Here is a 54,839-nt window from a genome sequence, read left to right on the forward strand (position 1 = left end):
CTGCCTGGAGAGCCCGAGCGCGTAGACTGTGGCGGTGACTTCTGCAGGCACGCCGAACCCGGCCACCATCCGCCGCGAAGCTGCGCGTCGCCGCACCTTCGCCGTCATCTCGCACCCAGACGCGGGCAAATCCACGCTCACCGAGGCGCTCGCGCTCCACGCCCGGGTGATCGGGCAGGCCGGCGCCACCCACGGCAAGGGCGGCCGCCGGGCCACCGTGTCGGACTGGATGAAGATGGAGCAGGATCGCGGCATCTCGATCTCCTCGGCCGCCCTCCAGTTCGAGTACCGCGACACCGTCATCAACCTCCTCGACACCCCCGGCCACGCCGACTTCTCCGAGGACACCTACCGGGTGCTGTCGGCCGTCGACTGCGCGGTCATGCTCGTCGACGCCGCGAAGGGCCTCGAGGTGCAGACGATGAAGCTGTTCGAGGTCTGCCGCCACCGGAACATCCCGATCATCACCGTCATCAACAAGTGGGACCGGCCCGGCCTCGACGCGCTCGCCCTCATGGACGAGGTGTTCGAGCGCACCGGGCTCACTCCCACCCCGCTGACCTGGCCGGTCGGGCAGTCCGGCGACTTCCGCGGCGTGCTCGACCGGGCCGGCGGCACCTTCACCCGCTTCACCCGCACCGACGGCGGCGCGACGATCGCCGGCGAGGAGACCCTCGATGCGGCCGCCGCCGAGGCCGCCGAGGGAGAGGCCTTCACGAACGCCGTCGAGGAGTCCGAGCTGCTCGACCTCGAGGACCAGAACCACGACCAGGAGGCCTTCCTCGCCGGCCGCACCACCCCGGTGATGTTCGCCTCCGCGGTCCTCAACTTCGGGGTCCACAAGCTCCTCGACACCCTCGTCGACATCGCGCCCGCCGCTGAGGCCCGACCGGACCGCGACGGCGAGCCGCGCCCCGTCGACGCCCCCTTCTCCGGATTCGTGTTCAAAGTGCAGGCGGGGATGGACACGAACCACCGCGACCGGCTCGCCTACATCCGCGTGTGCTCCGGCGTGTTCGAGCGCGGCATGGTCGTCACCCACGCCTCCACCGGCAAGCCCTTCGCCACGAAGTACGCCCAGCAGGTGTTCGGCCGCGACCGCGAGGTCGTCGACGAGGCGTTCCCCGGTGACGTCGTCGGCCTCGTCAACGCCTCCGCGCTGCGCGTCGGCGACTCCCTCTACCTCGACAAGAAGGTCGTGTTCCCCGAGATCCCGACCTTCTCGCCCGAGCACTTCATGGTCATCCGCGCCAAGGACTCCTCGAAGTACAAGCAGTTCCGCCGCGGCATCCAGCAGCTCGACCACGAAGGCGTCGTGCAGGTCCTGCGCTCGGACCTGCGCGGCGACCAGGCGCCCGTCGTCGGGGCCGTCGGCCCGATGCAGTTCGAGGTCGCCGAGGACCGGATGGTCAACGAATTCAACGCCCCGTGCACGCTCGAGCGCCTCAACTACTCGCTCGCCCGCCGCACCACGCCCGAATGCGTGAGCACGCTCGCCCGCGAGCGCTCCGTCGAGGTCCTGTCCCGCTCCGACGGCGAGCTCCTCGCGCTGTTCTCCGACCGCTGGCGCCTGGCCGGGGTCGAGCGCGAGCATCCCGACCTCGTGCTCGAACCGCTCGTCGTGTCCTGAATCGCCGACGGGAGGTCGATGGGCGCCGCGGGCCGGCGCTCAGCACCGTCCGGGGGCACCACCCGGGGACCTGGGGCGCACCGGCGAGCGCGCCTCGGCGCGGCTTTTGGTCGGGTGCCGGGGGAGGACTAGGATGGAGTGTTGTGCCTGAGACTTCCGCGCGCGCGTGCGGCGCTCGGCGGAAGAGCCCCGCTTCGGGTTCCTCACACATTCGCTGCAGAATCCCAGTGCAGGTCCGAGAAGGAGAGTTCGACCAAGTGGCAAACCAACCGATCCGAGTCGCGATCGCCGGTCTCGGCAATTGCGCGACCTCGCTCATCCAGGGTGTCGAGTACTACAAGGACGCCGCACCCGATGAGCAGATCCCCGGCCTCATGCACGTGAACTTCGGGGACTACCACGTGGGCGATCTCGACTTCGTCGCCGCCTTCGACGTGGACGCCGCGAAGGTCGGCCTCGACATCGCCGACGCCCTCCAGGCCTCGCAGAACAACACGATCACCATCACCGAGGTGCCCGCCACCGGCGTCCAGGTGCAGCGCGGGCCCACCCTCGACGGGCTCGGCCGCTACTACCGCGAGACCATCGAGGAATCGACCGCGGAGCCCGTCGACGTCGCCGCGGTGCTCCGCGAGCGCGAGGTCGACGTCCTCGTCTGCTACCTGCCCGTCGGCTCGCAGCAGGCCACCGAGTTCTACGCTCAGGCCGCGATCGACGCCGGCGTCGCCTTCGTCAACGCCCTGCCGGTCTTCATCGCCGGGACGAAGGAGTGGGACGAGAAGTTCCGCGCCGCCGGCGTGCCGATCGTCGGCGACGACATCAAGAGCCAGATCGGGGCGACGATCACCCACCGCGTCATGGCGAAGCTGTTCGAGGACCGCGGCGTCATCCTCGACCGGACCTACCAGCTCAACGTCGGCGGCAACATGGACTTCAAGAACATGCTCGAGCGCGAGCGCCTCGAGTCGAAGAAGATCTCGAAGACGCAGGCCGTCACCTCGAACACCTCCGCCCGGCTGTCCGAGCGCGACGTGCACATCGGCCCGAGCGACTACGTCGCCTGGCTCGACGACCGCAAGTGGGCCTTCGTCCGGCTCGAGGGCCGCAACTTCGGCGACGCTCCGGTGTCGCTCGAGTACAAGCTCGAGGTGTGGGACTCGCCGAACTCCGCCGGCGTCATCATCGACGCCGTGCGCGCGGCGAAGATCGGGCTCGACCGCGGCGTCGGCGGGCCCCTGATCTCCGCGTCCTCGTACTTCATGAAGTCCCCGCCGGAGCAGCAGCACGACGACGCCGCGAAGGCCGCCGTCGAAGCCTTCATCCGGGGTGACATCGAGCGCTGACGCGCCTCTGCGCACTCCGCCGTTCCGGGCCCGCCGCATCGCGGCGGGCCTGCGGCGTTCCCGGGCGCTCGGAGACGGGTGAGCGGCGACCGGTCCGCGAGGTCCTGGGCGGGCTTCTGGAGGCCGCCCACCTGCTGTTACTCTGAACCAGTCCCAACCCCTGGCGGCGACATCCGCGTCCCCGCCCCCGAGGCCGAAAGGCGACCGATGTCGACAGCAGCGGCAGGCACGCAGGGCTCCCCGCCCGGCAAGACCGACGACAACCTCAACTTCCTCATGCGCTCCCTGGTCTTCATCGAGAAGGCCGGCAACAAGCTGCCGCACCCGTTCTGGCTGTTCCTCAGCCTCGCGGTGATCGTCATGATCCTGTCGTGGATCCTCGCGAATGCGGGCACCTCGGCGGTCAACCCGGCGACGGGGGAGACCGTCACCGCGGTCAACCTCCTGTCGCAGGACAACCTCCGTGAGATCGTCGCGAACGTCGTGACGAACTACGTGACCTTCCCCGCCCTCGGTCTCGTGCTCGTCGTGCTGTTCGGCGTCGCCGTCGCCGAGCGCTCCGGCCTCATCCCGACGATCATGCGCTCGGCGATGGCGAAGACCTCGCCGCGCTGGATCACCCTCATCGTCGCGCTCACCGGAGCCGCGGCCTCGATCGCCTCCGACGCCTCGTACATGATCGTCATCCCGCTCGGCGGGCTCGCGTTCAAGGCCGTCGGCCGCAACCCGGTCATCGGCTGCGCCGTGGCCTACGCCGCGACCTCCGGCGGCTACTCCGCCGCCCCGTTCGTCAACAGCCTCGACGCGATCCTCGGCGGCATCTCCACCTCGGCCGCCCACATCATCGACGAGAGCTACACCGTCACCCCGGTGGCGAACCTCTACTTCAACTTCGTGTCGATGTTCGCCGTCGCGATCGCGATCACCATCGTCACCGAGCTCCTCCTCAACAAGCGCGGCGAGCAGCTCGAGCTCACCGAGGAGGAGGTCCCCGAGGGGGAGGACCGCGACCTCACCACGAAGGTCACCCCGGCGGAGAAGCGCGGCATGATCGCCGCCCTCATCACCCTCATCGTGTGCGTCGGCATCGTCGTGGCGCTCGCCTGGCCGGCGGACTCCTTCCTCCGCGACACCGAGGGCGCCTTCGGACCCGAGTCCGGCCTCATGGCCGGGATCGCCGCGATCATCGGCTTCGGCTTCTTCGTCATCGGCATCGTCTACGGTGTGGTCACCGGCTCGATCCGCCACCCCAACGACGTCCCGGAGATGATCGTCAAGGGCGTCGCGCCCTTCGTCCAGGTGCTCGTCCTGTTCTTCGCCGCCTCCCAGTTCCTCGCCCTGTTCAAGATGTCCGCGCTCGGCGAGATCCTCGCGATCCGCGGCGCCGAGTTCTTCCAGGAGATCGGTGCGAGCACCTTCCTCATCCTGTTCGGCGCCTACCTGCTCGTCGCCGTCGGAGCGCTCTTCATCACCTCGGGCTCGGGCCTGTGGACGCTCATGGCCCCGGTCCTCGTGCCGATGCTCATGCTGCTCAACATCTCCCCGGAGACCACGCAGGCGGTGTACCGCATCGGCGACTCGACGACGAACATCGTGTCGCCCATGAGCCCGTACTTCGTCATGATCCTCGGCTTCATCCAGCGCTACAAGAAGGACGCCGGGATCGGCACCCTGCTGTCCCTGACGATCCCGCTGTCGATCGGCATGTTCATCGTCTGGGGCCTGCTGTTCTTCGTCTGGTGGGCGCTCGGCATCCCGTGGGGACCCGGTGCGGCGATCAGCTACGAGCTGCCGGGCTGAACGCCCGCGGGCCTGCGCATAACAGGTCTGTAACGCCCGCTCGGGGACCCCTGGACTCAAGGGTTCTGTCAGATTCGGACTGTACTGTTGTGGACGGACGACATCCGCCCTCGAAAGGAATTCTATGAGCAATCCGCTTGTACGCCGCGGCCTCGAACAGGGGATCCAGGCCGGGCGCTCCCAGACGCCGGCCCCGTCGGCCGAGCAGCTCGACCAGATGTACCGCATGCCCTCGGCAGAGCGCCCGACGGCACCGGCCGAGCGGCCGATGACCTACGACGACGTGCTGATGAAGACCGCGTTCTGCTTCGCGGTGCTCCTCGCCGGTGCGGTCGTCGGCTGGTTCATGCCGATTCTCGCGCTGCCCGCGGCGATCGTCGGGCTCGTGCTCGGCCTCGTCAACGCCTTCAAGCGCGAGCCGAACAAGGCCCTGATCCTGCTCTACGCGGGCATCCAGGGCGTGTTCCTCGGCGGCATCTCCGGGATCTTCGAGGCGAGCTACTCCGGCATCGTCATGCAGGCCGTGCTCGCCACGCTCTGCGTGTTCGGTCTGATGTTCGCGCTGTTCCGGTTCCGCGTCATCCGGATGAGCAAGGGATTCACCAAGTTCCTCATGCTCGCCGTCGGCGGCTACGCGCTGTTCTCGATCGTCAACTTCGTGTTCGTGCTCGCCACCGGCTCCGGCGGCGCGCGCAGCGTGGAGATCTCGATCATGGGCGTCACCATGCCGCTCGGCGTGCTCATCGGCATCGTCGCGGTCGTGCTCGCCTCGCTCACCCTCGTCGCCGACTTCCAGATGATCGAGGACGGCGTCAAGCACCGGATCCCGGAGCGCTACTCCTGGACCTGCGCGTTCTCGCTCATGGTCACCCTGGTGTGGCTCTACATCGAGATCCTGCGCCTGCTCTCGTACTTCCGGAGCAACTGAGGCGCAGGACGGCTGAGGCACAGGCCCACATGAAACCGGACACGGCGGCGGATCTCCACACGGAGATCCGCCGCCTCCGCATTCGCATCGCCGGGCTCAGCGGCGATGAGCTCGACGCCGGGCGGCGCACGGAGATCCGCAGCGCGCTCAGCGCGCTCTCCGCCCTGTCCGCGGACGGCCGCCCGGTCCCCGCACTCGCCGACCGGGTGCTCGGCGATCAGCTCGTCGTGCTCCTCCAGGACTGCCTGCCGGAGTACGGCGCCGCGCCCGCCGTCACCGCCCGGGCGCTGCAGATCGCCGTGGAGTTGCGGCGGCACCTGGCATGAGTCCGGTCCCGGCCGCGCCCGGGCGGATCGCACCTCGGACGCGGGTGAGCCCGGCGGGCCGTCCGGGTGCCGGGCGGCATTCCGGCCCGGTCGGGTGACCCCGGTCACCTTCCGGATCGGGCGCAGGATAGGGTGAGCCGGACGAGTCCACCCGGAACCGGAGCGCCGCTGCCGGCCGGGGGCTCGTCGCGGAACTGCTCGCACCCCACTGGAAGGCCAGCGCTCATGTTCGGATTGCCGGCGGTCACCACCGCGGTCCTCATCGGGATCCCCCTCTTCTGGGTCCTCTACACCATCGGGTTCCTCGTCGTGTCGCGGAACTGGGCGCGGGAGGACGCAGACACGGATGCCCCGGGCGGCCCGAGCGCACCTGCCGGCCCCGGGACACCGGCCGGACCCGCCGGTGCGACGGGGGGTGACGTGCGATGAACCTCGAGACGATCTTCCTCATCATCTACTTCATCGCGATGATCGCGATCGGCGTGTGGGCGATGCGCCGCGGCACCCAGGACTCCGAGGGATTCCTGCTCGGCGGCCGCAGCCTCGGCCCGGCGGTCACCGCGCTGCGCCTGCAGAGCTCGTCGATGTCGGGCTACATGTTCCTCGGTGCCGGCTCGCTCGGCTACACCCAGGGCTACTTCGGCATGTGGTACGCGATGGGCGACATCGGCGGCGGCGTGCTCAACCTGTCGATCCTCGGCCGCCGGATGCGCAAGCTCTCCCAGATCCTCGGCTCGCTCACCTCGATCGAGTATCTCGAGCACCGGTATCCCTCGAGGTGGACGCGGCTGATCGCTGCGCCGATCGCCCTGTTCTGCATCTTCTTCTACGTCATGAGCCAGTTCATCGCCGGCGGCCGCGGGCTCGAGATGGTCACCGGGGTCCCCTACGTGTGGGCGCTTGCGATCGCGATCGGCGTCATCGTCGCCTACACCTTCCTCGGCGGGTACCTCGCCGTGGCCTACACCGACTTCGTGCAGGCGATCATCATGGTCATCGGCATGCTGTGGATCCTCATCGCCACCCTCATGGCCGTCGGCGGACTCACGGCCGGCAACACCGCGGTCGCGGAGATCAACCCGAACCTGCTGTCGATGTGGGGTCCGGACGGGATCGCCGGGGTGCAGTGGGGCGTGATCATCGGCGCGCTGCTCGTGTTCTCCATCGGCTACATGGGCTGGCCCCACGTCAACGTCAGCCACATGGCGATGAAGAACCCCTCGGTGGCCCGCCGGGCGGGTCTCTACGCGACCGTCTACAACCTCCTCTTCATCCCGGCGCCCTACCTCATCGGCGTGCTCGCCCTCATCATCGTGCCCAACCTCGCCGACCCGGAGCTCGCGATCTTCGAGGTCGCGGACATCGTGCTGCCGGCCTTCGCCGTCGGAATCGTCATGGCCGCGATCATGGCCGCGATCATGTCCACCGCCGACGCCCTGCTGCTCCAATCGGGCACGATCGCGAGCTACGACCTCTTCCGCCGGTTCATCAACCCGCGCATGACCGACCGGCAGTCGGTGTGGGTCTCCCGCATCACGGTGCTCCTGCTCGCGATCATCGGCTACGTCGTCGCGATCGTCGGCGCCCCGGCCGTCGCCCAGGTCGTCATCTTCTCCACCACCGTGCTCGGCGCGGCCTTCGTGCCGGCCTACGTGTGCGCGGCCTGGTGGAAGAAGGCGAACACCGTCGGCGCGATCTCCTCGATGATCGTCGGCACCGTCGTCGTCGTCGTGTGGCAGTTCTCCGGACTCGTCGACGTCACCGGGATCGACCCGATGGGCGTGGGCATCCTCGCCTCGACGCTCGCGATGATCATCGGCTCGCTCGTCACCCAGCGCACCAGCCCGGTGCCCGCCCATGTCCACGAGGCACTCGTGGAGACCGACCGGGTCGGTCCGATCCCGGCGCGCCTGCTCACCGGGCAGAACCCCGCGCTCGGCGGCCAGGTGCCCGGCACCCACGGATCCGCCGACCGGGCGTGAGCGCACTCCCGGGCGCGCTGCGCCTGCCGGTCGTGTGCGGCGCCGCCGAGGCGCGGGCCGTGCTCGTCCGGCGCCTGCCCGGTGCCGCGGCGAGCGCGACCGCCGTCGTCCACCCGTACTGGTGGGTGCGCGCCGGGGTGCGGCGCACCGGCCTCCGCAGAGCCGGCAGAGGAGCAGGTGCCGGTGCGGGAGCAGGCGGGGGAGACCCGCTCGGCGAGATCGTCGACGTGCTCGTCGACGTCTACTCCGGCAAGGGATTCATCGCGGCCTTCGAGCCGCACGGGGAGCCGGTCGAGGAGGCGGAGTTCGTCGCCGCGCTCGAACGCACACCGATCCCGGAGGACGACGCGGTCGAGGTCGCACGGAACCTCCTGCGCACCCGGGTGCAGCGCCGCTGGAAGCTCGGCATGGGCTACCGGGTGGAGATCGCGGAACCGGTCCGCGGGGTGCTCAAACCGAACTGGCTCGTCAGCGGCCGCGACCGCACGCACGCCGTGCAGATGCTCGTCGACGGGCTCGACGGCACCCACTTCGTCATCAGCGCCCAGGCGCTCTAGACACGGGAGGACCCACCATGCACGTCATCGTCGTCGGGGCTGGGATCGTCGGGCTCGCGAGCGCCTTCCACCTCGCCCGGGCGGGTGCGGAGGTCACCGTGCTCGAGCGCGAGCGGGTGGCCGCCGGGGCGAGCTGGGGCAACGCCGGCTGGGTGTGCCCGGGGCTCGTCGCCCCGCTCGCCGAGCCCGGTGGGTGGCGCCATGGGATCCAGGCGCTCACCGACCCGGACGCCCCGCTGTCCGTGCCGCGGCCCACCCCGCAGATCCTCAGGTTCCTCACCCGGTTCGCCGCCCAGATGACGACCAAGCGGTTCTCCGCGGCCATCGAGGCCAACGCCCCGCTCACCCGCGAGGCGCTCGCCGCGTTCGACCGGCTCGCCGAGTCCGGGGTGACCGCTCCGGTCCACCGCGCGGACTACCACGTGGGGGCGGAGTCCGCCTCGACGATCGCCGCATTCGAGCACGAGGTCGAGCTGCTCGCAGCCTCCGGCGTCGAGGTCGCCGTTCGCCGCACCGATCCGGCCGGACTCCCGTACTTCACCGACCGCGTCGCGCACGCGCTCACCGTCACCGGGCAGGCCTACATCGATCCCGGAGCCTACTGCCGGGACCTCGCGAGGGCCGCGCGCGCCGCCGGCGTCGAGATCCGCGAAGGGGTCGAGGTCGTCGCCGGGCACGCGGGGAGCTCCGCGGTCAGCCTCATCGACTCCGCGGGAGCCGCGCACACCGCCGACACCGTGCTCGTCGCGGCCGGCGCCTGGTCCGACGAGGTCCTCGGCCCGGTGTTCGGCACCCGCGCACGGACCCGGCAGACGAGCGGCCGCGGCTACTCCTTCACCGCCGCCGTGGCCCCCGGCCGGATGCCCGAGGGTCCCGTCTACCTCCCCACCCAGCGCATCGTGCTCACCCCGTACCGCGCAGGCGTCCGCATCGCCGGGACGATGGAGTTCCTGCCCCCGGATGCCCCGCCGCGCCCGGGCCGGATCGACTCGATCGCCGCGACGCTCGAGCCGTTCGTCACCGGGATCGACCTCGCCGACACGAGCGACCACTGGGTGGGCCCGCGCCCGGTGAGCGACGACGGCCGGCCGGTGCTGCGCCGGGTGGCTCGACGCGGGTACGTCGCCACCGGACACGGGATGTGGGGGATCGTCCTCGGACCCGTCACCGGGGAGCGGATGGCCGAGCACATCCTCGCCGGCGGCTGAACCGACGGTTGAACCGGCGGCTGAACCGGCGGCTGAGCCGGCGCCGCGAGCGGCCGGTGCGACCCGCCCTCCGTAGTCGTGTCCGTGGGGTGCGGGGCCGACCCGGGGTGAGGCACATCACGGCACCGTGATGTAATGGCGTCTGAAGCGCGCAGAGTGAACGATCGAACGGGGAGCGGTGCGGTGAAGACGGAGCCGGAGCGGAGGCTGTGGTCGAAGGACTTCATCCTCGCCCTCGTCATCTGCATCTTCCTGTCCTTCGTCTTCTACCTCCTCGTCACCTCGATGGCGGAGTACGCGGTGACCCGCTTCGCCGCCTCGGACACCGTCGCCGGCTTCACCGCGAGCGCATTCGTCGTCGGCGCGCTCATCGCCCGGATCTTCACCGGCGCGTTCCTCGACGTCGTCGGCCGCTACCGGGTGCTCATCGTGTCGCTCGGCGCCTCGGTCGCGGCCTCCCTGCTCTACCTGCTCGCCGACTCCCTGTGGCTGCTCATCGTCGTCCGCCTGCTCCACGGGATGACGTTCGGCGTCGGGCACACCGCGATCATGGCCGCCGTGCAGAGCATCATCCCGCCGGCCCGGCGGGCGGAGGGCACCGGCTACTTCTCGACCTCGACGACGCTCGCGGCCGCGCTCGGGCCGTTCATCGCGCTCACCGTCATCGCCGACCTCGGCTACGACTGGCTGTTCGTCGTGTCGACCGCCTTCACCCTCGTCGGATTCCTCGGGCTCTTCTTCCTCCGCGTCCCGGAGCTCGACAGCCGGTACGTGCCGCGGGTCGGCCTCACGACCTTCCACCCGCGGAACCTCCTCGACCGCGACGGGCTGCGGATCGGGGGAGTGATGTTCCTCTGCGGCATCGCCTACTCCTCCGTCATGGCGTTCCTCTTCGGGTACACCTCGCAGATGGGGATGGCGCACGCCGCGCCCTACTACTTCCTGTCCTTCGCGTGCTTCTCGCTCATCGCCCGGCTCACGCTCGGCCGGGTGCAGGACCGGTACGGCGACAACATCGTCGTCTACCCGCTGTTCGTGTGCTTCCTCGCCGCGATGGTGCTCGTCGCCGCGACCCAGGCGACCTGGATGATCGTGCTCGCCGGGATGCTCGCGGGCGTGGGCTTCGGCTCCCTCATGGCGAGCGCGCAGGCGATCACCATCACCGCCGCAGGCCCCGCCCGCGTCGGGGTGGCGACCTCGACGTACTTCCTCATGATGGACCTCGGATTCGGGATGGGCCCGATCCTGCTCGGCACGCTCGTCGGCGCATTCTCCTACGAGGCGATGTACCTCGTGGCCGCCGGTGTCGTGTTCGCCGCCGGGGTCCTCTACTTCCTCGTCCACGGCCGCTTCGCCCGCCGCCGCGCCCGAGGTGGCGGCCACCGGGCCGGCTGACCCCGGGTCGAGCATCGAGTGGTCACCTCTCTTCGGTTACGCGCGGGTATTCGAAGAGAAGTGACCATTCGACGGCAGTCGGGCCCGAGCCCGGGGCTCAGGCCAGGGCGCGGCGCAGGGTGTCGAGGCCGACCGAGCCGAGGTCGAGCGCGCGGGAGTGGAACGCCTTGAGGTCGAAGGCACGGCCGTCCGCCTCGGCCGCGGCGCGCGCCTCCTCCCGGGCCTGCTCCCACAGCCGGCGGCCGATCGCGTAGCTCGGCGCCTGGCCGGGCCAGCCGAGGTACCGGTCGAGCTCGAAGGCGAGGAAGCTGCGGTCCATCGCGACGTTGGCGGTGAGGAACTCCCACGCCTTGTCCGCGTCCCAGATCCCGCCGCCCACGGACTCCGGTGCCTCGAGGCCGCAGTGCACACCGATGTCGACGCACACCCGGGCGGCCCGCACACGCTGCGAGTCGAGCATGCCGAGGCGGTCGGCCGGATCGTCGAGGAAGCCGAGCTCGGCCATGAGCTTCTCCGCGTAGAACGCCCAGCCCTCGCCGTGGCCGGACACCCAGCAGATCTGCCGGCGCCAGGTGTTGAGCGTGTCCTTGACGACGACCGCCTGCCCGATCTGCAGGTGATGGCCCGGCACGCCCTCGTGGTACACGGTGGTGAGCTCCTGCCAGGTCGAGAAGGTCTCCACCCCGGCCGGCACGGACCACCACATGCGGCCCGGCCGGGAGAAGTCGTCGGTCGGCGGGGTGTAGTAGATGCCGCCGGTGCCGTCGGCGAGCACCATGCACTCGATCGTGCGGACGGGTTCGGGGATGTCGAAGGCGGAGCCGCCGAGCGCGGTGATCGCGGCATCGGCCTTCTCCTGCATCCACGAGCGCAGCGCGTCGAGGCCGTGGAGCTGCTGGGCGGGATCGGCGTCGAGATCGTGCATGACGGCGAGCACGTCCGTGCCGGGAGCGATCCGCTCCGCGATCCGGCGCTGCTCGGCATCGATCCGTTCGAGCTCCGCGAGGCCCCAGGCGTAGGTCTCGTCGAGGTCGACCTCGGTACCGAGGAACGCGCGGCTCAGCAGCCGGTAGTCCTCGCGCCCGCAGGCGTCCTCCTCACGGGCGTGGGGAGCGATCTCCTCGGCGAGGAACTCCGCGAGCTCGACATAGGCGGTGCGGGCGGTCTTCGCGGACTCGGCGAGCTCGGCGGCGAGCGCCTCGGGCACCGCGGTCGCCTTCGCGACGAAGCGGTCGAAGTGCCCGCCGGCCTTCGCCGCCTCGCGCGCCTGCTCGATGCCGCGCTCCACCTGGCGGCGGGCCGGGGCGCGCCCGGCATCGCGTGCGGCGAGCAGGCTCTCGCGGTACCCGGCGAGCGCGGTGTCGACCGCTCGGAGCTTCGCTGCGCTGTGCTCCCAGTCGGCCGTCGTCTCCGTCGGCACGAGGTCGAACAGCTCGCGCACCTCCTGCAGGGGCGAGGCGATGACGTTGAGCTGCCCGATGTCGAGGCCCGCGGCGTGGAGGTCGCGCTCGACGCCGAGGCGCTCGCGCATCGCATCGAGCGTCACCGCATCGACGGCGTCGGGCGCGGTGCCGTCGGCGGCCATCGCCGCCTCGGCCTCGTCGAGCGCGGCGAGGGTGCGTGCGTTGAGGGCGTCGCGGGCGGCGGCGCCGGCCGGTGAGTAGTCGTCGAGCACGGTCTCGTCGCCGGGCCGGCCGAGCTCGACCCGCAGGGCCGGGGACATCTCGATGAGCCGCTCCGTGTGCTGCTCGGCGACGGCGTCGATGGCGGACGGGGTGCGGTGCTGGGTCTCGGTGGTCATGGCCACCACCCTACCGATCCGGGCGCCCGGTAGAGTTGATCCGTTCGGGACGGAGCCGGGCGGGAGGACGGACGGCCAGTGGAGCAGCAGCGGTTGTGGACCCGGGACTTCGTCCTGGCGTTCCTCGTCAACCTCACGATGTCGCTGACCTTCTACCTCCTCATGACCTCGATGGCCGGCTACGCGATCGAGCGCTTCGGGGCCGCGGACTCCGTCGCCGGGCTCGCCTCGAGCGGATTCATCATCGGCGCGCTCATCGCCCGGGTGTTCGCCGGCAAGTACCTCGACTTCATCGGCCGCAGACGGATGATCCTCGGCGCTCTCGTCGTGTTCGTCGCGTGCGCGGCGCTCTACGTCCCGCTCACCGGGGTGTGGGCGGTGATCGCCGTGCGGGTGGTCCACGGCATCGCGCTCGGGGCGGGGAACACCGCGGTCATGGCGGCGGTGCAGACGATCATCCCGCCGGCCCGCCGCGCGGAGGGCACGGGGTACTTCGGCACCTCGACGACGCTCGCCACCGCGGTCGGCCCGTTCCTCGCGACCCACACCGCCCAGCTCGGCGCGCCGGACGCCGCGAGCGCCTTCTTCATCCTGTTCGCGATCGTCATGCTCGCCGCCCGGCTGCTCGTCGGCCGGATCCAGGACCGGCACGGCGACGACGTGGTGATGTACCCGATCTTCGCCCTCTTCACGCTCGGGCTCGTGCTCATCGCGCTGGCCGACTCCGGGTGGATGATCGTCGTGGCCGCGGTGCCCATGGGTCTGGGCTTCGGATCCCTGTTCCCGTCCGCGCAGGCGATCGCCGTCACCGTCACCGCGCCCCACCGGGTGGGTCTGGCGATCTCGACGTTCTTCATCATGCTCGACCTCGGCACCGGGCTCGGGCCGGTGGTGCTCGGCACTCTCGTCCCGCGCCTCGGGCTGTCCGGGGTGTACCTCATCTGCGCCGGGCTCGTCGTGCTCGCCGCCGGGGTGTACTACCTGTTCCACGGGCGCAGCCGCGGCGGCAGGCCGGGCACGCGCGGCTGAGGGCATCGGCGAGCGCGCACCCGCAGCACGGCTGGCGGCCGGGTCGGCCGACGCAGCCGGGGCGCGCGGCTGAGAGCGGGCGGCCCGGCGTGCGCGGGATCCGCGCGGTCGGGCTCGGAAGCGGTCGGGCTCGGAAGCGGTCGGCCTCAGAAGCGGTGGCGCCAGGACCCGGCCGGGGTGCGCCGGTGGGCGCGCGCCGGAGCGGCGAAGCGCGAGGCGCGCGGCTCCGGGGTGTCGGCATGCATCGCCTCGACGTGACGGAGTGCGACGAGCGCGGCCACGACGGCCGCCCGGGCGAGCTCGCGCTCCCGCTCCGGGCTCAGCGGTTCGGACCCCGGCAGCGGCTCGACGGCGACCGGCAGGTCCGGTGCGTGCGCCCCGGCCGGCGCGGACTGCGCCCCAGCGGGTGCCGCGTGTACCTCGGCGCGCTCCTGTCCGTCGGTGTGCTCCCCGGTCACAGCGGGATGTTCCCGTGCTTGCGGCTGCTCGCCTCCACGTGCTTGTTCGCCAGCGCCCGCAGTCCGCGCACGATCCGCTCGCGGGTCTCCCGCGGGGCGATGACGGCGTCGATGTAGCCCTCCTCGGCGGCGAGGTACGGGTTGAGGAGCGCATCCTCGTACTCCTGGATGAGCTCCTCGCGCTTCGCGTCGACGTCCTCACCGGCGTCGGCGACGGCCTTGAGCGTCTTGCGGTGGACGATGTTCGCCGCGCCCTGGGCGCCCATGACGGCGATCTGCGCACTCGGCCAGGCGAGGTTGAGGTCCGCGCCGAGCTGCTTGGAGCCCATCACGCAGTAGGCGCCGCCGTAGGCCTTGCGGGTGATGAGCGTGATGAGCGGGACGGTCGCCTCGCCGTAGGCGTAGATGAGCTTGGCGCCGCGGCGGATGATCCCGCCGAGCTCCTGGTCGGTGCCCGGCAGGAACCCGGGGACGTCGACGAAGGTGAGGATCGGGAGGTTGAAGGCGTCGCAGAACCGGACGAACCGGGCGGCCTTCTCCGAAGCGTCGATGTCGAGCGTGCCGGCGAGCTGCATGGGCTGGTTGGCGATGATGCCCACGCTGCGGCCCTCGACGCGGCCGAACCCGGTGACGACGTTCGGCGCGAACAGCTCGGACACCTCGAGGAACTCCCCGGCGTCGAGCACCGTGGTGACGACGTCGAGGATGTCGTAGGGCTGCGCGGGGGAGTCGGGCATGAGCGCGTCGAGCGCCTCGTCGTCGGAGTCGACGGTGAGGTCGGCCGGGGCGTGGACGAGCGGGGCCTCGTCGAGGTTGTTCGACGGCAGGAAGGAGATGAGGTCGCACACGAAGTTGAGCGCGTCGGACTCGTCGGCGGCGAGGTAGTGGGCGTTGCCGCTCACCGAGTTGTGGGTGCGCCCGCCGCCGAGCTCCTCGTGGCCGACGTCCTCGCCGGTGACGGTGCGGATGACGTCGGGGCCGGTGATGTACATGTGCGAGGTGCCGTCGACCATGATCGTGAAGTCGGTGAGCGCCGGGGAGTACACGGCACCGCCGGCCGAGGGTCCCATGATGAGGCTGATCTGCGGGATCACGCCGGAGGAGGCGACGTTGAGCCGGAAGATCTCCGCGAACAGCGCGATCGAGCCGACGCCCTCCTGGATCCGCGCGCCGCCGGAGTCGTTGATGCCGATGATCGGGCAGCCGAGCTTGAGCGCGAGCTCCTGCACCTTGACGATCTTGCGGCCGTTGGCCTCCGCGAGCGAACCGCCGAGCACGGTGAAGTCGTGGGCGAACACCGCGACGGTGCGCCCGTCGATGGTGCCGAGGCCGCACACCACGCCGTCGCCGTCGGGCCGGTTGGCCTGCATCCCGAACTGCGTGCTGTGATGGCGGACGAACTCGTCGATCTCCTGGAAGGAGTCGTCGTCGAGCAGCTGGTCGATCCGCTCCCGGGCGGTCTGCTTGCCCCGTTTGTGCTGGTTCTCCACGGCCCGTTCGCTGCCGGCGTGGGCCGCCCGGCGGCGGTCCTCGAAAGCGGCGATGCGGTCGGCGGTCGTGCGCGGCACAGAAGTCTCACTCATGGTGTCAGCCTAACGGCGGGGGTGCGCCGTTGTATCCGGGTGCCAAACCCCATAGGGTGATCTGGTGCACACCGAACCTTCCCGCCGTCCCTTCGACCTGCCCCGATTCCAGGAGCTGAGCGAGCGATCCCGGACCCCGGTGGCGCACCTCGAATGGCCCGCCGAGCTCGGCTCGACGAACGACGCGCTCGCCGAACGCCTCACTGCCGACCCGGACTCCTGGCCCGACTTCTCCGTCCTCGGCACCGACTTCCAGTCCGCAGGTCGCGGGCGCCTGGGACGCGTGTGGACCGTGCCGCCCGGCGCCTGCCTGACCTTCTCCCTGCCCGTCCGCGTTCCGGCGGCCTTCCCGATCGAGATGATCGGCTGGCTGCCCGTCGTCACCGGCTGGTGCGTCGCCGAGGCGCTCGGCGCGGCCGGTGCCGGTGCCGGCGTCAAGTGGCCCAACGACGTGCTCGTCGACGGACGCAAGATCTGCGGCATCCTCACCCGCGCCCATCCCGCCGTCGGCGGCACGATCGTCATCATCGGCATCGGGATCAACGTCTCGCTGACCGCCGCGGAGCTGCCCGTGCCGACCGCGACCTCGCTCCTGCTCGCCGGGGGCTCCACCGACCGCGAGGCGCTGCTCGCCGGTGTGCTGGAGCGCCTGCGCCCGGCCGTCGCCGAGGTGCTCGCGGCGGGGGAGGGGGCCGGCGCCTCGGCGTCCGCCGCCGGGGTCCGTGAGGCGATGGTCACCCTGGGTGCGGACGTGCGCGTCGAGCTGCCCGGGGACGAGCACTTCACCGGCCGGGCCGTCGCGCTCGACGACACCGGCGCGCTCGTCGTCGACGTCGGCGGCGCGCGCCGCCGGGTGAGCGCCGGTGACGTCGTCCACGCGAGGGCGCTGTGAGCGCTCCGTTCGACGACGGCACCCAGCCGGATCCCGATGGCGCCGGCCCGGTCCCGGATCCGCCCACGGCCGGGCTCGACGGCAGGCCCGGGCTCGACGGGGGAGCCGAGGAGCCGCACGGCCCCGATGACTGGTCGGCCCCGGACGTCGATCCCGACGAGGAGATCGATCCCGGGGTGATCGGGGAGCGGGAGCGCAGGGAGATCGAGGACACGATCTTCGAGATGCGCTCGGCCGCGGCCCGGCTCGAGGAGACTCTGCTCGGCGGCAAGCGGGTGCTGACCCGCCGCGAGGTCGCCCAGCTCGCCGGGGTGTCGACGATCTCCGCCCGCAAGTTCTGGCGCACCCTGGGTCTCGCCCGGGTGCCCGAGGGGCAGGTCGCCTTCACCGTCAACGACGCCACCGCGCTGAGCGAAGTCGCCCGGATCGTCGGCACCGACCAGCTCGACGAGGAGACGGTGCTCTCTCTCATGCGCGCCACCGGTCAGACCACCGACCGGCTCGTCGTGTGGCAGATGGAGACGATCGTCGAGTACCTCTCCGATGAGCGCGGCTACTCCGACTCCGAGGCGCGCGCCGTCGTCCTCGACCTGTTCGAGGAGATCCTCGACCCGCTCGAGGCGGTGCTCGTCTACTCGTGGAAGCGCAACCTGGCAGGCGCGCTCGGCCGGCTCAACATCAATCCGGCCAGTGGTCATCCGGTGGACGCCGGCCACGGCTGGTACGACTCCTCGATGCCGCTGGCCCGCGCGGTCGGCTTCGTCGACCTCGTGTCCTACACGCGGCTCTCGCAGCAGATGGAGCCGCGTCAGCTCGCGTTCATGGTCAAGCGCTTCCAGGACCTCGCCTACAACGTCGTCGCGACCGGCGGCGGGCGCGTCATCAAGACCGTCGGCGACGAGGTGTTCTTCGCCGCGCAGACCCCGCACGACGGGGCGGAGATCGCGCTGCGCCTGCAGGAGGAGATCCAAGCCGACGTGCAGCTGCCGAAGGCCCGCGTCGGGTTCGCCTGGGGGCGGGTGCTCTCCCGCCTCGGGGACATCTTCGGGTCGACGGTCAACCTCGCTGCCCGGCTCACCGCGGTCGCGGACCCCGGGAAGGTCGTCACCGACTGGGACACCGCCCACATCATCCAGCGCACCGATGACTACGAGTTCGCAGGCCACAGCACCCTCAACCTCCAGGGGCTCGGCGAGGTGTCCGTGCTCGAGATGGAGCGCGGCACCGCGGAGCCGCTGGCGATGGACATCACCGGCGACAGCTGAGCGGCAGCGGTTCGGGATCCGCCTCGGACGGCTGCACCAGGCGGAGCGGCTCAGAACAGGGAGCCGGGCTCCTCATCGTCCGCGCCGTCCTCGTCGCGGCTGATGATCACCGCGGCGTCGTCCTCGTCCGTGCGCGCCCGCGCGATCTCCTCGCGGCGCGCCTCGAGGTCGGGATCCCGGCGGCGCGGGGCGTGCGCCGGCAGATCGAGGGAGTCGTCCCCGCCCGGTGCGCTCGCGGCAGCCCCACCGGCCCCGGCATTCGCCTCCGCGGCCTCGGCGGCGGCCGCCTCGTCCGCCTCGGGCTCGGCCCCGCGGGCATGGGGGAGGGCGCCGAGCGCATCGATCTTCGTCTCCAGCGGGGTGCCGGTGCCGTCGCGGCGGCCGTACTCCTCGGGCAGGGCGCGCGCTCCGCCGCCGGCTGCCGCGGCCTGCGGTGACGGACCGGTGTGGGCGAGCGCGAGGCCGGTCTCCCCCTTGAGGAACCGGTGGGCGCGCACGCCGCCGGTCGCCCGGCCCTTCGTGGGGAACTCCGCGAGCGCGGTGAGCTTGATCGACAGCGCGGGCTCCCCGTTGAAATTCACGCCGTCGGCGACGGTGACGACAGTGTTCTCCTCATCCGGGTCGACGAGGTCGACGGCGATGACGCGGGCGTCCGCGGCGACCTTCATCCCCGCCACGCCCCCGGCGTTCCATCCCTGTGCGCGCACGAGGTCCGCGCCGTAGGTGAGGAGCTGGCCGTTCGAGGCGATGAGGACGAGCCGGGCGGCATCCGGGTCCGGGAGCTGCCCGACGCCGACGACGGCGTCCTTCGGCTTGAGGTTGATGACGGGCCACGAGTCCTTGTTCGCCGGCGCCTCGGCCCCGGCGACGCGCTTGATGACGCCGCCGGCGGTGCCGAGGAAGAAGTCGGTGCCGATGTCGACGAGGGCGAGCACCCGCTCCCCGGCGTCGAGGGTGACGAACTCCCCGATCCGCACCCCGCCGGCGAGACCCGGCCGGGTGGCCTGCGGCGGCAGGGCCGGAAGGGCGACGATGTCGACGGTGAGGAGCCGCCCGGCGGAGGTGATCGCCCCGACGGTGCCGCGCGTGGTCGTCGCCACCTGGGAGCGCAGGGCGTCGTGGGACACCCGCCGGCCGGTCGTGGGCAGCGGGGCAAGGCTGTTCGTGCGGGCGATCCGGCCGGAGGTCGACAGGAGCACCCAGCAGGGCTCGTCGGCGATGGTGAGCTCGGGGGCGCCGGCCTTCCGCCGCGCCCCGGTGACCTCCTGGGTGCCCTCGACGAGCGCGGTGCGGCGGGCGGAGTCGATCGCCTCGGCGGCCTCGCCGAGCTCGGCGGACACGAGCGCGCGGAGCTTCGCGTCGGAGGCGAGGATGCTCTCGAGGTGTGCGATCCGGGCACGGAGCTCGTCGCGCTCGGCCTCGAGCTCGAGCCGGGAGAACTTCGTCAGCCGGCGCAGCTGGAGGTCGAGGATGTAGGTGGCCTGGAGCTCGGACAGGTCGAACACGTCCATGAGCCGGCCGCGGGCGGTCGGCGCGTCGTCGGAGGACCGGATGAGCTGGATGACCTCGTCGATGTCGAGGATCGCGATGAGCAGGCCCTCGACGAGGTGGAGCCGGTCTTGGGCCTTGCGGAGCTGGAAGCGGGTGCGGCGGAGCACGACGGAGAGCCGGTGGTCGACGTAGACCTCGAGCAGCTCCTTGAGCCCGAGCGTGCGCGGCTGGCCGTCGACGAGGCACACGTTGTTGATCCCGAAGGAGTCCTCCATCGGCGTGAGCCGGTAGAGCTCGGAGAGGACCGCGTCGGGGTTGAACCCGTTCTTGATGCCGATGACCAGGCGCAGGCCGTGCTTGCGGTCGGAGAAGTCGTCGATCGAGGCGATGCCGGTGAGCTTCTTCGCCTGCACCGCGTCCTTGACCTTCTCGATGACCTTCTCCGGACCGACGAGGTACGGCAGCTCGGTGACGACGATGCCCTTGCGGCGGGCGGTGAGGTTCTCGAACTTCACCGTCGCCCGGGTGCGGAAGGTGCCGCGCCCGGTCTCGTAGGCCTCACGCACCCCGGCCAGCCCGATGATCCGGCCGCCGGAGGGCAGATCCGGGCCGGGCACGAAGCGCATGAGCTCGGACAGACCGGCCTGCGGGTTCTCGATGAGGTGGCGGGCGGCGGCGATGACCTCTCCGGGGTTGTGCGGGGCCATGTTCGTCGCCATGCCGACGGCGATCCCGGAGGCGCCGTTGATGAGGAGGTTGGGGAATGCCGCCGGCAGGATCTCGGGCTGGGTGAGCGTGTTGTCGTAGTTCGGGACGAAGTCGACGACGTCCTCGTCGAGCCCGGCGATCATCGCCATCGCGGCGGGCGTGAGCTTCGCCTCGGTGTAGCGGGGGGCGGCCGGCCCGTCGTCGAGGCTGCCGAAGTTCCCGTGCCCGTCGACGAGCGGGACGCGCATGATGAAGTCCTGGCTCAGGCGGACGAGCGCGTCGTAGATCGCGGTGTCGCCGTGCGGGTGGAGCTTGCCCATGACGTCGCCGACGATGCGCGAGGACTTGACGTGCCCGCGCTCGGGGCGCAGCCCCATCTCGCCCATCTGGTGGATGATCCGGCGCTGCACGGGCTTGAGGCCGTCGCGGGCGTCCGGCAGGGCCCGGGCGTAGATCACCGAGTAGGCGTACTCGAGGAAGGAGGTCTCCATCTCCTCGGAGACGTCGATGTCGACGATCTGGCCTGCGACCGGCTCTGCCATGGAACTCCTCACACTGCGAAAACGACAGGCTCATCCTACCCGCGAACCCGCCTCGAGCCCGGGATCCCGCGGTTCGCGCCGGGTGCGCGTCGGGCCGGAACGCTGTCGGCGGCGCCGTGCGCTCGCCGGCTGCAGTCGGGCCCGACGCGCGCCCGCCCCGCTCGGATCGTTCGGTCCTCGACGACCCGTGTGCAGTACGTAATGGAAAAGTCGGAACGTGGTGGCATCAACGGTGGCACTTCTGTCCGGAACCACCACGGTTGCGGACGCGAGATGCGCGGCCGCCTCGGGTGCAGCTGCTGGGCCGGTCGGCAGCGGGGTGCGGCGGTGGCCGGGGCGCATCCCTCTGAAGTGCGGCGCAGCATCCGCGCCGGGGAGCCGGGGCCGTCCACGGCCGACGCGACCGGTGCGCGCATCCTCGGGTCACAGGCGGATGCAGCGCGAGGTCACATCGACCGGTGACGAGGATCGGCCGTCCACAGGTTCGCAAGCCCTCTCGCACACGCGCGCCGTCCATTCCAGGCTGGGGCTATGTACAACGTCTTCTCCCGAGCTCAGGCCCGGGCCATCGGGATCGAGCCCGCCGTCCTCCAGTCGTCCCTCGCCTGCTGCCTCATCCGGGTCGCCCGCGGCATCTATGCCGTCGCCGCGGACTGCTCGCACCCCGCCCATGCGCGGCTCCGGTACTTCCTCGAGGATCCCGCGCTGCTCCTCGCCCGGAGCCGAGGTGCCGCGCCGGATCGCGCACGACCGCACCCGGGCACGCTCTCCCGGTGGGAGCGCGATCGCCTCGACCATGTGGGGTGGCTCGCCTGCACCGGACGGATCGCACCGGGCGACATCGTCAGCCACCGTTCGGCCGCGATGGTGCACGACCTCCCGCTCCTGCCCGGCCGTCTGACCCGGCTCGAGGTCAGCAGTTCGCACGGCAGGATCACCACCCCCGGGCTGCGGCGACGCGAGCGGGTCATCGCGGACGAGGACATCGTCGAGGCGCATCCGATCGGGTCGCTCCGGGTGACCTCGCGGGCGCGCACAGTCGTCGACCTCATCCGCGATTGCGGCACGGAGACCGGGATCATGGCCGCGGAGTGCTTTCTCGGGCGCCCCGGTACCGACGAGCACGGGCGCCCGGGACGGTTCCCGCTGCCGGCCGCCGTGCGACAGCGGCGGAAGGCGGTGCTGTGCGATGCGGCCGGTCGACTTCCCGGCTGCTGGGGTGCCGCGCGCCTGCGCAGAGTGCTCGATCTCGGCACGGGGCTCTCGGAATCCCCGGCCGAGGCATTGGCGCTGCTCGGCTTCCACAGCGTCGGCATCGGCGACATCATCCAGCAGGCGGAGCTGTACACGGACCAGGGTGCGTTCATCGGGCGGGTCGACTTCCTCCTCGAGCGCCTCGGCCTCGTCATCGAAGTCGATGGCGAATCGAAGTACCGTGCGTCCGGAACGATCCTCATGGACCGCAGAGCGCTCCTGCGGGAGAAGCGGCGGGAGAACGCGATCCGCGCGCTCGGGTTCCGGGTGCTCCGCCTCGAATGGGCGGATGTCATCGATCCGCAGCGCTTCGTGGCAGCCCTCCGCAGCGTCGGGGCCCTGCGCTGACCGAGACCTCGCGCGTGGAAGTGTGGTGGTTTCGGTGATGTGTACGAGCGGCAACGGCACCACACTTCGCCGATGCCACCACAATCGGATTCGAAGGGGCGAGACGCGCCCGGCCGCGGGCTGCCGGGGGAGCTGTGACAGGGTGGGGCCATGACTGTGCGCGAACTCACCGCGGCCGAGGTGGCCGCCCATGCCGACGAGCTGCTGCGGATCCAGGTCGCGGCCTTCCGCATCGAGGCCGAGATCCTCGGCCACGACCGGATCCCCTACCTCTACGAGACCGTCGAGGACATCACCGCGCCGGGCCTGCGCTGGATCGCCGACGTCGTCGAGCACGCGGATCCGAGCACCGTGAGAACCGGGGACACCGGGAGCATCGACACCATCGCCGAGGTGCGCGGGGCGGTCGTGCTCGCGCAGCGGCAGGCCGGGCTCTTCGTCACGCGCGTCATCGTCGACCCCGCCCACCACCGCAAGGGCGTCGCCTCCGGCCTCCTCGGCCAGGCCCAGGAGCTCGGGCAGCGGCTGTTCGTCATCACCTCGCAGGACAACCCGCCGGGCATCGGGATGTACCGCAAGGCCGGGTTCGCCCGGGTGCGCGACGTCGAGATCGACACCGGGTCGATCCTCACCGAGTACGCCTGGGAGCCCGCTGCCGGCTGAGGGTGCGCCCGCCTCGTGCCCGGCGCGCGGACTGGTGCTGCAACGGTCACCCGCATGCTGGCCCGGCCGGAACGGTGGGACGTCAGATCGAGAGTGGTGGCTTCAACGGTCGCACACCTGCACGAAACCACCACACCCGCGCCCGGCCCGCTGAGCCCGGCCAGCTGAGCCCTGCCGGCCGGCCGGGTCCGCGGGGCTCAGCCTCCGCTCATGCGGCGGCGCTGGGAGTCGATCCGGTCGGCCGAGGCCTCGAGCTCGACCTTGACGCTGAGGATGTGCGAGTCCGACTCGGTGACGACGATCGGCTGGATCTCGACGTCGCGGATCGCCGGGAACGCCTCGACGAGCGCGGACAGCCGCAGCAGGACGTCCTCCGTCGGCTCCATGTTCATCACCGGCAGGCCCTTGTAGCCGAACAGGCGCGGAGAGGCCTTGAGCGAGCGCACGAGCTGGGCGGCGTCGACATCGGTGAGCGGGGCGACCCGGTGGGCGACGTCGTCGAGCAGCTCCGAGGTGTCCCCAGCGAGCGAGAACGACACCATGGGGCCGAGCAGCGGGTCCTCCCCGGCGCGGATCACGCAGGCCGAGCCGGGAGGGGCCATCGCCTGGACGTCGATCCCGTGATCGTCCCCGGGGTCGAGCACCGAGTCGATGACCGCGGAGACCCCGGCCCAGTCCTCGCGCAGCTCCTCGGGGTCGTCGACGTTGAGGCGCACCCCGCCGAGCTCCATCCGGTGGCGCAGCCGCTTGTGCACGGCCTTGAGTGCGACCGGGTAGCCCAGGGTGTCTGCGGCGGCGAGCGCCTCGTCCACGGTGCGGGCGGTGAGGTAGGGGAGGAACTCGAGCCCGTAGGCGCCGAGCAGCGCGCGCGTGTCGTCGCGCCCGAGCAGCACGGTCTCCCCGGGCTCCACGCCGGCGAGATTGCGCTCGATGATGTCCCTGGCGGCGCGCGGGTCGACGTTCTCCAGCTCCGGGTAGCGGCCCCGGTCGGACTTGCGCCACATCGCGTACTCGGTGGCACGGGCGAGTGCCCACACGGCGTCCTCCGGTCCCATGTAGCTCGGCACGCTGCGCGCCGCCCGGGACCCGTCCTCCTGCGGCGTGTACGCGGTGAGCTCGTCCTTGACGCCGTGCACCCCGAGGAAGCAGGCGACCGTCGTGATGCCTGAGCGCGCCGCCTCGTCGGCGAGCACCGCGGCGATCTCGCGCTCCTCCGCGCCGGCGGAGGGGGCGAAGGTCACGACGACGGAGTCGACTGCGGGGTCGGCGTACATGTCCTTGAGCGCGGCGGCGAACTCCTCGGCATGCACCTCCGGGTGGAGGGACACCGGGGCGGTCTCGACGCGCAGGCCCTCGGAGCGGGCGCGCTGGACGACGAGTGTGGAGAGCGCCGCGGAGTTGCCCACCACGCCCACCCGCCGGCCGGCCGGCAGCGGCTGGAAGGAGAACACCTGGGCGACGTCGAACAGCTGGTGGATGGTGTCGGCGCGGACGACTCCGGCCTGTGTGAGGACCTGGTCGAGCGCGGTCGCCGACAGGCTCGACACGCGCACCTGGTGGCCGGGCGGGAGCTCGCGGCCGGTGAACGCGGACTTGACGACGATGACCGGCTTGACCTGCGACACCCGGCGGGCGATCCGGGAGAACTTGCGCGGGTTGCCGATCGACTCGAGGTAGAGCCCGACGGTGGCGGTGGCCGGGTCCTCCTCCCAGTACTGGAGGAGGTCGTTGCCGGACAGGTCGGCGCGGTTGCCGGCGGACACGAACGTCGAGATCCCCAGTCCGCGGGTCTTCGCCGCGGCCAGCAGCGCCGTGCCGAGCGCTCCGGACTGGCTGAACAGCCCGAGCGTCCCGGCGTCCGGGAGGAACGGGGCGAGCGAGGCGTTGAGGGACACCTCGGGCGCGGTGTTGGCGAGGCCGAAGGAGTTCGGTCCGACGACGCGCATCCCGTGCGAGCGGGCGGTGGCGACCATCTCCCGCTGGAGCTCGAGGCCGTGCTCACCGGTTTCGGCGAAGCCCGAGGAGATGACGACGACGGACTTCACCCCGCGGGCGGCGCAGTCGCGGACCACCTGGGCGCACGATTCGGCGGGCACCGCGATGACCGCGAGGTCGATCGGCTCGGACACTGCGTCGAGCGAGGGCACGGTGGGGAACCCTGCTACGGAGTCGGCCTCCGGGTGGACGACGGTGATGGTGCCGGTGAAGCGGGCAGCGGTGAGATTGCGCAGGAGCAGGTTGCCGGTGGAGTTGCGCTTGCGGCTGGCGCCGATGACGACGACCGAGCCCGGGTGGAGGATCGAGCGGACGCTCTTCGCCTCCGCTCGGTGCTCGCGGGCCTCCTGCACCTGGATCGACTTCTCCGTCGGGTCGATCTCGAAGCGGACGGCGACGACGCCGTCGTCGAATTCGCGGGAGACCTCGTACCCGGCGGCGGCGAACACCTGGAGCATCGAGCGGTTCTGGGGGAGGACCTCGGCGGTGAAGACCTCGAGGCCGCGCTCGCGGGCGGCCGCGGCGAGGTGCTCGAGGAAGATCGACCCGATCCCGCGCCCCTGGTGGGCATCGGCGATGTTGAACGCGACCTCCGCGGCGGTGTCGTCGATCCGGTCGTAGCGGGCGACGCCGATGATCTCCTCGCCGATCGTCATGACGAAGGCCACCCGGTCGCGGTGGTCGACCTGCACGAACCGGGCGAGGTCCTTCTCCGGGAGCACCGGCAGCGGAGCGAAGAACCGCAGGTAGATCGACTCCGGCGACTGCTTGCTGTGCATGGTCTGGATGCCGTCGGCGTCCGAGGGGCGGATGGGCCGCACGTGCGCCGTCGCTCCATCGCGCAGCACGACATCGGCTTCCCAGTACGACGGATAGGGTTCCATGCACCCAGCATAGTGATCCGCACGGACCCGGTCACCACCGCCGCGGGAGTTCCCTGACGCGGAGCCCGCGGCGGTCCCGGCGGGCGGATGCGTCCCTCCGGATCGGCCGTGTCCGCGCCCTGCGGCACAATGGTGCCCATGGCTCTTCCGAAAACTCTCGCCTCCGACCTGCAGGCCGCGGGCTACTACCCGCAGCTCACCGGCAGCATGCTCATCGAAGCGCTGTTCGGAGAGGACATCCTCGCCCACTACGTCCACATGGACACCCACGTCGACCTCGACGCGATCCACCGGCACGTCACCGCCTTCCTCGTCACGCCGACCCGGCTCCTCCTCGCCCACGTCGACGACGAGCCCGACGCCGTCCCCGGCCACCGTCCGCGCGGGGTCACGTCGACGGAGGACATCCCGCTCGAGCGCCTGCGCACCGTCCTCATCAGCCGCACCTACGAGGACCCGGCGGAGTACCGGTCCTCCGACCGGCCGGTCGAGGTCGCGATCACCCTGGGCTGGGGTGCAGTGCGCCGCATCGAGACCTTCCCGGAGACCTGTGGGGACCCCGACTGCGACGGCGACCACGGCTACAGCGGCTCCCTGTTCTCCGAGGACGTCACCCTGCGCGTGTCCGCCCAGGCCGAGGGGCAGGGCGCGGTCGACCGGGCCGAGGACTTCGTCCTGCAGCTGCGCCGCGCGGTGTTCGCCGCCCGCCGAGCGGCCTCCTGACATGCGCACCGCCCCGCCCGACTACGCCTCCGCCGCGCTCCTGTCCGACCTCGTGCCGGCCGCCGCGCTCGGCCTCGGCGCCGGGGAGATCCTCGACACCGGCGTCCGGGAGCGCGCCGCGCGCCTCGGCCTCGACGCAGAGGTGCGGGTCGCCGTCGTCGTGCTCGTCGACGGGATGGGCGCCCGCCTGCTGCGGGACCGCGCCGCCCATGCCCCGTTCCTCCGGGGCCTGCTGCCCGACGCCGGGGCGCTGAGCGCCGGCTTCCCCTCGACGACGGCGAACTCGCTGTCCTCGCTCGGCACCGGGCTGCTGCCGGGATCCCACGGCGTCATGGGCTACCGTCTCCTCGACCCGGACCGCGACGTCGTGTTCAACCAGCTGACCTGGGACCCCGAGGTCGACCCCGAGCAGTGGGTGCCCGACGCCACCCTGTTCGAACGGCTCGGCGATGCCGGGGTGGACGTCGTCAGCCTCGGCGAGCCGAAGTTCGCCGGGCGCGGCCTCAACCAGGCATCGCTGCGCGGCGGTCGGTTCCGCGGCTCGCAGACGTTGAGCGAGCGCGTCGACCACGCCCGCGAGGAGATCCGCCGGCCGGGCCGCCGGCTCGTCTACCTCTACTGGGGGAACCTCGACAAGACCGGGCACGTCCACGGGGTGGACTCCTGGGAATGGCTCGAGGAGCTCGAGCACCTCGACGATCGGCTCGCCGCGCTCGCCCAGGCGCTCCCGGCGGATGCCGAGCTCCTCATCACCGCCGACCACGGCATGGTCGACGTGCCCCACGACTCCCGGATCGATCTCGCGGAGACCCCGGAGCTGCGGGCGGGGGTGCGCGCCATCGGCGGTGAGCCGCGCGCCGTCCACGTCTACGCGCAGCCCGGCGCCGCGGCCGAGGTGCGCGCCGCCTATCGCAGCGTGCTCGGTGAGCGTGCCCTCGTGCTGACCCGGGACGATGCGATCGGCCGGGGATTCTTCGGTCCCGTGCGGCCGGTCAACCGGGCTCGGATCGGCGACCTCGTCGTCGTCTGCGACGCGGGTGTGGGGATCGTCGACTCCGAGCACGACTCGCCGGCGGCGCTCGCGTTGCTCGGCCACCACGGCGGGATCACCGAGCGCGAGCTCGAGATCCCGCTGTTGCGCGCTCGCGGCTGAGCCGAGCGCTCAGGACCTCCGAGCCGAGCTGCGCAGCACGGCGCGCGGCTCGGTCACCGGTGTGCTCCTCAGTGCGCGCCGTCGGGCTCGGTCCCGGTGTCGACGGCGGGGCTCCCGGCCCCGCCCGCCGCTCCGGTCCCCTCCTCGAAGCGCAGCACCTCGCGGCGCCGGGCGGGCCGGCGCGGTCCGACCCGGTAGATCACCGAGCGGTACATGAGGTAGCGGAAGATGTTGCCCAGGCCGACGCCGATGACGTTGGCGGAGATGTTGTCGGCGAGCGCGGAGCGCAGGCCGAGCACGTAGTGCGAGAACCACAGGCAGGCCATCGCGATGAGCAGGCCGCCGGCGTTGACGAGGAAGAACCACATCGCCTCCTTGCCCGCCGAGCGGTTCCGCCCGTCCTTGAACGTCCAGTACCGGGAGCCGATCCAGCTCACCGTGGTGGCGACGGTGACGGAGATGATCTTCGCCCACATCGGCCCGATCCCCACCGCCTCGAGCCGCAGCACGTTGAACAGGGTGAAGTCGACGACGAACGCGATGCCGCCGACGACGGAGAACTTGGCGACGCGCTCGGCCTCCTTGCGTAAGCGCATCCCGTACCCGTCCGTCGTCGATCGATTGAGGAATCGGGACCGGCGCCCGCGGAGCAGCGGCGTTCCGTGCGTGCTGCACCGGGTCGGCGCCCGTGAACCGTGCAGCAGAAGTCCCCGCACAACGGTACCGGAACCCGCCTGTGGTCCCGCTGTGGGACACCCGCCCGCGCGGCGCGCCGGGGAGGCCGTGCGCGCCGGCGGCGCAGTTCCCTCGCTAGAGTGGAGTGGTGACTTCTCCCGTGATCGGCGTCATCGGCGGCGGCCAGCTGGCCCGCATGATGGCCCCCGCAGCAGAGGCGCTCGGCGTGGGCTTCCACGTCCTCGCCGAATCCGCCCAATCGTCCGCCGCGCAGGTCGCCGGCCGCGTCACCGTCGGCGACCACACCGACCTCGCGGCCCTCCAGGCCTTCGCCGACACCGTCGACGTCATCACCTTCGATCACGAGCACGTGCCGCCGGAGCACCTGCGCGCCCTGCAGGCCGCCGGCCACGCCGTGCATCCGGGGCCCGACGCGCTCATCCACGCGCAGGACAAGATCGTCATGCGCCGGCGGATGGACGCCCTCGGCCTGGCCAATCCGCGCTGGGCGGAGATCTCCACCCCGGAGGACCTCGAGCGGTTCGGCGCGGAGGTGGGCTTCCCCGTCATCCTCAAGACCCCGCGCGGCGGCTACGACGGCCACGGCGTGCGGGTCGTGACGAGCGGTGCGGACGCCGTCGACTGGCTCGGCTCCCATCCCGTGCTCCTCGCGGAGGAGAGGATCGACTTCATCCGCGAGCTCGCGGTCATGGTCGCGCGCTCGCCGATGGGCCAGACCGCGGTCTGGCCGGTCGTCGCCACCTATCAGCAGGACGGGGTGTGCAAGGAGGCCGTCGCACCGGCGCCCGGGCTCGACCCGGAGCTCGCGCGGCGGATCACCGCCGATGTCCTCACCGTCGCCGGCGCCCTCGACGTCACCGGGGTGATGGCGATGGAGATGTTCGAGACCCCGGACGGCTACCGGATCAACGAGCTCGCGATGCGCCCGCACAACACCGGCCACTGGACCCAGGACGGCTCGGTGACCTCCCAGTTCGAGCAGCACCTGCGGGCTGTGCTCGACCTGCCGCTCGGCGATCCGAGCGCCCGCACCCCGGCCACCGCGATGGTCAACGTGCTCGGCGCCGACCGCGACGATCTCTACTGCGCCTACCTCCACGTGCTCGCCCACGACCCGCAGGTCAAGGTCCACATGTACGGCAAGTCGGTGCGCCCGGGCCGCAAGCTCGGCCACGTCAACGTCTACGGCGACGACGCCGCGGCCGTGCTCGCCCGCGCCCGGCACGCTGCGGACTTCATCGCCGGGGTCGACACCGATCCCGAACCCGAGCGGAAGGACACCGCATGAGCACCCCGACAGTCGGCATCGTCATGGGCTCGGACTCCGACTGGCCGACGATGGCCGCCGCCGCGGACGTCCTCGACGAGCTCGGCATCCCGTGCACCGCCGAGGTGGTGTCAGCCCACCGGATGCCCCACGACATGATCGAATGGGGCGCCACCGCCGCCCAGCGCGGTCTCGACGTCGTCATCGCCGGGGCCGGGGGGGCGGCGCACCTGCCGGGCATGATCGCCTCCGTCACCTCGCTGCCCGTCATCGGGGTGCCGGTGCCGCTGGCCCACCTCGACGGCATGGACTCGCTCCTGTCGATCGTGCAGATGCCCGGCGGGGTGCCGGTGGCCACGGTGTCGATCGGCGGGGCGAAGAACGCCGGCCTGCTGGCGGCGAGGATCCTGGGAATCGGCCGCGACCCCGAGGCGCAGCGCATCCGCGCCGCGCTCGACGACTATCGTGAGAACCTCCGGGCCGTCGCCGAGGCGAAGGGTGCGGCGCTGTCCGAGCGCCGCCGGCAGACCTGAAACCGTATGTGAGGAGCACCATGTTCGATCTCTACCAGCTCAGCGAGGACCACGAGGAGCTCCGCCGGGCCGTCCGCGACGTCGTCGACAACCGGATCACGCCCTATGCCGCGGAGGTCGACGCCGAGGCGCGCTATCCGCGCGAGGCGCACGAGGCGCTCGTCGCCACCGACTTCTTCGCCCCGCACATCGGCGAGGAGTACGGGGGAGTGGGGGCCGATGCGCTGGCCGTCGCGATCGTCATCGAGGAGATCGCGCGCGGCTGCGTGTCCTCCTCTCTCATCCCGGCGGTGAACAAGCTCGGGTCGATGCCGGTGCAGATCGGCGGCAGCGAGGAGATCAAGGCGAAGTACTTCCCGCGGGTCGCCTCCGGCGAGTGCGGGTTCTCCTACGGCCTGTCCGAGCGGGAGGCCGGCTCCGACACCGCGGGCATGCGCACCCGTGCGGTCCGCGACGGCGACGACTGGGTGCTCAACGGTGTGAAGACGTGGATCACCAACGCCGGGGAGAGCGAGTTCTACACCGTCATGGCCGTCACCGATCCCGACGGCCCGCGCGGGCGCAACATCACCGCGTTCGTCGTCGAGAAGTCCGACGAGGGCTTCACGTTCGGGGAGAAGGAGCGCAAGCTCGGCATCAAGGGCAGCCCCACCCGGGAGCTGTTCTTCGAGAACTGCCGGATCCCCGGCGACCGGGCGGTCGGCGAGGTCGGCGACGGGCTCAAGATCGCGCTCAAGACCCTCGACCACACGCGGGTGACCATCGCCGCGCAGGCCGTGGGTGTGGCGCAGGGCGCGCTCGACTACGCGATCGGCTACATCAAGGAGCGCAAGCAGTTCGGCAAGCACATCGCGGACTTCCAGGCGATCCAGTTCATGGTCGCCGACATGGGGATGAAGCTCGAGGCGGCCCGCCAGCTCACCTACGTCGCGGCGGCCAAGAGCGAGCGCGACGACGCCGACCTCGGCTTCTTCGGGGCGGCGGCGAAGGCCTATGCCTCCGACGTCGCGATGGAGATCACGACCGACGCCGTGCAGCTGCTCGGCGGTGCCGGCTACGTGCAGGACCATCCGGTCGAGCGGATGATGCGCGATGCGAAGATCACGCAGATCTACGAGGGCACGAACCAGGTGCAGCGCCTCGTCATGGGCCGCAAGCTGCTCGCCTGAGCCGCCCCGCGCCACCCGCCCCGCGCCGGCGCCCCCGGCCGACCGCCGACCGCACGCAGAGATCCGACAGGTGAGGGATGCCCCGCACTCCGAAGTACACCGACCCGATCCGCTTCCCCCAGTACGCGGACCGGAGCACCCGTGATGTGCGCGGCTGGATCCTGCTCGTCTCCACGATCCTGCTGCCCGGCAGCGTGCAGTCGCTGTTCGGCGTGCGCCGGTTCGCGCGGTTCGCGCTCGGACTGTCGCTGGCGACCTGGGCACTCGTCGTGCTCGTCGGGCTCGCCGCACTCCTGCGCCGGCAGCTCGTGTTCACCCTCGCCACGAACCCGCTCGTGCTCGGGCTGCTGACCCTGTGGGCGCTCGTGCTCGGAGTGGTGTGGCTCGTCGCGCTGGTCGACACGGTGCGCCGGATCCGGCTCGTCGGGCTGTCGCCGCGCACCTGCCTGGGAGTCGTGGCCGCGGCGCTCGTCAGCGTGCTCGTCATCGGCGGCGGGCTCGCCTGGGGCACGGTGACGCTCAACAGCCAGCGGCAGCTCATCAGCGAGATCTTCGCCGGCGGGCTCGGCGTGCGCCCGAGCGACGGGCGCTACAACGTCGCCCTGCTAGGCACCGACGCCGGCAAGGGGCGCGAGGGCATCCGGCCGGACAGCATCTCCCTCGTGTCGATCGACGCGGACACCGGGGAGTCGGTGATCATCGGGCTGCCGCGCAACCTCCAGAACGTCCCCTTCGCCGAGGACTCCCCACTGCGGTCCCAGTACCCGCAGGGCTACGACTGCGGCGACGAGTGCCTCATCAACGCCGTCTACCAGCTCGGCGAGCAGCACCCCGAGGGGTTCGACGACGGCTCCCCGGCCGGCGCCCAGGCGATGAAGGACGCGATCAGCGGGGCGACCGGGGTCGACGTCCACTACTACGCGATGATCGACCTCAAGGGCTTCGAGAGCCTCATCGACGCGATGGGCGGCATCTCCCTGGTGTCCGGGAAGCGCGTGCCGATCTCCGCGCCGGTGGACAAGGCGACGGGGAAGCACGGCCCGGTGCGCGGCTGGATCGAGCCCGGCGAGCTCCACCTCGACGGCTTCCACGCCCTCTGGTACGCCCGCTCGCGCGAATTCGCGAGCGACTACGAGCGGATGGTCCGCCAGCGCTGCGTGCAGGAGGCGATGATCGCCCAGCTCGACCCGGCGACCGTCCTCACCCGCTACCAGTCGATCGCGCAGGCCGCGCCCGAGGTCGTGTCCACCGACATCCCGCAGCTCCAGGTCGACCGGTTCGTCGACCTCGCGCTCAAGGCGAAGTCGCAGAAGATCCGCTCGCTCAACCTCACCCCGCCCGAGGTCGTCCCGGCCGACCCCGACTACGCCGCGGTCCACGCTCTCGTCGCCGAGGCGCTCGAGCCCGCCGAGGCGCGCGCCGCCTCCCCGGACGAGCCGGCCGTGCTCGCCGCCGGAGCCGCTCCCGCAGGGCTCGATCCGGTCGCCGGGGCCGTGCCCGGGGCGGTTCTCGCCGCCGCCCCGACCGAGGGAGGAGGAGACGAGAAGGACCGGGCCATCTGTTACGTGCCCTGAGGTCCTCCCGGCATTCTTGAGGTTTCCTGCCGGAATCCTCGAAAAACTTTCAGCCGCGTGTCGCCGCGAGATCTCGCGGAACGACATCCGTGTAACTCGGCTCTGCGTCGAAAAATCCAGTCCGACACGCCGAAAAGTGTGTAACAATTCTGAGATGTTGAGCTGATTCGTCATCCTTCCAATGACGAGTTCATCTCGTGAAGCCTCTCTTCCCTGACTTCCTCGAAAAGGCTGAAACGATGAGATTTGCACTGCCCATCGTGGCATCGTGCGCATCCGCGGTGATGGTCTCGACCCTCGGGTTGACCGTCCCCGCCGCTGCCGCAGGATCCGCCACCGTCACACCGACCATCGACGAACACGCGCTCACCGAGGTGAGCGAGGACGGTCTCGATGCGCCCGGTGCGCGCGAGTCCTCGCTCGTCACCACGCAGGTCAGCAACTCGAGCACGACCAATCTGCCGAACCTGCTGCGGTCCCCGAGCGCCGTGAACGCGCTCGGCATGGCGCCGCTGGGCACCTTCGGCTCCGGCAGCACGGCGATCTCGCCCGTGTCGCTGCAGGAATCGCAGCCGCGGACTCCGAGCGGATCGGCGCCCGCGGAGACCTCTCCGGAGCCCGCGGAGACCCCGGACATGTCCGGCGGCGTCCGCGAGAAGACCGAGGACGGCGTCAACATCGCCGCGATCTCCGACGTCCTCGAGGTGCCGGAGTCCCGGTCCTCCGTCGTCGGCGTCACCTACGACACCGAGACCGAGGTCACCGTCGAGGTCCGGATCCGGACCGGCGAGGGCTGGTCCGCCTGGGACGAGCTCGAGGAGGACGTCGTCGGTGAGGGCACGCCCGGCACCGAGCCGTTCGTCGTGAGCGGCGCGAGCGAGGTGCAGATGCGCGTGCTCGGCGACGCCGCTCCCGAGGACGCGCGCCTCCTCGTCATCGACCCCAAGCACTCCGCCGCCGACCAGCAGGCCGTCGAGCAGAACGCCCCGGTCGCCGCACCGGCACCGGGCGCCGAAGCGCCAGGAGAAGCCGCCGCCGAGGGTGCCGCCGCCGGGGCCGAGGGCTACGCCGCCCAGCCGGCCGCCGCGGTCCCCGCGACCGCCGCCCCGGGATCGGCCACCGCCCAGACCGTCGCGGTGAAGAAGGTCTCGAAGCCGAAGATCGGCTCGCGCAAGTCGTGGGGCGCCAATGAGCGCCTGCGCAAGGGCAAGGCGTCCTACGCACCCAAGGTCCGCGCCGCCGTCGTCCACCACACCGCCGGCTCCAACAGCTACAGCGCCGGCGACGTGCCCGGCATCCTGCGCGGCATCTACAGCTTCCACACCAAGGGCCGCGGCTGGTCCGACGTGGGCTACAACGTCCTCGTCGACAAGTACGGCCGCCTCTGGGAGGGCCGCGCAGGCGGCGTCGACCGCGCGGTGATCGGCGCCCATGTGGCCGGCTACAACACCGGGACCTTCGGCATCTCCGTCATGGGCTCCTACGGGAGGTCGGCTCCGCCGCAGGCGGCGATCGACGCCGTCAACCACGCGATCGCCTGGAAGCTGTCGGCCAGCGGCGTGTCCGTCAAGGACCGCGCGACCGTGGGCGGACGCAGCATCCCGGCAGTCGTCGGACACCGCGACCTCGGCTCCACCTCGTGCCCGGGAGCGGCGTTCTACTCGAAGTTCGGCAGCATGCGCAAGGACATCGAGAAGCTCCAGCAGGGCGGCGCACCGGCGGCTCCCGAGAAGGAGACCCCGAAGCCCGCGCCCAAGAAGACTGCGATCGACACGCACTACGAGGGCAAGGAGAAGGTCCTCGGCAAGCCCACCTCGAAGGAATGGGACCTCGCCGGCGGCAAGGTGAAGAACTTCGAGCGCGGCTACATCACCTGGTCGAAGGCCACCGGCCCGCAGGTGATCTCCGGTGCGATCGCCACGGCCTGGAACGGTGCCACCCGCACGAAGCTCGGCCTCCCGGTCACCGGGGAGCAGGGCGGCCTCAAGAGCGGCGGCGCCTATCAGAAGTTCCAGGGCGGCTCGATGCACTGGTCGTCGAAGTCCGGCGCCCAGCCGACCTGGGGCATCCTCCAGGGCTACTGGGCCTCGAAGGGCTACGAGAACGGCCACATCGGCTATCCGAAGTCCGCGCCGCAGTGCACCGACGGTCGGTGCGAGCAGCTCTACGAAGGGGCCCGGCTGGTCTGGGCCGAAGGCTACGGGGTGACGGAGTTCTCGCCGCGCGGCGACATCTCCGCAGGGGCGCGCGATCTCAACGCGTCCCGGCCCGGCTCCGCGGACGACGAGTCCGCGGAGCCCGGCTCCGGGCCTGCTGGACCCGGGGAAGGTTCAGCAGACCAGGAGACCGAGCAGTCCCCGGCACCCACACAGACCCCGGCGCCGGCTCCGAGCGAGGAGCCGAGGCAGGAGACTCCGAGGGCCGAGGAGCCGAAGCAGGACGAGTCCGAGAAGGACGAGTCGAAGAAGGACGAGTCCGAGAAGGACGAGTCGAAGAAGGACGAGTCCGAGAAGGACGAGTCGAAGAAGGACGAGCCCGAGAAGGACGAGTCGAAGAAGGGCGAGCCCAAGGAGGAGAAGCCGAAGAAGAGCGCCGAGCAGATCGAGAAGGAGAAGCGCGACGCGGTCATCGCCACGGCCAAGAAGCACCTCGGCGTGAAGTACCGGTGGGGCGGGACCTCGCCGCGCTCCGGCTGGGACTGCTCGGGCTACGTGCAGTACGTCTACGCGCAGAACGGGATCAAGCTGCCGCGCTCCTCCGGGGCGCAGAAGGCGGCAGGGGAAGTGATCCCGGCCTCGCAGGCGAAGCCCGGCGACCTCATCTGGATCCCCGGTCACCTCGGGATCGTGTCCGAGACCGAGGGCCAGATGTACGACGCGGGCTCGACCCGCACCAACACGAGCAAGCGCAGCTACGACTGGATGCTCAAGCGGGGTGCGGTGTTCGTCCGGGTGATCTGACGGACCGGACTCCGATGGGGCGGTCGGCATGCGAAGAGCATGCCGGCCGCCTCGTGCGTGGCCCGGGCGTGCAGCGCTCCCGGCCTCCCGGCACCACCTGAGCCCCCGAGCCGCTCCCGGCCCCGCCCCGGGTTCCCCCGGTTTCGCGACCCCGCGCGCTCTCGCTTAGGCTGACCGAGGCGAACAGGGCGGTCCCGCGGGGGCGCCGGCCGGCGGACGGAGAACAGGGAACGACGAGGATGCAGAAGCTGACGAACACGGTGCGCGACTACGCCTGGGGGAGCCCGACGGGGATCCCCGAGATCCTCGGGCGCGAGCCCGACGGCACGCCGGCCGCGGAACTGTGGATCGGCGCCCACCCCGGAGCGCCCTCGGGCGTCGAGGACACGGATCTGCGCGAGTGGATCGCGCGGGACCCGCACACGCGGCTCGGTGCCGGCTCGGTGGACGTCTACGGGGAGCGGCTGCCGTTCCTCCTCAAGATCCTCTCCGCCCGGACCGCGCTCTCGATCCAGGCGCACCCCTCCCGGGGGCAGGCGCAGGCCGGGTACGCGCGCGAGGACGCCGCGGGAGTCCCGGTCGACGCTCCGCATCGGAACTACCGCGACACCTGGCACAAACCGGAGCTCATCCATGCGCTCGGCGACTTCGACGCGCTCTGCGGCTTCCGCCCGCTCCCGGCGATCCGGGCCACCGTGGAACGCCTGCGCGCCGCGGCCTCCCCGGCCGACCGCCCGCTGCTCGAGGCCTGGCTGACCGCGCTCACGCCCTCCGGCGGGCAGGACGACGAGGCCGTGGCGCTGCGGGCGGCGACCGATCTGGTGCTCGGCCGCGCCGCCGAATACGGACCGCTCGCCGATCGCCTCGCCGCCCTCGACCTCCCCGGCGTCGGTGCGGACCATCCCTGCAGGCAGGGCAGCGCGGTCGACCCGCAGGACACCCTGCGCGAGGTCACTGCGGACTTCCCCGGGGATGCGGGGACTCTCGTCGCGCTCATGCTGCGCCGCCTGCGGCTGCGGGCCGGGGAGTCGCTCGCACTCGACGCGGGGGTGCTCCACGCCTACCTCGGAGGCCTCGGGGTGGAGATCATGGCGTCCTCGGACAACGTGCTGCGCGGCGGGCTGACGAGCAAGCACATCGACCTCGCGGAGCTCGATGCGGTCGTCGTCTACGACAGCGTCGAACCGCAGCGGGCGGCGCCCGACGCCCGCGGGGTGGTGCGCGGGGCCACCGACGACTTCGCCCTGCAGCGCATCGACTCCGCCGCCGACCTCCCGATCGCGCGCAGCGGCGCGGCGATCCTCCTGTGCACCGCCGGCGGCTTCACCGTGCGCAGCGGGGAGGAGAGCACGGAGCTCGCCGGCGGGGACAGCGTCTTCGTCGGCGCCGACGAGCCGCTGCCGCACGTCACCGGCACCGGGCAGCTGTTCGTCGCGACCACTGGCCTGCCCGCACCCGCCTGAGCGGCACCTGCCTGAGTGCCGGCCGACGGCCGCGCACACGACAGTGGGGCTTTCGGTGGTGTGTGGGGGCATCAACGCCACCACACACCACCGAAAGCCCCACAGTTGCGCAGGGGAGGCTCCGGGAGGCCGGAGCTCAGCTCACGTGGGCGGGGACCTCGATCTCGGGGACCTCGTCGGGGATGTCGAGCCTCGCGCCGGTCTTCTCGGTGATCTCCTCGACGGTCACGCCGGGAGCGCGCTCGAGGAGGCGGAACCCGGTGCCGGTGACGTCGAGCACCGCGAGGTCGGTCACGACCCGCTCGACCACGCCCTTGCCGGTCAGCGGCAGCAGGCAGGTGTCGAGGAGCTTGTGGGAGCCGTCGCGGGCGACGTGCTCCATGACGACGATGACCTTCTGCGCCCCGTGGACGAGGTCCATCGCCCCGCCCATGCCCTTGACCATCTTGCCCGGGATCATCCAGTTCGCGATGTCGCCGTTGCCCGCGACCTGCATCGCCCCGAGGATCGCGGCATCGATCTTGCCGCCGCGGATCATCCCGAAGCTCGTCGCGGAATCGAAGAAGCTCGCCCCGGGCAGCACCGTGACGGTCTCCTTGCCCGCGTTGATGAGATCCGCGTCGAGCTCCTCGGCGGTGGGGTAGGGGCCGACCCCGAGGATCCCGTTCTCCGACTGGAGCACGAGGTGCACCCCGGCGGGCACGTAGTTCGGGACCAGGGTGGGCAGCCCGATGCCGAGGTTGACGTAGGAGCCGTCGGCGAGCTCGGCGGCCGCGCGGGCGGCCATCTGGTTGCGTGTCAGTGCCATCTCAGGCCTCCCTCACAGTCCGCTTCTCGATGTTCTTGTCCGCCGCCTGCTCGGCGGTCAGCTCGACCACCCGGTGGACGAACACACCGGGCAGGTGCACCTCGTCCGGGGCGATCTCCCCGGGCTCGACGAGCTTCTCGACCTCCGCGATCGTGACCCGGGCGGCCTGCGCGGCCGGCGGGTTGAAGTTCCTGGCCGAGCGATGGAACACGAGGTTGCCGTGCCGGTCCCCGACCGCGGCGCGCACGAGCGCGAAATCCGGGGCCAGGGACTCCTCGAGGACGTAGGTGTGCTCGGATCCGAAGGTGTCGAACACCCGGGTGTCCTTCGGTGGGGACTCGATCTCCACGCTGCCGTCGGCGGCGTACTTCCACGGCATCCCGCCCTCGGCGACCTGCGTGCCGGACCCGGTGATGGTGTAGAACGCCGGGATCCCGGCCCCGCCGGCGCGCAGCTTCTCCGCCAGGGTGCCCTGCGGGGTGAGCTCGACCTCGAGCTCACCCTCGAGGTACTGGCGGGCGAACTCCTTGCTCTCCCCGACGTAGGAGGCGATCATGCGCCGGATCTGCTTCGTATTCAGCAGCATCCCGAGTCCGAAGTCCCCGGCCCCGGCGTTGTTCGAGATCACCTCGAGGTCACCGACCCCGGCATCGCGCAGCGCCCTGATGAGCACCTGCGGGACCCCGACGAGACCGAAACCCCCGACCGCGATCTGCGCGCCGGCTGGAATGTCCGCGACCGCCTGAGCAGCCGATGCAACTACTTTGTCCATGCCCCGATTGTGCCATGGACCACACCGTCGAGGCGGCTGAGCTCCGAGAGCCGGACCGGGTCGTCGGTGTCGGTGAGGACGAGCACGCCGGAGCGCAGCGTGGCGAGCAGCAGCGGGACCTCCGCGGCATCCGGCAGACCGGCGAGCAGCGCCCGCGGGCCCGGGTCGCCCGCAGCGCCATCGCCCGACAGGCCGGCGGCCGCGGCGGCCGCGTCGAGGGCCGCCGGGTCGAGCGGGATCGGCCCGGCTTCGCCGTCCGGTCCGACGAGCACGGCGGAGGCCGGGTTCCCGAGGGCGGCGACGTCCGGGTGGGCGCGCACGGCGGCGATGAAGTCGGTGCAGCCGGGCCCGGTCTCCGAGCGCAGGGCGAGGGCGGCGGTCGCGAACACGAGGACCTCCTCGGCGGCGGAGTCGTCGATGCCGGACCCCGCGCCCGGGAGCGTCTCCGGACGGAGAGCGACCCACGGTCCGTTCGGAGCGAGGGAGTCCTGGGTGAGGAGGTGGACGGGGGCGCCGAGCGACCAGGCGGCGAACGCTGCTGCGAGCGCCCGCCAGTGGAGCGCGGCGGGAGCGGGGCAGACGATGCCGAGCGCGGTGTCGGGCCCGATCTCGAGCTCGCCGAGCAGGCCGATGGACTTGTGCACCCAGTTGCCGAGCACCGTGCCGGTGAGCTCGAGGCGCTCGCCGTCGCCGGTGACGGAGATCAGAGCGGGTTCGGAGCGGGCGGACAGGGCGGTGACGACGTCTCTCATCGGTTCATCCTCTCTCGGGGGCATTGGTGCCGGGCGCGAGGTCGAGCTCGATCGCGAGCGCGGCGCCCTTGGGCGAGGCATCGGCGGCCCAGTCGTAGCGCACGCGGGCACGCAGACCCTCGGCGTGGAGCGCGGTGTGGAGGCGCTCGACGAGCGCTCCGAGACCGATCGCCGCCTCGACGAGCGGATGGCCCTCAGCCTCCGGGAGGGGGTTCGCGCCGCTGCGCTGGACGAGGATCCGGGCGCCTGCGCCGTCGACGCGCAGCCGCCACCGGTCCTGACCCGGGGTGCGCCCGGTGCGGCCGCGGGCGGCGCCGAGCGCCCGGGTCACCCGGGTGAGGACGTCGTCGTCGCCCGAGGCCGAGGCCGGCGGCCATGCGAGCCCGGTGGAGTCGAGTGCCGCGTGCACCGCCTCGACGTGCCCGGTGCGGAACCAGTCCTCCGCCTCGGGCCGGTTGAGGGCGCGGGCCCCCGGGTCCGCCTCGTCGAGGAGGTCGCCGACCCCGCGCACCACGGCGAGCGGGAGCCCGCGGGCGGCACCCTTGACGAGGTCGGCGGCCGCGGCGATCTCGTCGGCGACCGCGCGCTCGGTCGCGGTCTGCACCCGACCGTCGTCGTCGGGGCGGCCGCGCTGGGAATCGAGGCCGGCGAGACCTGCGGAGCCGAGCGCGAAGTCGAACACGCCGCGGCGCCACGGGCGCGAGGTCGAATCGGACACCACGACGGCGAGCCGGACGCCGAACCAGCGCTCGAATGCGGCGCGCAGCATCGCCGCCGAGCCGTCCGGGTCGGCGGGGTGGAGCACGACGTGCCCGTCCGCGTTGGAGCGGTCGAGCCCGGCGGCGGCCTGCACGGTGCCGGCGGCGGTGCGCGCGACCGTGACGACGGCGGGCCCGGCTCCGGAGTCGAAGGTGCGGGCGGCGACCTCGCTCAGGCTCGCCTCGGTGACGAGGGATTCGAAGGCGGCGCGGGAGCCCGCCTGCCGGATCCGCCCCTCGGCCTTCGCGACGATCTTCGAGGCGACGACGAGCACGTCTCCGTCCTTGATCTCGATCCGGTTCCGGTCGATCGCCGTGCACAGCACTGCGGGGAGGTCGGTGCCCGGGACGATCCGCTCGATGCCGGCGATCGCGTAGGCGGTGAGGAGGCGGGAGGGCGCGGGCGCGCCGGGTTCGGCGCTCACGCCCGGTCCCAGACCGTGGTGCCGGCCGGCGCCGCGGGCTCCACGCCGGCGAGCGCCTCGGCGACGGCGCCGGTGATCTCCGTCGCTCCGAGCCGGCTGCGGAGCTCGGAGGGGAGGGAGTCGCCGCCGCTGAGGAGCACGGTGGCGCGCGTGCCGGTGAGCGCGTCGAGGACGCCGGGGAGCTCGAGCACCGGCACGGTGTCGAGGGCGGCGTACTCGTCGGCGCGGACGATGATCGCGTCGGCCTGGCGCAGCGCGCGCAGCACTCCCGGGGCGGCGGTCGCGCCCTCGATCCCGGTGCGGACCACCCGGGTCACCCGCTGCGGGTCGGCGGCGCGGAACCGGCGGGCCGGCCACGCCTCCTCCTGGCCGTCGCGCTCCACGACGACGAGGGTCTCCACGGCGTCGTCGGAGGCCGGCAGCAGGCTGAAGGCGGGGGAGAAGCGGCTCGCCATCGCCTGCACGACCTGGGACAGCGGGTAGCCGAGCGCGAGCAGGCGGGTGCGCAGCACTGCGGCGGCGAGGCTCGCCTCGGTCATCGGGAACCACTCGGCGTCGACGTGGTACGCGGCGAGCTCCTCGACCGCACCGCCGGGCAGCGCGGTGCTCGGCGGGAGCAGGCAGGCGTCGATGTCCGGGCTGAAGCGCAGCCCGTGCACGGTGACGTCGGTGAACGTCGAGGCGATGACGGTGACCCGGTCCTCGGTCCGGTCGGAGGTGAAGGCGAGGACGTCGGCGAGCACGTCGGTCGAGGTGTCCGTGAGCGGCAGCACTGTGATTCTCATGGACTCCATGTTCTCAGGATTCGACCGGCCGTGCCCACCGCGCGACCGCGAGCGCGGCCCCGCGCGCACCCCTGCAGCACGGCGCCCACCCGGTGGGGAGAGTGCGAGGAGAATCATGGGTGTGACTGTTAGCGGGAGATGGCGGGGAATCGCAGTTTCGCTTGGCGGCTCCGGGTGCTTCTGTTCTTGCCCGGTGGGCCGTCGTCAGTTCTGGATCTCGGTCCACAGGGCGCGGACGCGGTCGTCGATCTGGTCGACGATTTCGCGGATTCGTTCCGGTGTCTCCTCGGCGGGGTCGGCCAGTTCCCAGTCCAGGTAGCGTTTGCCGGGGTAGATGGGGCAGGCGTCGCCGCAGCCCATGGTGATGACGTAGTCGGCTGCGCGGACGACGTCGTCGGTCAGTGGTTTGGGGAAGGCTCCGGACAGGTCGATGTGGCGTTCGGCCAGCGCGTCGATCACCAGGGGGTGGACCTCGGATCCGGGCAGCGAGCCGGCCGAGCGGACCTCGACCCGGTCGCCGGCGTAGTGGGCCAGCAGGGCGCTGGCGATCTGGGAGCGTCCGACGTTGTGCACGCAGACGAACAGCACCTGCGGGACGGTTGTCTCGATTTTGCCCTGTGCCAGGGCGAGAGCGCGGAGGCGGTCGGCGGCGAACCGTTCGGCGAGGATCGCCAGGTGGTCGCGGATTCTCGCGGTCCGCGACAGGGTGGTGTAGGACTCGAAGACGTAGCGCTCGATGGTCTCCGGGGAGAAGATTCCCTCGTACTTGCGGGCGAGGTCATCGGCTGTGTGTTGGAGGACTTGGGTGTCGAGCGGCGGGGTGTCGGCGGCCATGGCCTGGTCCTTTCAGGAGCAGCAGGAGGAGGTGGGTGCGCCGCCGATGGTCACCGGGAGTGGCCCGGCTGGCACGTCGCAGTATCCGCCGAGGTCTGTGGTGCAGACGCCGGTCTCGGGCAGTTCGAGGTGGACGGTGTCGGCGGCGACCCGGTCACCTGCCAGTGCTGCGGCGATGGAGCGGACCTGTTCGTAGCCGGTGGCCATGAGGAACGTCGGTGCGCGGCCGTAGCTCTTCATGCCGACGATGTAGAACCCGGGCTCGGGGTGGGCCAGCACGCGTTCGCCGTGCGGGGGCACGCTGCCGCAGGAGTGGAACTCCGGATCGATGAGCGGGCCGAGCTTCTGGGGTGCATCGACGGTCGGGTCGAGGTCGAGGCGCAGCTCGGTCAGCATCGACAGGTCGGGGCGGAACCCGGTGGCCGGGACGAGGACGTCCACGGTGAGCTTCTCGGCGCCGCTGGGTCCTGCGGCCTGGACGTGCAGCTGCTCGCCGTGAGTTTCGAAGCCGGTGATCACGAACGAGGTGTGGACATCGATTCGGCCGGATTCGACCAGGTCCCGGAGGCGGGTGCCCAGGGCGCCGCGGGCGGCGAGCTCGTCGCGGTCTTCGCCGCCGTAGGCGCGGGAGGCGTCCGCTGACCGGACGGCCCAGCTGATCCGGGTCGCGGGGTTGTCGTCGGCGAGCTCGGCGAGGTCGAGCAGCGTGTTGGCCGCGGAGTGGCCAGCGCCGACGACGAGGACGTGGCGGCCGGCGAACCGGTCACGGTCGACACCGGTGACGGCGGGCAGGGGCTGGGTGATGAGGCCGCGGGCTGTCGCCTCGGCTTCTCCGGGGGCGGGCAGGCCGGACCGGCCGAGTGGGTTGGGCTGGTGCCAGGTGCCCGAGGCGTCGATGACGCTGCGCGCCAACACGTCCTCGGACGATCCGTCGGAGGAGGCGATGCGGACGAGGAACGGGGTGGTCTCCCTGCCGGTGCTGCGGGTCTTGTCGATCCCTTCCCGGGAGACCGCGATGACGCGGGCGTCGGTGCGGACGACGTCGCCCAGCGCGTCTGCCAGCGGGGTCAGGTAGTCGGTGATCAGCTCGTGACCGGTGGGCAGGACTTCCGGGTTCGGGGCCTGCCAGCCGTCTGCCTCGAGGAGGCGGCGGGCGGCGTCGTCGATGTTGAACCGCCACGGCGAGAACAGGCGGGTGTGGCCCCATTCGCGGATCGCGGCGCCGCTGGTGCTGCCGGCCTCCAGCACCAGCGGGGTCAGGCCGCGTTCGCGCAGGTGGGCGGCGGTGGCCAGCCCGACGGGGCCGGCGCCGATGACGACGACCGGCAGACTCTCGGTGTGGTTGGTGGTGTCAGCCATGGCTGGTCTCCTGAAGGACGGGGGCGGTTGCCGGTTCGGTGGCGGCGAGGAAGCGTTCGGCGTCTAGGGCGGCGGCGCACCCGGTGCCGGCGGCGGTGATGGCCTGCCGGTAGCGGTGGTCGACCGCGTCGCCGCAGGCGAAGACGCCGGGCAGGTTGGTGGCGGTGGTCGGGGCGTCGACGACGATGTAGCCGTCCGGGTCGAGTTCCAGCTGGCCCTTGACGAGTTCGGTGCGGGGCAGGTGCCCGATGGCGACGAAGATCCCGGTGGCATCCAGCTGGCTGGTGTTGCCGGTGAGTGAGTCGGTCACGCTCACGCCCGTGACCTTTTCGTCTCCGTGGATGGCGGTGATCTGGCTGTTGTACAGGAAGCGGATCTTCTCGTTCTGTTGTGCCCGCTGGGCCATGATCTTCGATGCGCGCAGGGTGTCGCGCCGGACCACCACGGTCACGGTCGCGGTGAACCGGGTCAGGAACAGTGCCTCCTCCATGGCCGAGTCCCCACCGCCGACGACGATGATGTGCTGGTCGCGGAAGAAGAACCCGTCGCAGGTGGCGCACCAGGACACGCCGTGCCCGGTGAGCCGCTTCTCATCGGCCAGTCCCAGCTCCTTGTACGCCGAACCCGTGGCGACGATGACGGCCGGTGCTCGGTAGGTGGCACCGGACAGGGTCGTGACCTCTTTCAGGGGCCCGGTCAGGTCGACGGCGGAAGCGTCGTCGTACTCGATGCGGGCCCCGAAGTTTGCGGCCTGCTCGCTGAGTCCCATCATGAGTTCCGGGCCCTGGATGCCGCCGGGGAATCCGGGGAAGTTCTCGACGTCGGTGGTGTTCATCAAGGCGCCGCCGTGGGTGACGGATCCGGCGATCACGCGCGGGGACAGCCCGGCGCGTGCCGCGTAGATCGCGGCGGTATAACCTGCGGGGCCGGACCCGATGATGATCAGCTCATCCGTTTGGGTGCTGGTGGTCGTCATGGTGTCAGCGCCTCACTTCGCGCCGGTCGATGCCGGCAGCAGCTCGGAGACGAGCTGCTCGATGCGGGCCTTGATGTCATCGCGGATCGGGCGGACCGCCTCGATGCCCTGGCCGGCCGGGTCTGCGAGGTCCCAGTCCTCGTAGCGCTTGCCCGGGAAGATCGGGCACGCGTCCCCGCAGCCCATGGTGATGACGACGTCGGAGGCCTTGACGGCGTCGGTGGTGAGGATCTTCGGGGACGCGGCGGTGATGTCGATGCCGTCTTCGGCCATCGCCTCGACGGCGACCGGGTTGATCTGGTCGGCGGGTTCCGAGCCGGCCGACCGGACCTCGATCCGGCCGCCCGACAGTTCGGTGAGGTAGCCGGCGGCCATCTGGGAGCGGCCGGCGTTGTGGACGCACACGAACAGCACGCTGGGCTTGGTCGTGGTGGTGTTGGGGGCAGCGGTCATAGGACCATCCAATCCGGGAGTGGGTATTCAGTCGTTGAGAAGTTCAGAGTGCAGAGCCTGCACGCGGGCGTCGATGTCGTCGCGGACCAGCCGCATCCGTTCGATGCCCTCGATGCCGCGCTTCGAGGGCTCATCGGTGTTCCAGGTTTCGATCGTGGCGGTCATACCGTCGACGGGTTCGACGTGGGCTTCCTCGCCGAGGACGATGACCCGGTCGACCCGGCGCAGCAGCTCGGGATCGATGGGCTTGGGCGATTCTCCGGACATGTCTGCGCCCACCTCGGCGACCACGTCGGCGGACAGGTTGTTGAGGGAGGTGCCGGGCTTGGTGCCGGCCGAGTGCACCTCAACCGCGTCGCCGGCATGGTAGCGCATCAGCGCGGCGGCCATCTGGGACTTGCCGCCGTTCTTGACGCAGACGAAGAGGACGCTGGGCCTTTTCGGTTCAGAGGTTCTGGTCATGCTCGGACTCCAGAGGTTCTGCGTGCGGGGACAGTCGGGTCGTTGGGGAACAGCTTGGGACCGGCCCAGAGAGCGACGTAGACGAGACCGACGAGGACGGGGACTTCGATGAGCGGGCCGACGACACCGGCCAGCGCCTGCCCCGAGGTGATCCCGAATGCGCCGATCGACACCGCAATCGCGAGCTCGAAGTTGTTGCCCGACGCGGTGAAGGCCACGCTGGTCGACTTCGCGTAGTTCAGGCCCACAGCTTTGGATGCGAAGAGGCTGATGGCGAACATCAGGACGAAGTACAACAGCAGCGGCACCGCCATCCGGGCCACATCCAGGGGCTGCGAGGTGATCGCCTCACCCTGCATGGCGAACAGCAGCACGATGGTGAACAGCAGTCCGTAGAGCGCCCAGGGACCGATCCTCGGCAGGAACGTCTCCTCGTACCACTGCCGGCCCTTGGCCTTCTCCCCGAACACGCGGGTGAGGAAGCCGGCCAGCAGCGGAATGCCGAGGAAGACCAGTACCGAGGCCACGATCGCCCAGACGGAGAACTCCGCCGAGGTCGTGGGCAGTCCCAGCCAGGACGGCAGCACCTGGAGGTAGAACCAGCCCAGCGCGCCGAACGCCACGACCTGGAACACGGAATTGATCGCCACCAACACGGCGGCGGCCTCCCGGTCCCCACAGGCCAGGTCGTTCCAGATGAACACCATCGCGATGCAGCGGGCCAGACCCACAATGATCAGCCCGGTGCGGAACTCCGGCAGATCGGGCAGGAACACCCAGGCGAGCGTGAACATGAATGCAGGCCCGACGACCCAGTTGAGGAACAGCGACAGTGTCAGCAGCTTCCGATCCCCGGTCACCCGGTGCATCTCGTCATAGCGGACCTTCGCCAGCACCGGATACATCATGACCAGCAGACCGATCGCGATCGGCACGGAGATCCCGCCAATCTTCACGGAGTCCAAGACCGCATCGAGCCCGGGCACGAAACGCCCCAGCAGCAGACCCACGGCCATTGCCGCCAGGATCCAGACCGCCAGCCAGCGGTCCAGGAAGGACATCTCCTTCGTCACCGGCACCGCGTTCTGCGCAGCCGTCGTTGCAGTGGTGCTCATCGGCACTAAGCTCCTTGTATCGATGGATGTCTATGGAACACACTAAGCGCATGCATCGATGGGCGTCAATGTATGATGGGGTGATGGCAACCGCATTCGAAACCGTGAAACTGCTCACCCCCCATGCCAACGACTGCTGTTCGCTGGCGGTCGCACCGCTGGGCGCGGACCAGGCCGAACAGATGGCCAGAAAGCTCAAAGCGCTGTCCGACCCGACCCGGCTGCGGGTGCTGTCGCATGTAGCCGCGCAGGGATGCGACGCGGTGTGCGCCTGCGACCTGACCGAGACGCTCGACATCAGCCAGCCGACGATCAGCCACCACCTCAAGAAGCTTGTCGAGGCGGGCCTCCTGACGCGTGAGCAGCGCGGCAAGTGGGCGCACTACACCGTGGTGCGCGAAGCGTTCGCCGAGCTGCGCCAGTTCCTCGCCCTGGACTGATGACCGCACTCGGGGCAGTCAGTCGCGCGGTGGAGGTGAGAGATCGAGCCGATGTTGCCGTGATCGGTGGCGGACAGGCCGGCCTGGCGGTCGGCTACTACCTGCGCCGTGCCGGATTGTCCTTCGTGATTCTCGATGACCAGGACGCCCCTGGTGGGGCCTGGAGGCACGTGTGGCCCTCGCTGCGGCTGTTCTCGCCGGCAGAATACTCATCCCTGCCCGGCCGGCTGATGCCGAGAACCTCCGGCGGTAACCCCGACGCCGATCACGTGATCCGGTATCTGGCCGACTACGAGGAGCGGTATTCACTCCCAGTCGTGCGGCCGGTGCGAGTCGCCCAGGTCATCCCAACCAGCGAGGGATTCCAGCTGCTCACCGATGCCGGGCAGTGGCGGGCGCGTGCCGTCGTCAACACGACGGGCACATGGTCGCAGCCCTTCTGGCCAACCGTGCCGGGGCAGAGGAGCTTCCGCGGGAGTCAGATGCACAGTGCCGACTACCGCGGACCAGGCAAGTTCAAGGGCCAATCCGTCCTCGTCGTCGGCGGAGCGAACTCAGCCGCACAGATCGCAGCCGATCTCGCCCGCGCCGCGACGGTGACCTGGTGCCTGCGCGGTGCGCCGCGCTATCTGCCCGACGACGTCGACGGGCGCGAGCTCTTCCGGGTGGCCAGCCAGCGGGTGCGCGCACTGGCCGCCGGGGAACCGGACTCCGGCGGCGTCGCGAACTTGGGCGACATCGTTGCCGTCCCACCCGTGAAGAAGGCACGGGATGCAGGGCTGCTGATCCCTCACCCGATGTTCGAACGCTTCACCCGCGACGGCGTGATCTGGAACGACGGCAGCACACGCCGAGTCGACGCGGTGATCTGGGCCACCGGCTTCAGACCGGCGCTGCGCCATCTGCGGGCACACGACCTCCGGGAGTCAGACGGGACGATCAGGCTCGACGGAACGGCGTCACCCCGGATCCCGGGGCTCTATTTCGCAGGCTACGGAGACTGGACCGGTCCGGGATCGGCCACCCTCGTCGGTGTCGGATCCACCGCGAAAGCCACGGTCGGCGCCATCGCCGGCGATCTTGAGTCCGCCACGACTGCTGCGGCCATCTCTGCACGAGCACGGTGAGTACCATCAGCGCATGGAGATGATGTGCGCGGACTGCGGATGCGCGGTCAGGCGGGGCGTGATCGTGCGCGCCTGTGAGCAGTATCCGGATTGCTGCTGTGAGGATCTGGCCGTCGCGGGCGACCATGGCACTGCGCGCGATGCATGACGCTCTTCGCCACGAGTGACCATATTGTGGTCGGCCGCACCCAGGGCGATCCTGCTCGTCTCAAGCAGAAGCCGTCCGGGTTCCGGGAAGGCTGAGCTGGGATGCATGAAAGTCGAAATGCCGGATCGGGTAGGCGTACACGTCCATCGGGTGCCGTTGCTGCCCCGTCGCGCCTCGGAGCCGCTCGCGCGGTGCAGGGCAGGCAGCCTCTAACTCGGCACAGTTGCGGCTGTATCCATCTCTGATCGCGGTTCGATCCATGATCGTCACCCTCAGCAGGTGGGGGCTTCCTCCGGCCTGCTTATCTCACCGACAACGCGGACAGGCTGCGGCTGTAGCAGTAACGACCGTTTTCGCTACAAGACATCGCGCCACCGGCGCATCGTCGTCGGCACCAGGAGAAATCACGGCCGGCAAATCCTGACGCTGTAACGAAACTTAGTGCCAGTATCTATGTTTCGGTTCTTCCCGTTCTTCACGGGAATTGGTACATTCGGGGGATGGGACACGCTTTGGGCTGTGACTTCGTCTGCTGAATGGCGGGGTTCTTCGGTCGCTTCGTGGCGGGGTCAGGTGACACCGATGACCAGGGTGCTCTGTGCGGCTTCGATGACGTCGTTGGTGATGGTGTCGAGTTCGTTGATCTTCAGGACCCGCTGGATCTGGGGGAAGAGGCGTTCGAGGAGCCGGAAGTTGCCGCGGGTGATCCGTGCGATGGCTGCGATGGCTTGGGCGTCGGTGAAGTCGTCGGGGTCGAGGGTCTTGCCGAGGGATCGCCAGTGTCGCTCGAGGACGAACAGCAGTTCGTCTTGTCCCAGGGGCCGGTACTGGTGGGCGAAGCCGACTCGGCTGTAGAACTGGGGGTAGTGGCTGAACTGCTTCTCCAGGCCGGGCATGCCGATCAGGATCAGGGCGATGCCGTCGCGGTCGTAGCGATCGCGCAGCAGTTCCAGCGCGGCGGGACGCAGTCGTTCGGCCTCGTCGACGATGATCAGCTCCACGTAGTTCCTGCCGTGTCGCCATCCCCAGGCCTCGGGAGTGGCCGTGCCGGGAGGTACGAGGTGCTGCTCGATGCACATGTTGGTGCGGGTGATGGCTTGGGTCAGCTCGTCCTTCAGGGTCCGCGGGGTGGTCAGCACGCTGGGGGTGTAGAGCACGGTGCGGCTCCGGTTCAAGGCGGCGTAGATCTTGGCGTCGTTGTCGGAGCGCGGCCCCCAGTAGGTCAGCAGGTCATGAGCCTTCTCGTAGTGTGCGTAGCGGCGCGCGGAGAGTGTCTTTCCTACGCCGGCTGATCCGAAGCACAAACCGATGGTGTGCCCGCGGCGCACGGCGTCGGCGAACTCGGTGAAGCGGCGGTGCTCCTTGGTGACGATGAAGCGCTGGCTCACCTGAGGTCCTCCTTGTAGATCTTCAACGCCGACCTCGGCGCCGGAGCCGGTGCTTCGGTGATCCGTGGCGTCTCGGTAGGTGCGGCCACGAGGGCGATGCGTTCGTTGATGCCGGCTCGCAGCGCCCGGCGGCGGGCGTTGCGCGCGGCCTGGATCTCCTTGAGGCTGACCTTTTGATCGTGGTGCTCTTGGTTGACGGCCTTGCAGACGAATTCGTCGTGGTCGAAGACGCGGATCTCGGTGATGTCGCGGGGGTCGTAGCGGATCACGACCGAGCGTCCGACGTAGCCGGCCAGAGTTGGCGAGACGTAGCGCAGGCCCTGGAATCGGATGCCATCGCGGCGCACGACGCGGGTCTTGGCGACGGTCAACAGCAGTCTGTCGAGGTCTTCCAGGCTCTCGGGCATTCGGGGCAGCCAGCCGTCCGCGATCCACGCGCTGCGCGGGGAGGTTCCGAGCTCGCTGTGCGTGCGGTCGTTGTAGGTGGCCACGAACGCCTCCAGGGCGCTATCGAGGGCGGCCAGGGACAGTTTCGGTGTCGGCCAGGGGTCCCCTTCGGTGATGAGTCCGGGCAGGGTGGCGAGTAGCTCGGTGTTGATGGTCCCGAAGAACCGCTCGATCTTGCCCCGTCCCTGGGGTCGGGCGACGGTGGAGTGGATCAGTCGGATGTGGAGGTCGACGGCGGTGTGGGCGAGCTGGTCACTGGTGAAGTCGCTGCCGTGGTCGACGTAGAGCACGTCGGGCAAGCCGCACATCGGCCAGGCCGGGTCGGTCTTGTGCCAGATCGCTTGGCGCAGCGCCAGGGCGGTGTTCATCGCCGACGGTGCGCCCAGGAAGACTGTGTAGCCGCAGACCGCCCGGGAGCAGTCGTCGAGGATCGTTGTTAGCCATGGCCGTGCGGGCTTGCCGTCGGTGCCCACCACCAGGATGTCGAGCATGGTGTGATCGGATTGCCACATCGCGTTGGGCAGCTCTGCTTGCCGGCGTAGCACCAGCTCGTGCTTGTCGCGGTAGGACGCTGCGCCCTCCAGGGCGAGGGTGACCATGCCGGGATCCAGGGTCCGCACGATGTCCCACACCACCGAGTAGGAGGGGACCGGCCACCTCCGTGCGGCGCAGATGCCCGTGACTTTGCGATGGATCGTGGCGATGGCCGGCCGCGGCTTGCTCAGTGCCAGGCCCTCGATCAGGTCGACGAGGTCGGGCGGAAGGCGGCGGGAGCCGGCGTCCGCCCGTGAGGCTGTCTCCAGTCCGGCGTAGCCGTCGGCGCGGTAGCGGGCGTGCCAGCGCTCCAGGGTCCGCAGCCCTACATCGGTCTCGCGAGCTAAGCGCGCGAAGGGCACCTGGTCCTCGACGTGGAGCCTGAGGATTCGCCACCGCGCTCGAGCGTCCACGACGCACCTACTGCAAGGTGTTCTCGCGCCCGCGCTCGGCGCGCTGAAGGGCGCGGTAGACCGTGGAGCGGCCCACGCTGAACAGCTCGGCCAGCTCGCCCACGGTGTGCTCGTCGGCGGCATGTAGCTGGACGAGGTGAGCTTCTTGCCGGGGGGTGAGTTTCGGTGACTTCCCGCGCAGCCGGCCCTTGGCCTTGGCGACCTTCATCCCCTCGCGGGTGCGGGCACGGATGAGGTCGGCTTCGAACTCGGCGACCATCGCCAGCACGTTGAACAACAGTTTCCCCATCGGGTCGGTCGGGTCGTACACCGATCCGGCGATGCTCAGCTTCACTTCCCGCGCCGCGAGGTCGTCGGCGATCTGGTGGGCATCACGGACTGAACGCGCCAGCCGATCGAGCTTGGTGACCACGAACGTATCGCCGTCCCGACAGGCAGCCAGCGCCTGCCGCAGGCCCTCACGGTCGGCGTTGCGGCCCGTGAGCCCGTGATCGACGTAGATGCGCTTGGGATCGACGCCGAACGCCGCGAGTCCGTCACGCTGCGCGGTCAGGTCCTGCTCGTCGGTGGAGACTCGGGCATAGCCGACCTTCAAGGGGGACATGCTCCCCAGTGTGTCATATAGCCTCCCTTCACCGGACAGTTCACCGGACGGGTCTTACGGGACAGCCCGCCAGGCGTGCCGCCGTTCCTCTCGATCAGTAGCGGTGGTGTCCGGTGAGGGTTCCCCTTACGGGCATGCGATCTGGGCTGACGCCTGTGACCGAGTGTTCAGTGCGTGCTGTATAGTTCAGTCCATGCTGACTATTGCTTCGCGTCTCGACGTGATGAACCGCCTGGGTCGTGCACTGGCCGACCCCACTCGATCCCGGATCATCTTGACCCTGCTCGACCATCCCGCTTACCCGGCGGAACTGGCCCGAGATCTGGACCTGACACGCCCGAACGTGTCCAACCACCTGGCATGCCTGCGCGATTGCGGGATCGTCGTCTCCGAGCCCGAGGGTCGTCGGACACGATATGAGATCGCCGATTCGCACCTGGCGCAGGCGCTGACGGCACTGGTCGATGCCACCCTGGCAGTGGACGAAGACGCCCCGTGCATCGATCCCGCCTGCTCGCTTCCCGGATGCGACGCAGCTGGGGAGGGCGCATGATCCTCACCTCGGTCTTGCAGGCGATGGGCCTGTTCGCAGCGACCAACATCGACGACATCATCGTGCTCTCCCTCTTCTTCGCGCGAGGGGCAGGCCAGCGCGGCACTACCGCCCGCATTCTGGCCGGCCAGTACCTCGGATTCGCCGGCATCCTCGGTGCCGCGGTCCTGGTGACCATCGGTGCCGGAGCATTCCTGCCCTCGGCAGCCATCCCGTACTTCGGTCTCATCCCTCTGGGCCTCGGCCTCTGGGCCGCATGGCAGGCCTGGCGCGGAGACGATGACGACGATGACGACGAGGCCAAGGTTGCCGGCAAGAAGGTCGGCGTGTGGACAGTCGCAGGCGTCACCCTTGCCAACGGCGGCGACAACATCGGCGTCTACACCCCTGTCTTCCTCAGCGTGGAACCTCTCGCAGTAGTCGCCTACTGCATCGTCTTCCTCGCGCTCGTCGCGGTCCTGGTGGCCCTGGCAAAGTTCGTCGCCACCCGCCCCCCGATCGCCGAAGTGCTCGAACGCTGGGAGCACATCCTCTTCCCCATCGTTCTCATCGGCCTCGGCATCGTGATCCTCGTCAGCGGCGGAGCCTTCGGACTCTGACGTAGCGGCAGCGATCCAAACGGCCCCGACCGGGCGCACCCCTCTCGGTTCAGACCGCGACACCTACCTGCAGCCAGTCCTGCGTGATCGCGGCAACAAGACCGCCACGGAGCGCTGCAAAAACCCCGCCACCAAGCGAACGAAGCCACACAGCATGACGCGTTGAAGGCGGCCGGCTGCTATCGCATCTTCGCCGACACTGCGTCGGGATCTTTGGAATCGCGTCCCGAGTTGGACAAGCTCCTCGACCAGTTGCGGCCGGGCGACACCCTGGTGGTGTGGCGATTGGACCGGCTCGGCCGCTCGATTCGGCATCTCATCGACCAGCTCGCTGAGCTGCGCGACCGCGGGGTCGAGTTCCGGTCCTTGCAGGAGAACATCGACACCGGCTCATCCGGCGGCAGGCTGGTGTTCCACATCTTCGCCTCGCTGGCCGAGTTCGAACGTGACCTCATCCGAGAGCGCACCAACGCCGGCCTGAAAGCCGCTCGCGCCCGTGGCCGGACCGGGGGCCGGCCGCCGCTGCTGACGAAAGACAAACTTCGCACAGCCCGCAAGCTCTACGAGCAGCAGGACATGACGGTCGCTCAGATCGGAGAGGTCCTCGGCGTCAGCCGCACCACGGTCTACCGCGCTCTGCGTCGTGAACCCGGAGGCACTTCGCCTCGCCGCCGGCAGGCGTCACCCAAGACGGTGTAGTCATGGCTGGAGGCACTCAACCCGCGAACCCCGAGAGTGCGTCCACACGTGAGAACACAGCGGCCGCCCGCTGGCAGGTGCTGCGTCGCCACGTCGAGGACGGCACAACTCTGACCACGCTGGCCGCGACCGAAGGAATCGGACTCCGGACCCTGCAACGCTGGCATGCGGCATACCGCCGCCACGGCATCGCAGGACTCTCCCCGACCGCCCCACCCAAGCGCGAGCGAAAAATTCATCCGGAACTCCTGACGCTGATCGAGGGTCTCGCCCTGGTCAAGCCACGGCTGTCGACCGCAGCCATCACCCGGAAAGCCCGCGCAATCGCGGAAATGCACGGGTGGGAGACGGTCTCCTACAGCACAGTCCGATCCATCGTCACCGCGATGGACCCCGGCATGCTCACGCTGGCCCACCGCGGCAGCGCCGCCTACCGCGACACCTATGAAATCGTATGGCGGCACCGAGCAGAACGCCCCAACGCCACCTGGCAGGTCGATCACACCGAACTCGACATCCTCATCCAGGACGCCAACGGCAAACCTGCCCGGCCGTGGTTGACCGTCATCCTCGACGACTACTCCCGGGCAGTATGCGGCTACATGGTGTTCCTGGGCGCCCCATCCGCCTTGAACACTGCCCTGGCACTCCGCCACGGCATCTGGACGAAGAACTGGGGTGTATCAAGGTTCTTGGACAGTTCCTCTTGATGGGAGAGGATCAAGAGCATGGCAAGTGCATCACGGCGGAAGTTCAGCCCGCAGTTCA

Annotated in this window: 49 protein-coding genes; 29 read left to right on the forward strand and 20 right to left on the reverse strand. The window is 70.6% G+C overall.

All coding sequences use genetic code 11. From position 1 onward, the window contains the following. Positions 1–34: 34 nt before the first annotated feature. The 10 genes from AB0I45_RS11095 to AB0I45_RS11140 all read left to right on the forward strand — a co-directional run bounded on the left by AB0I45_RS11095 (position 35) and on the right by AB0I45_RS11140 (position 11,169). The gene (locus AB0I45_RS11095) at positions 35–1,630 is read left to right on the forward strand and encodes a peptide chain release factor 3 (protein ID WP_247618814.1); all 1,596 of its coding nucleotides are present in this window, start codon (positions 35–37) and stop codon (positions 1,628–1,630) included. Positions 1,631–1,887: 257 nt separating this feature from the next. Next, positions 1,888–2,973: an inositol-3-phosphate synthase gene (locus AB0I45_RS11100; protein WP_137319166.1), complete on the forward strand. Its 1,086-nt coding sequence runs from the start codon at positions 1,888–1,890 to the stop codon at positions 2,971–2,973. A gap of 207 nt (positions 2,974–3,180) precedes the next feature. Then, a complete protein-coding gene (locus AB0I45_RS11105) occupies positions 3,181–4,773 on the forward strand; it encodes an AbgT family transporter (protein ID WP_295689969.1) in 1,593 nt (530 codons plus the stop codon). A 124-nt stretch (positions 4,774–4,897) separates the two neighbouring features. Beyond that, positions 4,898–5,701, forward strand: coding sequence for a Bax inhibitor-1/YccA family protein (locus AB0I45_RS11110; protein WP_101651294.1), 804 nt, complete (start codon positions 4,898–4,900; stop codon positions 5,699–5,701). A gap of 29 nt (positions 5,702–5,730) precedes the next feature. Next, on the forward strand, positions 5,731–6,027 hold the full coding sequence (locus AB0I45_RS11115) for a hypothetical protein (RefSeq protein WP_345032102.1): 297 nt from the start codon (positions 5,731–5,733) through the stop codon (positions 6,025–6,027). Between the two features lie 225 nt (positions 6,028–6,252). Continuing rightward, complete coding sequence (locus AB0I45_RS11120) at positions 6,253–6,456, forward strand: hypothetical protein (RefSeq protein WP_137319169.1); 204 nt, start codon at positions 6,253–6,255, stop codon at positions 6,454–6,456. Beyond that, entirely contained in the window at positions 6,453–8,009 is a 1,557-nt protein-coding gene (locus AB0I45_RS11125) for a sodium/proline symporter (RefSeq protein WP_265809651.1), read from the forward strand. The genes AB0I45_RS11120 and AB0I45_RS11125 overlap by 4 nt, the downstream gene beginning before the upstream one ends. Continuing rightward, on the forward strand, positions 8,006–8,566 hold the full coding sequence (locus AB0I45_RS11130) for a hypothetical protein (RefSeq protein ID WP_265809652.1): 561 nt from the start codon (positions 8,006–8,008) through the stop codon (positions 8,564–8,566). Before AB0I45_RS11125 ends, AB0I45_RS11130 begins: the two co-directional genes overlap by 4 nt. A 17-nt stretch (positions 8,567–8,583) precedes the next feature. After that, the gene (locus AB0I45_RS11135) at positions 8,584–9,774 is read left to right on the forward strand and encodes an FAD-dependent oxidoreductase (protein ID WP_295689483.1); all 1,191 of its coding nucleotides are present in this window, start codon (positions 8,584–8,586) and stop codon (positions 9,772–9,774) included. Positions 9,775–9,957: 183 nt separating this feature from the next. Next, positions 9,958–11,169 carry an MFS transporter gene (locus AB0I45_RS11140; protein WP_295689481.1) on the forward strand — a complete coding sequence of 404 codons (1,212 nt, stop codon included), beginning with the start codon at positions 9,958–9,960 and terminating at the stop codon, positions 11,167–11,169. Between the two features lie 97 nt (positions 11,170–11,266). Here the strand turns inward: AB0I45_RS11140 and AB0I45_RS11145 are convergent, their stop codons facing one another. Continuing rightward, on the reverse strand, positions 11,267–12,970 hold the full coding sequence (locus AB0I45_RS11145; protein WP_295689480.1) for a DUF885 domain-containing protein: 1,704 nt from the start codon (positions 12,968–12,970) through the stop codon (positions 11,267–11,269). A gap of 78 nt (positions 12,971–13,048) precedes the next feature. Between AB0I45_RS11145 and AB0I45_RS11150 the strand changes: the two genes are divergently transcribed. Continuing rightward, positions 13,049–13,999 carry an MFS transporter gene (locus AB0I45_RS11150; protein ID WP_295689479.1) on the forward strand — a complete coding sequence of 317 codons (951 nt, stop codon included), beginning with the start codon at positions 13,049–13,051 and terminating at the stop codon, positions 13,997–13,999. 146 nt (positions 14,000–14,145) lie between these two features. On the opposite strand, the gene AB0I45_RS11155 is transcribed toward AB0I45_RS11150, so the two are convergent. Both AB0I45_RS11155 and AB0I45_RS11160 read right to left on the reverse strand, forming a co-directional pair. Further along, positions 14,146–14,457, reverse strand: coding sequence for a hypothetical protein (locus tag AB0I45_RS11155; RefSeq protein ID WP_295689478.1), 312 nt, complete (start codon positions 14,455–14,457; stop codon positions 14,146–14,148). Continuing rightward, on the reverse strand, positions 14,454–16,040 hold the full coding sequence (locus AB0I45_RS11160) for an acyl-CoA carboxylase subunit beta (RefSeq protein WP_247618826.1): 1,587 nt from the start codon (positions 16,038–16,040) through the stop codon (positions 14,454–14,456). Before AB0I45_RS11160 ends, AB0I45_RS11155 begins: the two co-directional genes overlap by 4 nt. Positions 16,041–16,104: 64 nt before the next feature. On the opposite strand from AB0I45_RS11160, the gene AB0I45_RS11165 reads away from it, so the two are divergent. Both AB0I45_RS11165 and AB0I45_RS11170 read left to right on the forward strand, forming a co-directional pair. After that, entirely contained in the window at positions 16,105–16,932 is an 828-nt protein-coding gene (locus AB0I45_RS11165) for a biotin--[acetyl-CoA-carboxylase] ligase (RefSeq protein WP_345032112.1), read from the forward strand. Next, complete coding sequence (locus AB0I45_RS11170; protein ID WP_295689473.1) at positions 16,929–18,197, forward strand: adenylate/guanylate cyclase domain-containing protein; 1,269 nt, start codon at positions 16,929–16,931, stop codon at positions 18,195–18,197. Before AB0I45_RS11165 ends, AB0I45_RS11170 begins: the two co-directional genes overlap by 4 nt. Before the next feature lie 50 nt (positions 18,198–18,247). Here the strand turns inward: AB0I45_RS11170 and AB0I45_RS11175 are convergent, their stop codons facing one another. Continuing rightward, entirely contained in the window at positions 18,248–20,938 is a 2,691-nt protein-coding gene (locus tag AB0I45_RS11175; RefSeq protein ID WP_345032116.1) for a DNA topoisomerase IV subunit A, read from the reverse strand. 531 nt (positions 20,939–21,469) lie between these two features. Here AB0I45_RS11175 and AB0I45_RS11180 point away from each other — a divergent pair. Both AB0I45_RS11180 and AB0I45_RS11185 read left to right on the forward strand, forming a co-directional pair. After that, a complete protein-coding gene (locus AB0I45_RS11180) occupies positions 21,470–22,540 on the forward strand; it encodes a hypothetical protein (protein WP_295689470.1) in 1,071 nt (356 codons plus the stop codon). A gap of 150 nt (positions 22,541–22,690) precedes the next feature. Continuing rightward, a complete protein-coding gene (locus AB0I45_RS11185; RefSeq protein WP_137319181.1) occupies positions 22,691–23,203 on the forward strand; it encodes a GNAT family N-acetyltransferase in 513 nt (170 codons plus the stop codon). A gap of 197 nt (positions 23,204–23,400) precedes the next feature. Here the strand turns inward: AB0I45_RS11185 and AB0I45_RS11190 are convergent, their stop codons facing one another. Then, entirely contained in the window at positions 23,401–26,082 is a 2,682-nt protein-coding gene (locus AB0I45_RS11190; RefSeq protein WP_295689468.1) for a GNAT family N-acetyltransferase, read from the reverse strand. Between the two features lie 138 nt (positions 26,083–26,220). On the opposite strand from AB0I45_RS11190, the gene AB0I45_RS11195 reads away from it, so the two are divergent. Together AB0I45_RS11195 and AB0I45_RS11200 are read left to right on the forward strand one after the other, a co-directional pair. Further along, positions 26,221–26,805 (forward strand): DUF5998 family protein, encoded by a 585-nt coding sequence (locus AB0I45_RS11195; RefSeq protein ID WP_137319183.1) that lies wholly within the window; start codon positions 26,221–26,223, stop codon positions 26,803–26,805. Between the two features lies 1 nt (position 26,806). Then, a complete protein-coding gene (locus tag AB0I45_RS11200) occupies positions 26,807–27,958 on the forward strand; it encodes a nucleotide pyrophosphatase/phosphodiesterase family protein (protein ID WP_295689465.1) in 1,152 nt (383 codons plus the stop codon). Positions 27,959–28,026: 68 nt separating this feature from the next. Here AB0I45_RS11200 and AB0I45_RS11205 read toward each other — a convergent pair whose 3' ends face one another. Next, positions 28,027–28,554, reverse strand: a complete 528-nt coding sequence (locus tag AB0I45_RS11205) for a GtrA family protein (protein ID WP_295689463.1) — start codon at positions 28,552–28,554, stop codon at positions 28,027–28,029. A gap of 227 nt (positions 28,555–28,781) precedes the next feature. On the opposite strand from AB0I45_RS11205, the gene AB0I45_RS11210 reads away from it, so the two are divergent. The 6 genes from AB0I45_RS11210 to manA all read left to right on the forward strand — a co-directional run bounded on the left by AB0I45_RS11210 (position 28,782) and on the right by manA (position 37,620). Further along, the gene (locus AB0I45_RS11210; RefSeq protein ID WP_345032127.1) at positions 28,782–29,942 is read left to right on the forward strand and encodes a 5-(carboxyamino)imidazole ribonucleotide synthase; all 1,161 of its coding nucleotides are present in this window, start codon (positions 28,782–28,784) and stop codon (positions 29,940–29,942) included. Then, entirely contained in the window at positions 29,939–30,454 is a 516-nt protein-coding gene (purE, locus tag AB0I45_RS11215) for a 5-(carboxyamino)imidazole ribonucleotide mutase (RefSeq protein WP_247618835.1), read from the forward strand. Before AB0I45_RS11210 ends, purE begins: the two co-directional genes overlap by 4 nt. 20 nt (positions 30,455–30,474) lie before the next feature. After that, entirely contained in the window at positions 30,475–31,623 is a 1,149-nt protein-coding gene (locus AB0I45_RS11220; protein ID WP_295689457.1) for an acyl-CoA dehydrogenase family protein, read from the forward strand. A gap of 77 nt (positions 31,624–31,700) precedes the next feature. Continuing rightward, positions 31,701–33,197, forward strand: coding sequence for an LCP family protein (locus tag AB0I45_RS11225; RefSeq protein ID WP_295691020.1), 1,497 nt, complete (start codon positions 31,701–31,703; stop codon positions 33,195–33,197). 239 nt (positions 33,198–33,436) lie between these two features. Further along, positions 33,437–36,157 (forward strand): NlpC/P60 family protein, encoded by a 2,721-nt coding sequence (locus tag AB0I45_RS11230; RefSeq protein WP_360318357.1) that lies wholly within the window; start codon positions 33,437–33,439, stop codon positions 36,155–36,157. Positions 36,158–36,396: 239 nt separating this feature from the next. Next, positions 36,397–37,620 (forward strand): mannose-6-phosphate isomerase, class I, encoded by a 1,224-nt coding sequence (gene manA / locus AB0I45_RS11235; RefSeq protein ID WP_295690124.1) that lies wholly within the window; start codon positions 36,397–36,399, stop codon positions 37,618–37,620. Positions 37,621–37,756: 136 nt separating this feature from the next. Here manA and AB0I45_RS11240 read toward each other — a convergent pair whose 3' ends face one another. The 11 genes from AB0I45_RS11240 to arsB all read right to left on the reverse strand — a co-directional run bounded on the left by AB0I45_RS11240 (position 37,757) and on the right by arsB (position 47,119). Beyond that, the gene (locus AB0I45_RS11240; protein WP_247618839.1) at positions 37,757–38,428 is read right to left on the reverse strand and encodes a 3-oxoacid CoA-transferase subunit B; all 672 of its coding nucleotides are present in this window, start codon (positions 38,426–38,428) and stop codon (positions 37,757–37,759) included. Position 38,429: 1 nt separating this feature from the next. Next, entirely contained in the window at positions 38,430–39,200 is a 771-nt protein-coding gene (locus tag AB0I45_RS11245; RefSeq protein WP_137319193.1) for a CoA transferase subunit A, read from the reverse strand. Continuing rightward, the gene (locus AB0I45_RS11250) at positions 39,188–39,952 is read right to left on the reverse strand and encodes a TIGR03089 family protein (RefSeq protein ID WP_247618840.1); all 765 of its coding nucleotides are present in this window, start codon (positions 39,950–39,952) and stop codon (positions 39,188–39,190) included. The genes AB0I45_RS11245 and AB0I45_RS11250 overlap by 13 nt, the downstream gene beginning before the upstream one ends. 4 nt (positions 39,953–39,956) lie before the next feature. Beyond that, positions 39,957–41,135, reverse strand: coding sequence for a coenzyme F420-0:L-glutamate ligase (locus AB0I45_RS11255; protein ID WP_247618841.1), 1,179 nt, complete (start codon positions 41,133–41,135; stop codon positions 39,957–39,959). Next, complete coding sequence (locus AB0I45_RS11260; protein WP_175406915.1) at positions 41,132–41,920, reverse strand: 2-phospho-L-lactate transferase CofD family protein; 789 nt, start codon at positions 41,918–41,920, stop codon at positions 41,132–41,134. The genes AB0I45_RS11255 and AB0I45_RS11260 overlap by 4 nt, the downstream gene beginning before the upstream one ends. Positions 41,921–42,124: 204 nt before the next feature. After that, a complete protein-coding gene (locus AB0I45_RS11265) occupies positions 42,125–42,754 on the reverse strand; it encodes an arsenate reductase ArsC (protein WP_137319196.1) in 630 nt (209 codons plus the stop codon). Positions 42,755–42,766: 12 nt separating this feature from the next. Further along, positions 42,767–44,113, reverse strand: a complete 1,347-nt coding sequence (locus AB0I45_RS11270; protein ID WP_295690119.1) for an FAD-dependent oxidoreductase — start codon at positions 44,111–44,113, stop codon at positions 42,767–42,769. After that, the gene (trxB, locus tag AB0I45_RS11275; protein ID WP_247618843.1) at positions 44,106–45,089 is read right to left on the reverse strand and encodes a thioredoxin-disulfide reductase; all 984 of its coding nucleotides are present in this window, start codon (positions 45,087–45,089) and stop codon (positions 44,106–44,108) included. Before trxB ends, AB0I45_RS11270 begins: the two co-directional genes overlap by 8 nt. A 12-nt stretch (positions 45,090–45,101) precedes the next feature. Next, a complete protein-coding gene (locus AB0I45_RS11280) occupies positions 45,102–45,542 on the reverse strand; it encodes an arsenate reductase ArsC (RefSeq protein WP_217494834.1) in 441 nt (146 codons plus the stop codon). 27 nt (positions 45,543–45,569) lie between these two features. Continuing rightward, positions 45,570–46,004: a low molecular weight phosphatase family protein gene (locus AB0I45_RS11285; protein WP_295690117.1), complete on the reverse strand. Its 435-nt coding sequence runs from the start codon at positions 46,002–46,004 to the stop codon at positions 45,570–45,572. Then, positions 46,001–47,119, reverse strand: coding sequence for an ACR3 family arsenite efflux transporter (arsB, locus tag AB0I45_RS11290; protein ID WP_295690114.1), 1,119 nt, complete (start codon positions 47,117–47,119; stop codon positions 46,001–46,003). The genes AB0I45_RS11285 and arsB overlap by 4 nt, the downstream gene beginning before the upstream one ends. Positions 47,120–47,202: 83 nt before the next feature. On the opposite strand from arsB, the gene AB0I45_RS11295 reads away from it, so the two are divergent. Beyond that, positions 47,203–47,559 carry a metalloregulator ArsR/SmtB family transcription factor gene (locus AB0I45_RS11295; protein ID WP_295690112.1) on the forward strand — a complete coding sequence of 119 codons (357 nt, stop codon included), beginning with the start codon at positions 47,203–47,205 and terminating at the stop codon, positions 47,557–47,559. After that, a complete protein-coding gene (locus tag AB0I45_RS11300) occupies positions 47,559–48,686 on the forward strand; it encodes an ArsO family NAD(P)H-dependent flavin-containing monooxygenase (RefSeq protein ID WP_168887353.1) in 1,128 nt (375 codons plus the stop codon). Before AB0I45_RS11295 ends, AB0I45_RS11300 begins: the two co-directional genes overlap by 1 nt. Positions 48,687–49,403: 717 nt before the next feature. On the opposite strand, the gene AB0I45_RS11305 is transcribed toward AB0I45_RS11300, so the two are convergent. The 3 genes from AB0I45_RS11305 to AB0I45_RS11315 are packed head-to-tail and all read right to left on the reverse strand — an operon-like array spanning position 49,404 to position 52,220. Then, the gene (locus AB0I45_RS11305; RefSeq protein ID WP_010552309.1) at positions 49,404–50,222 is read right to left on the reverse strand and encodes an AAA family ATPase; all 819 of its coding nucleotides are present in this window, start codon (positions 50,220–50,222) and stop codon (positions 49,404–49,406) included. Further along, complete coding sequence (locus AB0I45_RS11310) at positions 50,219–51,616, reverse strand: Mu transposase C-terminal domain-containing protein (protein ID WP_345032145.1); 1,398 nt, start codon at positions 51,614–51,616, stop codon at positions 50,219–50,221. Before AB0I45_RS11310 ends, AB0I45_RS11305 begins: the two co-directional genes overlap by 4 nt. A 7-nt stretch (positions 51,617–51,623) precedes the next feature. Then, positions 51,624–52,220 (reverse strand): recombinase family protein, encoded by a 597-nt coding sequence (locus tag AB0I45_RS11315; RefSeq protein WP_247618847.1) that lies wholly within the window; start codon positions 52,218–52,220, stop codon positions 51,624–51,626. Between the two features lie 193 nt (positions 52,221–52,413). Between AB0I45_RS11315 and AB0I45_RS11320 the strand changes: the two genes are divergently transcribed. From AB0I45_RS11320 to AB0I45_RS11335, 4 genes are all read left to right on the forward strand, one after another. Continuing rightward, on the forward strand, positions 52,414–52,773 hold the full coding sequence (locus tag AB0I45_RS11320; RefSeq protein ID WP_006590980.1) for a metalloregulator ArsR/SmtB family transcription factor: 360 nt from the start codon (positions 52,414–52,416) through the stop codon (positions 52,771–52,773). Beyond that, positions 52,770–53,372 (forward strand): cadmium resistance transporter, encoded by a 603-nt coding sequence (locus AB0I45_RS11325; protein WP_016997609.1) that lies wholly within the window; start codon positions 52,770–52,772, stop codon positions 53,370–53,372. The genes AB0I45_RS11320 and AB0I45_RS11325 overlap by 4 nt, the downstream gene beginning before the upstream one ends. A gap of 114 nt (positions 53,373–53,486) precedes the next feature. Beyond that, on the forward strand, positions 53,487–54,071 hold the full coding sequence (locus tag AB0I45_RS11330) for a recombinase family protein (RefSeq protein ID WP_345032154.1): 585 nt from the start codon (positions 53,487–53,489) through the stop codon (positions 54,069–54,071). Positions 54,072–54,073: 2 nt separating this feature from the next. Then, complete coding sequence (locus AB0I45_RS11335) at positions 54,074–54,781, forward strand: helix-turn-helix domain-containing protein (protein WP_345032148.1); 708 nt, start codon at positions 54,074–54,076, stop codon at positions 54,779–54,781. Positions 54,782–54,839: the final 58 nt, after the last annotated feature.

The organism is Brevibacterium sp. NPDC049920 (assembly GCF_040656435.1).
GTDB lineage: Bacteria > Actinomycetota > Actinomycetes > Actinomycetales > Brevibacteriaceae > Brevibacterium > Brevibacterium pityocampae.

Bases quoted from the DNA above. Each gene is read 5' to 3' on its own strand.
- AB0I45_RS11105 (WP_295689969.1), top strand. From the start codon at position 3,181: ATGTCGACAGCAGCGGCAGGCACGCAGGGCTCCCCGCCCGGCAAGACC.
- AB0I45_RS11110 (WP_101651294.1), top strand. From the start codon at position 4,898: ATGAGCAATCCGCTTGTACGCCGCGGCCTCGAACAGGGGATCCAGGCC.
- AB0I45_RS11115 (WP_345032102.1), top strand. From the start codon at position 5,731: ATGAAACCGGACACGGCGGCGGATCTCCACACGGAGATCCGCCGCCTC.
- AB0I45_RS11120 (WP_137319169.1), top strand. From the start codon at position 6,253: ATGTTCGGATTGCCGGCGGTCACCACCGCGGTCCTCATCGGGATCCCC.
- AB0I45_RS11125 (WP_265809651.1), top strand. From the start codon at position 6,453: ATGAACCTCGAGACGATCTTCCTCATCATCTACTTCATCGCGATGATC.
- AB0I45_RS11135 (WP_295689483.1), top strand. From the start codon at position 8,584: ATGCACGTCATCGTCGTCGGGGCTGGGATCGTCGGGCTCGCGAGCGCC.
- AB0I45_RS11145 (WP_295689480.1), bottom strand. From the start codon at position 12,970: ATGACCACCGAGACCCAGCACCGCACCCCGTCCGCCATCGACGCCGTC.
- AB0I45_RS11160 (WP_247618826.1), bottom strand. From the start codon at position 16,040: ATGAGTGAGACTTCTGTGCCGCGCACGACCGCCGACCGCATCGCCGCT.
- AB0I45_RS11175 (WP_345032116.1), bottom strand. From the start codon at position 20,938: ATGGCAGAGCCGGTCGCAGGCCAGATCGTCGACATCGACGTCTCCGAG.
- AB0I45_RS11180 (WP_295689470.1), top strand. From the start codon at position 21,470: ATGTACAACGTCTTCTCCCGAGCTCAGGCCCGGGCCATCGGGATCGAG.
- AB0I45_RS11185 (WP_137319181.1), top strand. From the start codon at position 22,691: ATGACTGTGCGCGAACTCACCGCGGCCGAGGTGGCCGCCCATGCCGAC.
- AB0I45_RS11190 (WP_295689468.1), bottom strand. From the start codon at position 26,082: ATGGAACCCTATCCGTCGTACTGGGAAGCCGATGTCGTGCTGCGCGAT.
- AB0I45_RS11195 (WP_137319183.1), top strand. From the start codon at position 26,221: ATGGCTCTTCCGAAAACTCTCGCCTCCGACCTGCAGGCCGCGGGCTAC.
- AB0I45_RS11200 (WP_295689465.1), top strand. From the start codon at position 26,807: ATGCGCACCGCCCCGCCCGACTACGCCTCCGCCGCGCTCCTGTCCGAC.
- AB0I45_RS11205 (WP_295689463.1), bottom strand. From the start codon at position 28,554: ATGCGCTTACGCAAGGAGGCCGAGCGCGTCGCCAAGTTCTCCGTCGTC.
- purE (WP_247618835.1), top strand. From the start codon at position 29,939: ATGAGCACCCCGACAGTCGGCATCGTCATGGGCTCGGACTCCGACTGG.
- AB0I45_RS11220 (WP_295689457.1), top strand. From the start codon at position 30,475: ATGTTCGATCTCTACCAGCTCAGCGAGGACCACGAGGAGCTCCGCCGG.
- AB0I45_RS11225 (WP_295691020.1), top strand. From the start codon at position 31,701: ATGCCCCGCACTCCGAAGTACACCGACCCGATCCGCTTCCCCCAGTAC.
- AB0I45_RS11230 (WP_360318357.1), top strand. From the start codon at position 33,437: ATGAGATTTGCACTGCCCATCGTGGCATCGTGCGCATCCGCGGTGATG.
- manA (WP_295690124.1), top strand. From the start codon at position 36,397: ATGCAGAAGCTGACGAACACGGTGCGCGACTACGCCTGGGGGAGCCCG.
- AB0I45_RS11240 (WP_247618839.1), bottom strand. From the start codon at position 38,428: ATGGCACTGACACGCAACCAGATGGCCGCCCGCGCGGCCGCCGAGCTC.
- AB0I45_RS11245 (WP_137319193.1), bottom strand. From the start codon at position 39,200: ATGGACAAAGTAGTTGCATCGGCTGCTCAGGCGGTCGCGGACATTCCA.
- AB0I45_RS11250 (WP_247618840.1), bottom strand. From the start codon at position 39,952: ATGAGAGACGTCGTCACCGCCCTGTCCGCCCGCTCCGAACCCGCTCTG.
- AB0I45_RS11260 (WP_175406915.1), bottom strand. From the start codon at position 41,920: ATGAGAATCACAGTGCTGCCGCTCACGGACACCTCGACCGACGTGCTC.
- AB0I45_RS11265 (WP_137319196.1), bottom strand. From the start codon at position 42,754: ATGGCCGCCGACACCCCGCCGCTCGACACCCAAGTCCTCCAACACACA.
- AB0I45_RS11270 (WP_295690119.1), bottom strand. From the start codon at position 44,113: ATGGCTGACACCACCAACCACACCGAGAGTCTGCCGGTCGTCGTCATC.
- trxB (WP_247618843.1), bottom strand. From the start codon at position 45,089: ATGACGACCACCAGCACCCAAACGGATGAGCTGATCATCATCGGGTCC.
- AB0I45_RS11280 (WP_217494834.1), bottom strand. From the start codon at position 45,542: ATGACCGCTGCCCCCAACACCACCACGACCAAGCCCAGCGTGCTGTTC.
- AB0I45_RS11285 (WP_295690117.1), bottom strand. From the start codon at position 46,004: ATGACCAGAACCTCTGAACCGAAAAGGCCCAGCGTCCTCTTCGTCTGC.
- arsB (WP_295690114.1), bottom strand. From the start codon at position 47,119: ATGAGCACCACTGCAACGACGGCTGCGCAGAACGCGGTGCCGGTGACG.
- AB0I45_RS11295 (WP_295690112.1), top strand. From the start codon at position 47,203: ATGGCAACCGCATTCGAAACCGTGAAACTGCTCACCCCCCATGCCAAC.
- AB0I45_RS11300 (WP_168887353.1), top strand. From the start codon at position 47,559: ATGACCGCACTCGGGGCAGTCAGTCGCGCGGTGGAGGTGAGAGATCGA.
- AB0I45_RS11315 (WP_247618847.1), bottom strand. From the start codon at position 52,220: ATGTCCCCCTTGAAGGTCGGCTATGCCCGAGTCTCCACCGACGAGCAG.
- AB0I45_RS11320 (WP_006590980.1), top strand. From the start codon at position 52,414: ATGCTGACTATTGCTTCGCGTCTCGACGTGATGAACCGCCTGGGTCGT.
- AB0I45_RS11325 (WP_016997609.1), top strand. From the start codon at position 52,770: ATGATCCTCACCTCGGTCTTGCAGGCGATGGGCCTGTTCGCAGCGACC.
- AB0I45_RS11335 (WP_345032148.1), top strand. From the start codon at position 54,074: ATGGCTGGAGGCACTCAACCCGCGAACCCCGAGAGTGCGTCCACACGT.